Origin of the sequence: Methylobacterium sp. J-090, assembly GCF_022829345.1 — a bacterium.
Taxonomy (GTDB): Bacteria; Pseudomonadota; Alphaproteobacteria; order Rhizobiales; family Beijerinckiaceae; genus Methylobacterium.
Genome location: NZ_JAKSXV010000034.1, coordinates 1 through 54673, shown reverse-complemented (window position 1 = coordinate 54673; position 54673 = coordinate 1). Strand labels below are relative to the sequence as shown.

The window sequence follows — 54673 nt, the reverse complement described above, 5'->3', positions numbered from 1 at the left end:
TGGCCTCGTCCTCGGACACGGTGAGCGTGTCGCCCTCGACCGGCGTCTTCTCGATGCCGTCGGCCTCACCGGGCTGGAGCTCGATGCGGGGAGCCATGGCGGCTTCTTCGGCGGCGGCAGCCCGGGCGGCGGTCTCTTCGGCGCCGGCCTTCTCGGCCTCGACGTCGACGAGGCGCCCCATGTCGACCTCGTACATCGCGACGGCCTGGCTCAGGCGGATCTCTTCGCCGACTTTGGTGCCACGGGGGAGTGCTTCGAGGTTGGCACCTTCGCCAACCCGGTAGGTCTTGTTCGACATGGGGATCTCCCGATCAGTCTTGGGGGTCGTCAGAGTGGGCGGCGACGGACGCACGCATCGTGGCAAGATCCTCGGGGGCGATGGCCCGCTCGAGGACGGCGCGGATCTCGACCGGCGCCGCGACCAGGGCAGCCGCCACGGTGGAGACCGCCGCGAGGTTCGGCGCCATGGCCTCGACGGTAGCGAGGGCCGTCGCGCTGGCGTTGGTGATTCCGTTCAAGGTCGCGGCGTGGGCCTCGACCTGGGCGATGGCGATGTCGACCGGTAGGGTGCCGGCGATGACCCCTGCCACCATGGTGGGCACCCACTGCGTGATGCCGCTGACGATCGCATCGGCGTTGAGCGGCCCGAGGACCGTGTCGATGCCGAGACCACCCGGCAGGGCGGCGCCGGCCATGTCGGTGACGCCGGCGTGCCCGACCACGGCGAGGATGCCGGTGGCGCTGAGCAGGCCGTTGCCGGCCGAGGACAGGTTCGTTGCCGCTACGCCGAGGCTCGCCGAGCCGTTCAGCGCTGAAACGAGGTCGGCCGCGTTGCCGCCCATCGCGCCGGTGATCTGATCCGCCGCGCTCCCGATCGCACCCTGTAGCTGCCCCATAATGGCAGCCGTCGGATTCGATATGATGGAGCCGAGACCGCCGCCCATCATCTTCGACATGAGCCCGTCGAGCCCGGCCCCGCCGTCGAGCGACTTGGTGAGGGGCAGGTGCTCCCCGATCACCTGGCGGACCTTCATCAGCGGGTTGCCGTTCAGCAGCTTCAGGACGGCGGGAAGTTCGATGGGCATGGTTCAGCCGCTCGCCAGGATGACCTTGCGCGTCGCCCGGAACAGCGACGCATCGGCGACGACCCGTTTCGGATCGACGGTGTGGGTGCTGGCGCCGGCCGAGGCGACGACGTTGTCCTTGCCGGTGACGTGCCCGGCGTTCTCGGTCTTGACTGTACTGCTCTCGGTGGTGGTGGTGACCGAGACCTTGTCGCCGACCTCTTTCTTGGTGCTGTCCTCGGTCCAAGTCGTACGGACCTTGCCGTAGGTCTCGACGTTCTCGTCGAGCTTCTCGGACGGCTGGGGATTCTCGTCGGAGAAGCCGCCCTTCGGGACGATGAACGCCTGGCGCTGATCGCCGCCGGGGGCGATCACGTAGACGATCTGGCCCTTGGTTAGGGGCCGCCACGTCTTGAACGCGCCGCCCTGCTCGGGATGGGGATGCCACGCGCTCGGCAGGGGCTTGCCGTCGTCGTCGTTGCCGAGGTCGACCTGATACCCCTTCTTGCCGTCGACCTCCTTCACGGTGCCGACGCGCATCATGCTGGACGCCTGGTGCCGCAGTTCCTCGACGGTGTGCTGCAGCTTGATGTGGGCCCGGAGCAGGTCGTCGAAGTCGCTCACGGGGTGGGCTCGGGCTCGACGATGGCGGTGCGGCGAGGCCCGTTGATGATGAGACGCTGGGCCAGCGGCTCGCCGACGCCGGTGAACAGCGGGCCGAGGCCTAGGGTGCGGTAAGACCGATCGGTGAGGCCGAGGTCAACCTGAACCCGGCGCCAGTCCGGCAGGGCGTCGCCGACGATCATGCGGCGCATCAGAGGCACGGCACCCGATAGGCGGGGATCGGCCTGCATTAGGTCGAGCAGACGCACCCAGATGCCCTCGGGCTCGGCGCCGAAGTCGGGTTCCGCGATGGTGTCGGTGGTGAACACGTACTGGCGCGCGGCAAACCGGGTACCCTGCTCCGTGTTCGAGCCGCGGCGGATGGTGACCTTCTTCAGGCCGAAGGTGATGTCGCGCAGCAGGTCCGACCATGGGCCGCCGACCTGGATTTCGCGCATGATCTCCCGGCCAACCATGTTCAGGGTGGTTTCCAGTCCGTCGTCAGTGTGCGGGATATCGAGGCGCAGCGCGGCGCCGCCTCCCTCCGCCTCGGGAAGGTCGATGCGGGTCATGCCGCCGATCGCGATCTCGACCACGAAGTTGAGCTCGCGGTCAGCGTCGAGCAGCGCCCAGCCGCGCGGGGTGATCTCTTCGTCGTCCGTGGAGATTACGAGGAAGGGCTGCGGCTCAGCCCGGATCAACTCCTCGATCGGCTGGACAGCGGAATCGTAGACACGGCCGCCGGCGAGCGTGCGGCCCACCAGGGCGGCGCCGAGGCGGGTACGAATGGCGTAGGCGACGACACTCATGCAGCTGCCTCGGTTGTCAGTTCGAGCATTAGCTCCCCGCCGTCGCGGGCGCCGACGCGCACGATGGTGAAGGCGGGCGTGCCGGGCCGGGTCAGAAGCACGACGCGATCGTTCGCCGTAAGCGCGTAGCCGAGGGCGGCAGCCTGCGCGGGTGAGATCCGCATCGTCTGCGTGTTGCCGGCGATGCGGGTCATGGACTGGAACCGCGATCCCTCGCGGTTGCCTTCAAGCTCGGAGGTGATCGGCTTGCTGCGGTAGCGGCCGATGATCTCGCGCACCGGCCGCTCGGCATCGGTACCGCCGCCGGAACGCCAGCCTGCCGCCGCGCGCGGCTCGACGCGGACGGGCTCGCCGAGGATCGCCTCGATGTGCGGGACCGCTTCGGCCCAGAGGGCGTCGAACGCACGCATGGCAGTCAGCGCGCGGTACGGACCTGCGTCGCGGCGGTCGCCTTGCCGGCGACCGCCTCCACCGCTTCGAGATCCTCACCGTCCTCGGCCATGGCGCGATCGACCTTCGAGGGCTTGCGCACCGCGCCTGCCTTCTCGAAGGCCTTGAAATCGTCGTCCGACAAGTCGGTGATCTGACCGGCCGGGACGATCTCGATGTCCGCGGCGGTGACGACCTTGCCATCCTTCCGCTCGCCCGCCTTGCGGCAGACGTGCAGGCTCGTGATAGCAAATGCGCTGGGCATCGGCGTGCTCCTTCTCTTGGGTGGGGGGATCAGCCGGCGACGACGGTCGCCTTCAGGGTGGCGTTCGGGTTCACCGGCACCATCAGCGGCGCCGACTGGGTTACGATCTGTTCGATCGCGACATCGCCGGGGATGATGTAATTGCGCGGGAAGATCGGCAGCGCCTGGAACTGGGCGTTCACATCAACGATCGCGCCGAAGCAGCGATAGCCCTGAACGTTCGGACCGGTTAGGACGATGTCGGTGGGCGCCATGAACGGCGTCACCGTGCCGCCGAGGCTGTAGTAGTCGTTGTAGACCCACACCTCGACGCCGGCGCCGAGCGTGCCGACATAGCGGGCCTCGCCGGTGCCGTAGAGGCCGGTGCGGATCTCGACGGTGTTGCCCCGGGCGGTGGTATCCATCTCCTTCAGGACATCCGGATCCTTGCGCATCTTCGCCCAGGCGGCGACGCCCAGGGTGATGCGGTTCGGGGCACCACCGAACTCGGCCTGGTGCATCTGGTCCATCCAGCCCTGGACGCCGTCGAGGATCGAAACGCCGGCGTCGCCCCAGCGCGCACCGGCGCCGAGGACAACTGTATGACTGGCCGCACGGCCGAAGTTCAGGCTCACCGAGGGATAATCGTCCCCGTCGATGGTCACCGCGCCGTCGATGGCCGCCTTGGCGGCCAGCCACTCCCAGCGCCGCTCGATCGCCGTGCGGTGGTAGGCCAGGATGTCCGACTTGATCGAGTCGTAGCGTGCCTGGGGCGAGATCGCCTCCGGTCCGAGCAGATGGCCCGGCCGACGGGTGAGCGCGCGCGAGGGCGTCACGGGGTCGGAAGGCTTGACGTAGGCAGGCTTGAACCGGGCGACGCGACCGCCTTCCTCGTAGATCGGTCGGCCCTGAGCCAGCGGCGCAACGAACGGTGCGAGCTTGCGCCCGGCCCGCGGGATCTTCTCGAAGTCGATGTACTCGTCGGTGGACGAGATCTCGTTCGGGAAAAGCAGGTCGAGCCAGTAGTTGGTCGGGGAGTCGGTCTCGCGGTACACGCCAAGCAGCGTGCGGGTATTCCAGAGCTCGTAGCGGTCGAACGCCATGACGGGTCTCCTATCCTGGTCTTGGCGTCAAAGACGCTTGCGGATGACGATGTTGGTGGGGGTGGGCGAGCCGCGGAACGCCGCTGCCTTCTTGGCGTCGGTGTCGTAGTCCGCGTGCCAGGTGAGGGCGTCCGGGTTCAGGTTGGCGGCGCGGTAGATTGCGATCCGGTCGGTCTGGCCGGCTCCGGTGGCGACAGGCGCCGTGGTCACGCCGATCGGCACGACCGCGGTCCCGCTGGTCTGCGCCAGCACGAGCGTGCCGCCCGCGTTAAGGCCGACCACGGAGAACGCCGGCAAGATCGTGCTCGGCCCGACCGGGAAGTCCTCGGTGACAGGGTGAGGGATCGCGGAGTTGAACAGCTCGGCCTGCGCAAAACCTTCGTTGCTCTCGAAGGACGCGATGCCGACGCCGCTGTAGGGAATGTTGGTGACGGCCATCGCGGCCTCCTGCTTGGGGGTTAAAGGGACGGCCAGTCAGGCCGCCTTGGGCTTAGTGCCGGTAGCAGCGCGGTAGTTCGTGAGGATGCGCGCCGTCGGGTCGGCCTCGTCGCCAGCGCCATCGCCCGAAGTCCCGCCATCGGCGCCCACCGTCGGGTTGGGGGTCCTGTCCATGGCGGCCTCGAACCGGTTCGGCTCCTTCTTGGGCTCGACTGGCGCGGCCGCAGCTTGGGGGGCCTTGGTCAGCGCGGCCTTGGCCGCATCCGGCTCCATGTCGGTGGCGAAGGCGAAGTGGCGAGCGAGATCCTCGCGGCCACGCGCCTCATCGCTGTCCATGATCGCGCTGACGCGGGACCGTTCGGCGGTGGCCGCTTCGCGACGGGCCGATGCGAGGTCAGGGGCATCCTGCGCGGCGACGGGCTTCGTCTCCGCCTGCTTCTCGGTAGGCATGGGCTTCTCCTGGGGGCGTGGGGGGACAGCGGTTGACGCCGCTTTCGCGGTGGGGCGCTTGCCCCACCCGTTCTTGTCGGCCATCGCGACGAAGCGCTCCGGCGCGTGCTGGAAGGCCCGGTAGTTGAAGGCGGTCGGCTCCGGTGCGTCGTCGTCGGCCGGAGGCGTACTTTCGGAGCGATCCGCGTAACCGAGGCTCACGGCCTGGTCGGGAGTGAGCCAAGTCTCGGCGGCCATGTCCGCCCGCACCTCATCGAGACTGCGGCCGCTCTTCTCCGCGTAGACGTCCGCGAAAGTCCCGGCGATCGCCTGTAGGCCCTCGATCGTCTTCGCGTGCGCCGCCGCGTCGCCGATGGTGATTCCAGCGGGATCGTGGATCATCATGTACGACCCGCGTCGCATCACGAGATCGTCTGCGGCCATCGCGATGAGCGAGGCCGCTGAGGCCGCCACGGCATCGATGAACACGGTCACGCGGCCGCGATGCGCCTTGAAGGCGTTGTAGATCGCGGCACCCTCGTCGGTGTAGCCGCCCGGGGAGTTGATCCGGACGGTGACATCGGAGCCCCGCCCGAGCTCCGCCAGCGCCTGGACAACGCTGAGGGACGTGAAGCCGTCGCGATACAGCCCTTCGCCAACCGTGCCATAGAGCACGATCTCGCCGTCGATCAGTATGGTCATGGGTTAGTCCTCAGGCCGGGATGGCTTCGTCGGGCGCTTCAGCGACGTCCGGCTGCTGAGCAGCCTGGGCCGGGGGCCATGACAGCCCGAGCGCCTTGTAGGACTGCTTCTGGTAGGCCTTCTCGCGGGCGTCCTGATCGATCTGCTCGCGCCAGTCGCGACCCTGTTCGCCGCACTCGTCGCTCAGGGTCGAGATCTTCGAGTTCAAGCGCTCGGTGGCGGCCTTCGCTTCCTTCAGCGGGTCGACCCAGCCGCGCCCGGCGAAGATCCACTTGGCCCGCGTCCACGCGATCTGGTTGCCGTAGTAATCGTCCGGCGTACAGTCGGGAATGTGCCCGCGCTGGCAGGCCTCCTCGAACCAGAGGTCGTAGATCGACGAGCACCAGTGATCGATGATGAACTGTCGGACCGAAGCGAAGTAGCGCCACGCCTCCAGCAAGGACGCCCTCGCCGAGGAGTAGTTCGTCTTCGAGAAATCCCGGAAAACCAGCTCGTAGGGCATGTTGAGACCAGCGCCGATCGAGCGGAGCATCACGGTCGCGAAGGTGTCGAGGCCGGTCATCTGCTGGTTCGGCGCGAACGGCTTCATGGTCGTGCCCGGCGGCAGCGTAACCATCGAGCCGCCCTTCATCTGGATCCGCCAGTCGTCGAGCGACGCCTGATAGGCCTCCATCGGCTTCTCGGACTCGCCGAAGATGTTCTCGATCTGCTCAGCGTTGAGCGGCGTCTCGAGTGCGGCGAAGATCAGCGAGTTCAGAACCGCCAGCCGGAGCTGCTCCCGGTTCATGTGGTCGAACATCTTGAACTGACGCGCGACCGACGCGATCACGGCCTTGCCGCGTGTTTGACCGACGCGCTCGCTCTCGAAGAGATGGATGACCCGCCGCCGGCCCCACGGCATGTAGGCCGGGACCCGCTCCCAGTCGTGCGCACCGGACAAGCCGCCGAACAAACCGAGGGCATCACCGGGGTGCGTCTTGCGGATATGGTAGGCGGTGGCCGCGGTGGTAACCTTGTCAAGCTCGATGCCGCCGCGGAACGTGGTGGTCTCAGCCTCGCCGAATGGGTTGGACAACCGCGCAGGGTCGACGAGCTGAACGCAGGTGTTCCAGAGCGAACCGTTGCGCTTCGTCCAGAGCGGCAGGGCCAGGGCCTCGCCGGTGGCGGCGATCATCCTGGCCTGAAGCCGGGTCGAGACGTGAAAGTTGTAGCGCAGGCCGGCGTCGAACCAATCGGTATCGGTGAAGGTCCTGAACTCGGCCTCGACCTCACGCGCCCAGCCATCGACCCAGCCCGAGGTCTTGCCAAGACGCACGTAGTCCGGGTTCGGCTTGCAGGTGATCCGCGGCCCGACGACGTTGTCGACGAAGGTCCGCTCCGCGCCGGCCGCGATGCCGTTGTTGCGGACGAGATCGTCGACACGGGCGTTGATCGTGTCGAGTTCGGGCAGCAGGGCCGCGTCCGGGGACATCCGGTGCGTCGGCCACGTCGCCATGTCCTTCGCCATGGACGACGCGGCATGGTGCGCCGTCTCGACCTCCGGCATCGTCATGGTGGCGCGGCGGCGCGATGCGCCGATGCCCGGAGGACCACTCCGATTCCAGGGTGCTGCCATCAGAATACGAACTGGACCGGACCGCGCCGTCTCGACGGAACGGTGGCATCCGCGATTTGGCCGCCGAGGGTGCTGATGTAGGCTTCGAGATCCTTCCGGTTGGCCTTGGTGAACCGGACCGTGCTGCCGTCTTCTTCGAGAAGCTCGACGGTCTGGCCGGTTGCCACCTTGTGGAGGGCTTCCTCGGCCTGGGTCAGGCGAAGGCGCAGAGTCGTGACATCGGCCATGGCATCTCGCTCACAGGTAGGGGTCTTGGGCCATCGTCACGCGTGGCCCGCGGGTCGGGCTCGGATCGCGCTTCATGGCGGCGGCCGTCGCGGCGCGATCCAGCACGTCGACGCGTTCCTGAGCCTGAATGTCCAAGCCTCGCCGCTCACGCAGCCCGGCCCATTTCTGAGACTTCCACGCGGCCACGCCCGTGATCCAGAGTGCGGCTCGAGCGTAGATGCGGCAGTCGAGCGCCTCGTTGCGCCCGTGGTCGTTCTTCCACTCGAAGCGGCCCATCTTGGTCCGCACGCGGCGCTCGGCCACCAGCTGCTTGCACCATTCCGCGTCGAGGTAGTCCGGGATGTGCACGTAGCCGACAGGGAAACCGTTCTCACGGATCTCCTCGTCGGTCGGGCGTTCCAGCCCGAGAAACCGGTAAAGCTCGGCCTTGAACACGTCGCCGGTGACGGATCGTAGCTGGATTGCCTTCTTGCGGCTCCCGAACGGGATGAAGGTCGGCGTGGCTACGGGTGCGTTGATCTCGAAACCCTTCTTGCCCTTGATCGCATGGACCCGGCACTGGTCCTGCTTCGAAATCCAGGCATAGACGGCGGTGGTCTGGTCGCCGGTATCGACGGCCAGTCGTTCGATCCGGAGTTCGGCGCCCGAAGCGTGGGTCCACGTCTCGTCGAGGGCGGCGTCGATGCCCTTCCACGTGTCGGGGTCGTCCGCCCGTCCCGGGAACTCACGGCGCTCGATGGCCCAGCTCTCGAGCCCCTCGCCCCAGCCCCAGACATGAAGCTCGAGGCGCGCCGGGCTCGCCTGCACGTCGACGGCCGCGTTCAGGATCGTCACGCCGCGCGGAAGCGTTCCGGGCTTCCAGCTCTCACGGCGGGCGTAGATGCGCTCCCACTCGACCTGCTCGCCCGCCTGGAACCACGTCTCACCGAGACGGGTGTTCTTGAACGTCTTCTGCGACTCGGGCTTGCCCTCGGCGGCTTCCCACTCCCGGGCAAGATCCTCCCACGACATCCAGCCGAGGGGCGAATACAGCGCCGAGATGTGGAAACCGACGCACCCCGGATCACGCGGGATCGCCGTCGGTCGCCACTCGCCCGCAGGCAGGAACTCAGCCTTGTGCCGCTCCTCGAACGGCTCGTCGCACGCCTCGCAGACGTAGCGGGCGGAAGTCGGATCGCCCCACGTCCACCGCAGACGCTCGAACTTCAGCCATTGCGGCTCGTCACAGTTCGGGCAGGGAACGAAGTAGCGGCGCTGGTCCGACATCTCATATTCACGCTCGATCCGGCTTTCCCCATGGATCGTCGGCGTCGACACGAGGAACATCTTGGCCGAGCGGCCGAAGGTCGTGGTCCGGTTGGCGACGAGAGCGACCGGATCGCCCTCGCCGTCGACATCGCCGGGGTAGGCGTCCACCTCGTCGAGGAAGGCGTAGCGCGCCGGCATGGAGCGCAGGCCGACGCCGGAATTCGCCCCGGTCATCACGAGGATGCCGCCGGGGAAGGACTTGGCCAGGACCGTGTTGCCGCTGTCCCGCTGCTTGGCGGGCGACACCAGCTTCGCGAGCTCCGGGCTGTCCTCGATCAAGGGCGCGATGCGCTGCTGGGAAACCTTCTTGGCCGTGTCCACCGTCGGCCACACGCCCATCACGGGCGCCGGGCTCCAGTGCATGATGAACCCGAGCCAGTTGTTGCCGGCCTCGGTGGCTCCGACCTGCGCCGCCTTCATGAACACGACGCGCCGCGCGGGATGCGTCGGCGAGAGCGCGTCCATCACGTCCCGCAAAAACGGGGTGCGGCTCGTACGGTAGGCGCCAGCCTCGGCCGCCAACTTTGTCGAAAGTACCCGAAACCGGTCGGCCCATTGAGAAACGGTGAGGATGGGGTCCGGCCGAACCGAGCGCCGGATGACGTCCTCGACGTCGGCGGCGTTGTCGTACCCGTCGTCAGACTCGGACCACCGGGGCTGATAGTCCATCGAGTTCCACCGCGATCACCTTCGACAAGGCGGCATCGAGCGCCGCCGGATCACACTGCAGTTCGGCCGCCATCGCGGCGACGTGCCGGCTCGGGAGGCGCTGGACCGCCTGGCGGAGGCCGATGAAGGCTCGCTCGACGTGGTCCTTCACCTTGGCGAGCGGCACGAGCTCCTTGCGCTTCTGCGCTATGCTGAGATCGCGTTCGTAGGCCTTCAGGATCGTGTCGGCCGTGCGGGCCATGCCGAAATCGACCTCGGCGGTGTCATCAAGCCCCGACCCCTCGCCCCGCAGCACCCGGATGATGAGCCCGACTGCGGCGCGGGCATCGTCCTCGGTGCGCACCGGGGCGGTCCGCGTACCCTGCGTACCGGTGCGCACCTTGGTACGCGCCGGGTCCGTACCCTTCGCCCACGCCGCGCGAGCCTTGTCCGGGTCGATGGTCCCGTCCGCTTCGACCGGGATGCGCCCTGCGGAAATGGCCTTCCGAACCGCCCCCTCGGTGACATCGAGAAGCTCAGCGCATTTTCGGCGGCTCAAACCCACTGCGCACCTCGGAAAACTGGCCTGGAACTAGCGCAAAACCGGGAGCAACTCTGCCCGCACCGGGGGTGGGGGCCTCCGGAGGACCCATTGCTGCGGTGCGGTGGTGCGGTGCGGCATCGGGGGTGGGGTCAGAGGCCGGGCATGCCCATCAGCAGCCCGATCTCGTGGCTCACCCGGGCCTCAAGCTCGGCCCCCATGATCCGGTCGAACGCCGCAGCGGTGGCGCCCTGCAGCATCTCGTCGGGGATGTAGACGCCCGAGTTCTCCAGCCGCACCTTGCCGCGCCAGGCGTGGCCCATGCTGACGTTGGTGAACACGTGGCCGCCCATCACCGGGCCCTTGCGGTTTGGGAAGCGGCCGCCCTTGGTGAAGGTGCCGTGGAACAGCTGACGCCGCCCGCGAGGTGCGGCCGAGACGCCGGCTTTGGTCTCCTTGGGCTCGAAGAACTTGAGGCTGATGTCACCGCCGGTGGTCGTCAGCGTGTAGGTCAGCCGGTCCGTGCTGCGGGCCTTGAACTGCTCGTTGCCGTGCCGCGCACCTTGGACCTTCACCGCTCGAACGATGGTCGAGCGCTTCAGGCCAGTCTGGATCACGAGGCTGCGGATGACCGCTGTCTTGGCCTTGGCACCGGTATGGTTGAGGGCGCGGGCCAGAGCGACAGGGGCGCGAGCGCCGAGTTCACCAAGCTGGTTCGAGAAGCGCTGCAGCAGGCCGTCGCCGGAGAAGGTCAGGCCGGTCATGATGGCCTCGCAAGACGAACGGTTCGCGACGGAGTGGATCCGGTTCAGGACCGAATTTTGCCGTGCTAGCGCCAGCGTACCCCTTGGCCTAAGCATTCCTGCTGAGGCACGATCTTAGGAGCAGGGCGATGAGCGGTTCGAAGCAACGGTATTGCGGGCTTGCGTTGGCCGTTGCGCTGGGAAGCGCCCTATCCAGTGAGGCCTCTGCCGCTTGCTCGCGACACGTCTACAACCGCTCGCCGTACACCCTGGTCGTTTCCCAGGACGACGGACCTTCCTTCACGGTACGTCCTGGGTCGACGGGGTCGGTTCGGCTGGCCGGGTCGGGCAAAGTCGACGTCTCGGCATACTGCTCGGGCGCAGATCTCAGGCAGCCTGTCGTGCAGCGGTCGTTCGATTACCAAGCCGTGCAGGATCGCTGCTTCTTCGAGGTCGGCCACCGGTTCTTCCAGAATGAGATCGGAAACGGTTTCCTGCCGAGCCGGTCCGAGAGACCCTTTGCGCTCAATAACCCGAAGCAAGGCGATCTCGTACTTTTCTCTCGAGGCGAGGAATGCCTAGCTCCGCATTAGCGGTTTCCGAGGCTTCCTGTGAAGCCGTGCGTGTGCGTTGGTCTTCCTTCCCGCAACCCACGAATGGCTTCGTGAGAAGATGCCGTGAGGAAGCGCTATAAAAAATTCGAGTGCGCTCTCGCGCCGAGGCGTCTGGTGCTTTATGCAGCCGGCCGCAACGGAGCGGCACGATGAGTCAGATCGCCAAAGAGTTCTTCCGAGACTGGGTCGCCAGCAATCTCGACCCTGACAAGCCCGCGAAGCTTCAACTGCACGAACTGCTGCAGGATGCCGATGGGGAAGGCATAACGCAGGAGGAAATGGGGAAGGCCTTCAGCGGCGACCTTCTCAAGGCGATGACAAAAGCGATCGCCAAGGCCAATCAAAGTTGAAACTGAAGGATCCGTGCATTCGGCCGCTTGGCGGAGCGCATGAGCGACCGTCAGGTTAAGTGCCTGACAAGCTGCTAGGCAGCTTTACTAGGGGAAATAAGAAGGTAAAGCCGATCATGGTGGCCTCCCTTCGGAAGGTTCATTCTATCTGAGGCGATCCGGACGAAAATTGCTGCGAAGCTGTCATGGGCAGGTTGAGACGGGGCGAAGACCGCGCGCACATGAGGAGCAATGCGATAGCATCACCATCGCGAACTGCCTCGTTGCTTCCGTCCATGCTTACGACGGTTCGAACCATGGGGGAGACGTGGATGCCGTGCTCATCGAGCAGAATTAACATCCTCTGCGCCTCGGTCATCCTGATGTCTCTGTCGAGATGTGGGGCGCTCGCTTAGAACGCGAACATGCATTGGCCTTAGGTGACGGACCTTACCGAAAGGCGAATCGTGCAACTCAAGTTGATAAGAGTGACCTCTGAGCCACGAAGCAGCCTCAATCCTGTCAGGGTCCGTTCACTCGACGGGCATCAATCTCATTTCGAACCGCCAGATCGGTCGGGCGGGTGATCGAGGAAGATCCCATTATGAGGCACGTGAAGGTGCTTGGACTGGCTGCGGTACTCGCCGGTAGCCTTGGACTTGGAACGGTGGCAAGCGCTGCCCCGATGGCAACTGGTCCGCTCGTAGCACCCGATGGGGATGCAGTGATCGAGCGGGTTGCTGATGGTTGCGGTCCTGGTTGGCATGCCAATCCGTGGGGTGAGTGCCGCCCAAACCGTCGGCCTCCGCCCTACTACGATCGCGGGTATGACCGTGGGTACGGGTATCGTCCGCCACCGCCGCCGCCTGAGTATGGCTACTACGGTCGGCCTCGGCGCTTCGACTACTGAAACGAGACAGGGCGTCCCGAGTGTGGGGCGCCCCTTGCTCGCTGCTCGCACAGCGGCGGCGTGCCAGTGAATGCGATCACGTGGTCGCGAGGCAAGCTCACATAACTGCATCTTAATCCGGCCGCGCTAGAATTTTTTCACAGGTAATCTGCTTTTCACAAGCGGTATCGCGAAAAAATTACGACGGGTGGATTCAGTGATCAATCGCATCGGAATAACATCAAAAGTCACAGTCGGATACGCTGCTCTCTTTGCAATGATGCTGTCCCTTACAGGATACGGTATTGTTCAAGTCATTCGGATTGATGAGAGTCTGACAAAAATCAACGATGTGAACTCGGTCAAGCAACGCTACGCAATCAACTTTCGTGGCAGCGTACATGATCGGGCAATCAGCCTACGCGATTTCACCCTCGTCAATGATCAGGCTGGCCGGGGTGCCGTTCTCAGCGATATTGCGCGCCTGGGCGAAGCTTACGCCCAATCTGCCGAGAAGATGGACGTGATGTTTGCCGATGCTGGGGCAACGTCCCCGGACGAGCGGGCTATCTTGGAGGGCATCAAACAAACCGAAGCCCGCACGCTGCCGCTCATGAAGCGGGTCATTGACGATCAGCAGTCCGGCCAGATTGAGCGCGCCCGCACCGCCCTGATGCAGGAAGCACGACCTGCTTTCGTGGAATGGCTTGGCCGCATCAACCAGTTCATCGATCTGCAGGAGGCTCGTAATCAGACCATTGGCCGAGAGGTGCGCTCCATCTCTCAGACCTTTATGATGCTGATGCTGAGCCTCTGTGGCATCGCATCCGTTGTGGGACTCGGATTCGCCGCATGGACATATCGCGCGATCCGTCCGCTTCGGCCCCTGACGCGAAGCATGCTCAAACTTGCCGGCGGAGATCTGCGGGTCAACATTCCGATGTCAAGCCAGCACGACGAGGTCGGCGACATCACGCGGGCCGTGCAGACCTTCAAGGACAATGCAATTGCGGCCCACGACATGCGTACGCAGCAGCATGACGAACAGAGCCGTAAGGTGCGCCAGGCCGAACAGGTCGATGCCGCAACCCAGGCATTCGAGATTGCGGTCGACGGGATTGTCCGTCACGTCGCGTCGGCTTCGTCGGAGATGCAGGCGACGGCGCAAGCCATGGCCGGGACCGCAAGCCAGACGGCCAATCAGTCAGCCTCTGTTGCCGCTGCTGCCTACGAAGCAGGAGCAAACGTCACGACCGTTGCGGCAGCCACGGAGCAAATGGGCGCCACCGTTCATGAGATTGGCCGTCAGATCGAACAGGCAGCCCGACTCGCTCGTTCAGCTGTCGGCGAAACCCAAAGCACCGCGGAGGTTGTACAAGAACTCAATGGGGCCGCCGCCGAAATTGGCAATGTTGTCGCAATGATCTCGCAGATCGCCAGCCAGACTAACCTCCTCGCCCTCAACGCCACTATTGAGGCGGCGCGCGCTGGCGAGGCCGGCCGAGGGTTCTCCGTCGTTGCTGCGGAGGTCAAGGCGCTTGCAAGCCAGACCGCTCAGGCTACGACGAGCATCAACGGGCAGATCGCAACTATACAGAACGCGACCCATCGAGTGGTAGGAGCAATCGAGACGATCAACGCGCGTATCACCGAACTCGACGGTGTTACTGCGACGGTGGCCGCCGCTGTGGAGGAGCAGGGCGCGACGACCCAGGAGATCGTCCGTAACGTCACGCAGGCGGCTGCCGGCACCCGGGAGGTCACCGAGCATGTGACTGGCGTCGCTGGGGCGGCGGAGCAAACGGGACGCGCAGCTGACGAGGTTCTACACTCAGCGGCCTCCCTCGGCGAACAGTCCCGGCGCCTCGAACACGAGATCCGCCAGTTCATTGCAACGGTTCGTGCAGCTTGAAATTCAGAACGAAGAATGGGGTGTCAACGCACCCCATTCTTCGTTGAGTGTGCCGGACACCCTCATGGCTGGTGGGATCAGATTTGAACGGACGACCTTCAGGTTATGAGCCTGACGAGCTACCGGGCTGCTCTACTCGGCGAAATGGTAGTGCCTTAGTGTTCGGTCAGAGAGTAACCCCATTGGGGTGACATCACATAGACCAGCCTTCAAAGTGGAGAAGCGGTGTCACCCGTCTCCGTAGGGGCTCAACATCGATCCCATCTCGGGAGAGTCCAGCGCCTACAGGGCGAAGAACCGTATATTACAGGATCTGCACTTGCGCAATGTCCAGATCGATGGGTGATGCCTTTCCGAAAATGGAAACGGCCACCTTGATGCGGTCGTGGGGCAGGACTTCCTCGACCACAGCGGGGAAGCTCGCAAACGGCCCCTCCGTCACCACTACGCTCTGACCAATCTTGACCCCGACAGGCTCAACGATCTCGCCCCTGGCGATGACGTCCACGAACTGTTGCAAGCCATCGGCGTCGAGGCGGGCGGGCTTCAGCACCAAGCTTTCGATGTTGCCCGGCAATGTCGTGTCCTCGACGGGGCGACAGACGATCTCAGCGACGCCATCGCTGCCTTTCACGATATCTAGGTGGTCGAGGTCCTGCACGCCGATGAACACTGTCCGCACCAACATGGGTGCGTGGCGAACGACCCGACGGCCACGCCGGACCACAACCTCACTAACCCGAGGCTGGTAGGTCACTGCCTGTGCATTCTGAAGAGCTCTGAGTGCCCGGTCGCCCATGCGGGGCTTCGTCTTCGCGATGAACCACCACAGGGCGGGATTGATTACGGGTGAGGCTACGCCGCAGATCGGATCGGCCACGCTGCGCGGGCTGGGCGCGGGTTGAGCTGCAGGAACCGCCGCAGACTGGCGATCAGCGCGTCGCTGCTCACGGCGCTGTCGCCGCTCGCGTTCTCGTTGGCGTCTACCCTTGCTTCGGCTGGCCATGCTCTGCGCGCTCCTGCTGCCTTCTCGCCTGAATCTGCCAAAAATAGGGGTTTGTAGGGTTTCAAGGGTTATTTTCAGCCGGTATCCCGTAACTGTCAGAAAGTAGGTTCTGCCAATTTCCGCACGTCGGTTAGAAAAAACCCTAAAAACCCTAAAACCCCTACTTTTTGGCGCTTGCGGGCTCAAAATAGCGGCTGCTCTTGGCCAACTGGCACGTCGGCGCCTCGCAGCCAAAAACGATTCCCGTTGCTGCCGTCGATTTTCACGACCAACCGGAAGTCATCGACGATGCGTCCGCTAACGCGGGCGAGCCATTTGCCAAGTTTTCGGCTGTTGACTGCACCCCCGTCCCCCGCTTGGCGCAAGAGCAGGTCGCGGAACTCGGGTGCGACAAAGTCCTGAGTGCCGTAATCGAATTGGACGCCTGCGCGCTTCTCGCAGGCCACGCGGATGATGGCGTTGGTCGTGAAGCCCTTCGAACCGGCGAGGTGCGCGCGCCAATGGCCAAACAGCTCGCGGATTGCCGACAGCTCCGGGTCTTCCTCCCGCGCCGTCTCCATGCTCCGGATCGGGTCGACGTGTCCTAACCAGATCAACGGCGCGCGCACCATGCTCGACCACTCTTCATAGGAGCCGATCGGTCCGCAGACGTTGGGCGACCCGCATGAGCGGTAAGCGCGGATGATGGTGATGATCGCGGCCACGTACCGCCCACGGTCCTCCAGAACCCTGGCGACGGGATCGAAGGCGAATTCCCTGAGTTCCGGCCGCTCGACCCTCGCGTCCAGGGTGCAGAGGATCGCGCGCCGAGTCATGTCGCCCAGCAGTGTGAGGTTGTTCCCGGTAGCAAAGACGGCGCTCCGGCATTCGAGCTCGGGCGCCTCGCTCTTGCCGAGGATGCGCACGCGCACGAGGGGCCGTTCTGTCATCTGGCAGAGCATGTCGCCGCCCAGCTCGCCGTTGACGTTGTCGATGGAGACCACCGGCACGGCGTCGCGCAGCAGGGCGCCCAGCCGCTTCTCGGTCTCTTCCTCGGTCTTCCCAGCCGCGATGACGGGGCATCGCCGGCCGGTGGCGACCACCGACGCAAGATCCACGAGGTAGGACTTGCCTGTTCCCGGCGAGTGGGCGCGGATGGCGCATAGAGGGGCGGTCGGAATCACCCCGCGGACCGCCGCCGTCAGGATGCCGGCGAGGGCAACGGCGCGGTCCACGTCCTCGACGAAGGGGAACCCGTCGAGCAGCTGTTCGAGCTCGGCCAGCGCATGCTCGGCGTCGTCCCGGGTCGGGTGCTCCGGCACCTCCGGCATGCTGAAATCGGGATCCAGAGCCAGGAACAGGCGCGTTGCCTTGTCGTACCCGGGCGTGGTCAGCAGCGATCCGTCCGGACGGAGCATCGGTGTCGTGATGACGCCTGCTACTCCGGGAACGTGCCACTGCCCTTCACGAGCGAGCAGGGTCGCGGTCAGCTCGATCGGCGGATTGATGTTGATCCACTCTTCGGACCGCTTGTCGAATTTGCGGAACTGCATGATCCGAGCCGCCATGTCGGCAAGGCTGACGGTCGTGAGCGGGCACATCCGCGCGACGGTCGTCATCCGGCCTTTTGCGGCTGGGACTGCGTCGATGACGGGACGGCTCAGCCCTCCGGCTCGGGAAAAAATTTCAGCGCCAGCGCCGAGTAGGATCTGCTCCATTCGGTCGGTTGCCTCGGGGACCTTGCCGTTCACCACGCGCACGATCGGGCGCGTGTCCTCGTCGTCGGGGTCTTGGGGATCATGAGGTGCGTCGTCGAGGTCCGGAGAGCTATGGCTTCCATTCGCCTCAGCACTCGGCTTAGGGCCGCTTTTCCTGCGATCCTCGCGGCTCCTCAGTGGCGCGCCAGAGCGGGCCTTCCGCTCCTTCCCGCCTCCCTTCCACCCCAGGGTCGTCGGATCGAGTCCGATTCGTTCGCACAGCCACAGGGCCGCGTCCGCAGCGTTGTTGGCGCCACCGTGGTCGATGACGAGTTGGATCGGGGTGAGCTTCCCGTCCCGAGCGTCGCCCATGTCATGAACGCCGAAATCGACGATGCCGCTCGGATGGATCGAGAGGTCCTCTTCCAGATCCCGACCGAGGTCGTGCGAAGTGACGCGGTACCCGCCCTCGGCCGCGACGCGAGCACGAGGAAAGATGCTTGGGACCCATGACGCAAGGTTTGCCAGGGCTCGGGTGTTGACCTCCCGCCAGAATTTCTTGCCGCTGCCAGATCCCGTAGCGGAATTGGTCGCTGCATCAGGCCGCCGTGCTGACGCCGCCACGCGCTCGCTGATTGAGGGCCCTTCGGCCTCGTCGCCACCCCCGTCATCGACGGGGCGAGCTTCGGCGGCTCTCTCGTCCTTCCTGCGCTGCAACTCGCGCACGCGCTCGGCCGCGGCCTTCTCGGCCTCCTGAAACTGAAGCGCGCGCTCTCTGAGATAGGCAATCGTGCGGGGCGCCTCACGGATCTCCTGGGGGGTACCAAGCACGTGCTGGCCCGTGATCGTCAGGTAGCGGCCAGTCGGATAAATTTCGATCTTGGCAGCGTCATTCTTCAGGACCGTCAGCTTTCCGCGAACGAACAAGCGCAGTCCCTCGCCGGACGGCGACACCTCACAGTAGGTCTCAGCGAAATCGACGACGATCTGCGCCCAGGCCTGCAGCACACCCGTTTCGCGATCGCGGCACTTGTCGAGGTCGATACCGCTCCGTTCTTCCTCAGCGGTGAGTGCGTACCCCACACCTGCGAGAGATCGACGCTCGACGTACTCGGCCGCACATTCGTAGGTCGCCCAGGTATTGCGATCCGTGGACGAGCCGGCCCCGCCCGTCCGTGCGTTGAGCGGAGGCTTGTCCCATTTTCGCTTCTCCGCACGCCACACGTAATCCCAGGCAAGCCACTGTGGTTGCGCTTGCAACTCGCGCAGCGCCGGCAGATCCGGCAGGCCGGTGAAAGGCAGCGCAGAGGGTTTGGGCGGGCGCTCGCCCTGCGTGGCGCCGGCCATCATGCGTTGCGACCCTCCGGGAAGACTTGTGCGCCGTGCTGGCGCATCGCAGCGAGGATCTTGGCCTCCTGCTCTCGTACCCAGGGATGACGGTCTGCGTATCCCTCCCAAATCCCTCGGGCCTGCTCGTCGGTCAGCGGCTGTCCCACCGCTCCCAGAGGGCCGAACACCACAACCCTGCTCCTGACGAAAGGAGCAATCTGCTTGATGGCGGCAAAAGCGATCGGCGCTTCCGCCAGCGGCTTCATCACCCCGTCTAAGATCTCGAACTGCGCGCGCTCCGCCTGCGACAGAAGGCGGACGCGGTACGTGCGATTGGGGTGGTCCTCGAAAAACCGGCGATCATCGTCGGTCGCTTTCTCAGCGGCCTCGGCATGGATCTGCATTTCACGCTGTTTGCCATCAGCCAGCGTGTCGGTGCAGGGCGCTTCGATGTGCGGTCTACCGGTCCCGTTCTTCCGCTTCATGCGGCGGCTCCGCGATCCAAGGCGAGATCAGTACCGCCAGCCAGCCCGAGCCGACCATGATCCGCATCGAGATCCATGTCCTGGCCCGGAAGGCGAAAGGCCTCCCTGGCTCTCTGGAGGCGGGCGACGTAGGCGTGATAGGCAAGTCGAGCCTCCTGTTGTGTCCGGGCATCCAGGGCCACCTGCCGCAGGCGGTCCATTTCTGTCGCGTCGATACGGCGGGCTTCGCCATTCCAAATGCTGCGCACTCGTCGATCGCCGAGGCCCGTAGCCCGAGCGACGCGTGCGAGCGCCGATTTCACGTTCTCACCAAGCCGCATGGGGCCGGCGATCAGCTCGACCATCTGGCGAGCTTCTGCCTGAGCCGTGCTCATATCCCTGCCTCGCAGCTTGGGTGAAAATTCCAAGGTCTTGGGTGAGCGTGCCGACATCTTGGGTCCGTCCTCTGGTCAATTGCTCCTCGACCACAGGCGAAGGAGACGGACCGATGGAGAACAGGAATGAAGGTCTCGGCACGGTGGGGACGGCAGTCCGCAAGGTCTTGGCGGGCACGAGCGGACGGCCGGGCAGTGAAACGATGAAGCTGAATTCGCAGCGGCAGGAGTACGGCCGCAACAATGGTAGGAGCGCGCATGGAACTGCGAAGCGCGGAATGGTCGTCATGAGACGCTGAGGTCATCACGGGTAAACGCCCTCGGCGGCGACGGACGAAGTCGAGGCTCTCGTTTCGATCGGCTGCATGTCAGCCAGCGTGACCTTGCCAGCGCTCAGTTCCACGATCCGGGCAGCAACCCGGATGGAGGGACCGCGCTGCCGATACCGAAGCTTGCGAATGCCGGACACCGACATTCCACCCACCTTCTCGGCCATCTCGCGATCAGAAAGCCCGACCATGCGCATCCAGCTTCCCAGCACCATTTCAGCGGCCCTCGAACGTCGAGAGGGCCGAGATCCGATCCGGGTGCCGCGAGATCAGACGCTGGCGGATACCCTCGCCGTTCTTTTGGTCGACCTCCTGAGTGTCTTGCCCGGTCAGCATCGGGCGGACACGCTGGAGCAGCTTGCCAATCGCCTGGACGATCGAGGTCGCATAACAAATGGAAGCCCAGCATCGCTGCTTCTGGGCCAAGTCAGCGTCTCTCTGATGAGAATGGGGCTGTGAGGGATTCATTAGAGGCCCACCTTGTGCGTTACGGGTGAAACCTCGCGATACGCAGGCGGACTGTCCCCATAGATATCCGGCCGCAAATCGTGTCGAGAAACACGAGATAGTCGTTCAACATCGAGCACCCGCTCGGCCGGTAGACGTCGCCATTTCAAGACAGCCTGATGTGTGATGCCCAGCGCGCGCGCTAATTTTGTCGCGCCGCCGGATACCTCAATGGCCTGCCTCAGAATTTTCTCGCTCATGCCCTTGTGCGTAACTCATGGTTACGCTCAGCGCAATGGTTTACGTAACCAAAAGTATCGTGGAGCGAGGGAACCAAATGTTGCATGTTCCCCGCATGTCAGAGCATATCGCCGCCATCCTTTTCGAAGCGCGAAAAATGCGCGGGCTGACCCAGCAGCAGGTGGCCGATGCCGTTGGCGTATCTCGGCCTGCCGTCGGGCAGTGGGAAAGCGGAAAGAAGACGCCCTCTACGGGGCACCTGATGAAGCTTGCCCAAGCGTTAGGCATCAGGTGGGAGCGCGTCGCGACCGGTGACCTAGTCGAAGATGAAAGACCGCCTGGCAAACGGGATCGGGGGTCTGATCCGAATCTTTTGCTGGACGAGCCCCTTATGGAGATGGTTCCCGGATTTTGGGAGGGGACTGCGGAACGCAGAGCAAAAAAAGCAGCCGATCGAGCTTTGTACCAGGCACGACTGAAGAGTAATTCTAGCTACAGCCCACAGACTTTGACGTTTAATCTCAAAGTAGATCTTCCTGTGCTTGGAGTCAGCATGGGAGGAAGAGAATACGATTTTTCATTTAATGGGAGGACGATGTTTCATACTTTACGACCAATTGGTATAACGAACTCTTTGAATGCGTATGCAACGTATGTTGTTGGTCAAAGCATGACACCAGCCTTTAGAGAGGGAACTCTTATATATGTTAATCCAGACAGGCTTCCGTCTATTGGCGACGATGTATTAATCGAAATTCACCCGCAACAGCCTGATAACAACTTAATGCCAGGATTTATTGGTCGACTTGTCAATCGCATGCCAGAAAATATTACCGTTGAACAATTTAACCCATCGAAGAAAATCCAGTTCGATGCGGAAAGTGTCAAATCGCTCCATCGCATCGTACCTTGGAACGAGCTGATCGAGGGGTAACCAGAGGTAGCTTTTTTGCTTGCGCGGCTGAGTAACTAAAGGTTACATAGTTCCATCGCCTCAAGCGTTGGAGCCTCCCATGCTCGTTCACGCCCTGCCGTTTCTCCCGATCATCGGCTTAGCCGGCCTCTGGCTCGTCGGCCGCCTCGCTCTCCGAATGGAGGGCTGACGCATGTCGGCCCCTATGGTCATTCCTTGCAGCACCGAAGTCGGTCTGCCCGAGTGGCGTGGAGCTCTGCTCGCCAAGGCTATTGAGCAGACAGCGCACATCATCGGGCCCATCTGCCCTTTTGCGCTAGCTCGCGATTTTCAGGATCATCTCAGGCTTCCCGATGAAGCCTGTTGGGAAGAGATTACTGCCACCCTGTATATGATGGTGCGCACCGGTCTCTACACATCGAACACTTACGACGTTGCAACGGGCAGATTCATCCTGGGCGCAGGAACGCTTCTCACAGCTTCACCAGCCCTGATCAGCTTTCTGACGCGCAGTCCCGAGGACGGCGCAATCTGAGAGGTTTCGGGTGAGCGCTGCGCGCCACCCGACACCAGCGGCCCTCGCCGGTGCTCGAACACCAACGAGGGCCTTCCCCGAACCCCACGGAGCTGAAACCATGGAACAGGGCAACCGCCTTGATAGCATTCCCGCGCCTGCTGTGCAGGTCGTTCGCGACGATGTCGGGGAGGACCACGCTCTAAACGCGGCTGTCGTCGCGCTGCTGACAGCGCCTTCGGCAGCGGCCCCCGAGCCCGATCCAATCCTGGCGGCCATCGCAGAGACCCGTCGCCTAATGCTCGCGCGGCACGCTGCTGCTGACCTGCCGCAACCGGCTGGATCCATCGATACGCTGCCCGAGCAGAACGCCGCGACCGATGCTTTCTTTGTGCACGTTGATAACGTGCTGCTCAAGACGGTCCCAACTACTGCAGCCGGCTGCGCAGCTCTAGCGCGTTACACCGTCGAGTTTCTGGAGACTGAGGGGTTTGCTCTGGATGAGGATCAGGCCAACGAACAGCTCGTTCGCATCCTGGACTTGATCGCGCGAAGCCCAATGGTGCTGCAGCCGCTCACTCCAACGCCGATCCATGCTACCAGCGTCGATGAGATGGGGTTCGTCACCTACGAGGACGCAGCGGGGGTCGTGCAACACCGCCCCGTTGCGGAATGGATCGCTCACACGGCGGTGCGCCTCAACCGCGTCGCCAAGGAGGAATTGAACCGCGCACTCGACGCAGTGTGCAATGCCGATCCGAGCCAAGATGCCAACGTCGTCTATGACCGGCTGCGGAAAGAGCTTCGGGTCGACGCGCTGCACGACCTCGCTGCCCGGTCGAATCAGGTTTTCGCAGCCTCCAAGGAGTATGCGGTCGGCCATCGCTGGCAGGTAGTGGGCGAGGATGCAGATGCCGAGCTTCTGGCCCTCGGCCGTGAGTTCGACGTCATCCATGCCGAATGGGTCCCGGCCGTCATCGCGCAGGAGCAGGCCGAAGCCAAGGCTCATGCGCTTTTTAAGGATCTCTCCGAACGCCGCGGATGGACAACCATGGAGGCACATGGGGCGTCTTGGGATGAGCCCGGCTTGAGGGAAGCTGTTGACTGCGGCGAGGCGGTGGCCGGGCGCATGGACCCCGTACAGAAGGCAATTTTGGCCCTTCCGGCCCGCACCCTCGACGGCCTCGCGGTCAAAGCGCGGGCGATCATCCCCAGCGTGTGGCCAAGAGGCCGATACGAGACGGACGCAGGTCTCGGCGACGAGGAGGATTGGGTCGAGCAGAACGCCCGATCCCTGATTGACGAGTGCCTGCACCTCGCGGGGGTGGATTGGACCGGTCGCCGGTGGCAGCCCGCGGCTTCAGTTGGCGAGATCGCCACCGATGTGTCCGCCCTCACGCCCAAGGCCGCCGCAGAGGGTGTGGATCTCTCAGGCCTCGGCATCATCGAGCTATGCGCTCTCTACGAGACAGCGGGAGCGGCCCGCGAGGTTTGGGGTGGCGCCACGTGCCTTCCCTTAGCCGTAGCGAAGACGAGCCGCCCGCACGGCTTCGTGACGCACACCCCGTTTGGTGGGCTTGCAGATTTTGAGGACACTCGCCTCGCCTTTCTAAGGGATCGGGTTGCCGCTGAAGCCAACAGCCGGAAGCCGGCGGATCATTGGGACCGGGACAACCTTCTCGAACTGCGCATTCGGCATGAGTTGGCTTGCGAGGGTCGCATTCTCGACCCCTCCTTGCTCGCCGACATCGCGCAGACTTGGGGTGCCGGTCGATGAGCAGCACTATTGAACGAGGCGACGTACTTGGCGTCAACGTCATCTTCCTCAGCGACGGACAGCAGATTCGCATTGCTGACATTCAAACCGTCGAAGAGGGACGGACCGTCCTCGATAGCCTGACTGGCGGGATCTTGGGGATCGAAGCTCAGATCGAGCGAATGGATATTTCGGATCCAGATTACTCCCAGCGCCGCCGACGCGCGGAGCGAGCCCTTCGGATCAAGCGCCTTCAGCGTCCCAGGCTGGAGGTCCGGATTGCCGAAATCCGGCGAGCGGAACGTGCGGTGCGGGCGGCGCTCAACCCTCCGGTTCTGGAGTCGCAAACGCTGAATAGGCGTCGCGCCTTCGTGCAGGCCGCACAGCAGATTTTGGGCGAGGCGCGATGTCAGGAGATCTGGACCCGCGCACGTGAGAACCACCCCGAGGCATGGTCGCCGGCGGAGGGAAAGCCATGAGCGTCGCCGATCCCGTCCTCAATGCCATCGCTCACCACCGACAGGCCTGGGACGCGTTTCAGATTGCACCGGAGGGCGAGGACAGCCTCAACGCCTGCTGCGAGATGCAGGACGCCCTGGACGCGGTCCTGGCGACGCCCTGTGCCACCCGGCCGGGCGTAGCCGCCCTCGTCGAACACCTGCGCTGGTGGCTCGCGGAAGAGGCCGAGTTCGCAGCGGACTATCAGCCGGACTATGGCCGCGCCGAGGCCCGCATTGCCGAGATCGTCATGCTCACGGGGGGAGCGGCGTCCGGCCTCGACATGGCGGACCCAATCTTCGCTGTCCTCGACGCGGCGAATAACGCCGAGATGGCGCATACCCTGGCCTGCGAAACGCTCGACGAGGACGACGACGCGTCGACCCGCCGGTGCAACGCCGCAGCCGATCATGCGCATCAGGCCTGGCAGGAGCTGGATCGGACACCGCCGACGACCCTCGGCGGCTTGCGCGCCCTGGTCTGCCACTACGTTCGCCTCGGCGAGAGCATGGCCGAGAGCGCCTTCCTTCACATCGCCCGTTCCCTAGAGGGGTGCGACCCCGCCCTGGATCTCCGTTCGCTTGGGAGGCCCGCATGAAGATCCCCGGCCCCGTCGAGCTCAGCGCGGCCTGGAGCGGCCTACCCGACTCCCTGCGCGACCATATCGGCTTCATCGCCTTCGACATGGTGTTCCAGGGTTTTCTGTCCGGCCAGGCTCACGCGCCGGAGGACCGGGTCCTGCCGTCTGATGAAGATCGTGGCGAAGCCTACGACCGCGAATGCAGGGGGCTCACCGAGCTCTACCGAACCGTCGAGGACGCCCTGCCGGATCTGTTCGGCCCTGAGGGCGAGAACCCGGTTTGGGCGCCGATCAACGCGGGCGCGCGCACCCGCGATGTCGACCAGAAGGTGCTCGCATGACGGTTCGACCTGCCACCTGCCCCCTCGGATCCTGGCCCCTAGAAATGCGTGCTGAGACGGCGGCCGGCTACTGCGACGAGCCCAGCGTCGAAGCCTTCCTTGCGAAGGTAGAGCGCGGCGTCTACGGCCGCCCCCGCCGCGAGCGCGGCTGCCTGCCGAAGTGGCATCGGCTGAAGCTCGATCAGGACATCGCCCGGCGGCACGGACTCGCCATGGAGCGGATGCTCCTTGCTGAAGACGTTGCGGAGCTGATCTGATGCCCCGGAGCAAGCCTGCGGGCTGGCCGAAGCTGATGGTAGCCCGGCGCCTCGCCACAGGCGCCACGGGCTACTATTGGGGCCCGCCGACCTGGGCCATCAAGGCCGGTTGCACAGTAGCGCGCGAGGCGTTGGGAACGGATTACGCCGAGGCCAAGCGCCGATGCGACGAGATCCTCAACCCGCAGTTCGATGCATGGCGCACGCGGGACACGACACCCGTCGCCGAAGGTCGCGCGCGGGTCGGCACCTTCGATTGGCTGGTCGGCATCTACCGGACCTCGCCGAAATTCACCGACCGACCGGCGCGCACCCGCAAGAGCTATGACGCCGCCCTCTCCCTCGTGGCCGACTACAAGCTGAAGGACGGGCGGCGATTCGGGGGTCTCACGGTCGTGAGCATTCAGCCCGGCGTGGCCGACCGCCTTTACGATCGCCTGCGCCTGCGCGCCGACGGCACACCCCGGACCCGCACCGCGGTGCTGGCGATGACGGTGTGCAAGCGTGCCTGGAACGTGGCGCGGCGCGACAGGCCGAACGAGATTCCGCTGGACAACCCGTTCGCCAAGATGGGCCTCGCCTACAAGGCCAAGCCGACGCGGCCGGTGACCCACGACGAGCTCATGCGTTTCGTGGCGGCGGCCGACGCCGCGGGCGAGGCCTCGATCGGCACCGCGGCGATGATCGCGTTCTTCTGGCTGCAACGGCAGGAGGACATCGTCTCCCGGCTTGCGTGGACGCACTACCGCGCGCCCGATGCGCCGGGCATCGCCCGGGTGTTCCACCACAAAACCGGCGAGCTCGTTGAGGTGCCGCTGTACGACACCGACGGCACAGCGCTCTGGCCCGAGCTAATGACGCGCCTCGACACCGCCCCGCGCCGCGGAACCCTGATCATCACGCGCGACACGGCGGACCGGCGGCGCAAGGTGCACCTGCCCTGGCAGATCGACTACTTCCGGCACCAGGTGGCAGAGATCCGCGCCGCGGCGGGGATCGACCACGATGTGAAGTTCATGGGCCTACGCCACGGCGGGAACGTCGAGGGTGCCGAGGCCGATCTGACCGACGCGCAGCTTCGCGCGCTGAGCGGCCACCTGACGACGGCGGCGCTGCTGCGCTATGCCCAGGCGACGCCGAAACAACGCCAAGCGGGCGCCCGGAAGCGCCTGGATTCGAGAACGAAGAAGGATGGTTTGTCGAAATGAGCCGGTGACACGGTGTCGAAATGAACGACAGGGTCCAGGCTAAGTCTTTGATATAATGGTGGGTGCACAAGGGTTCGAACCTTGGACCCGCTGATTAAGAGTCAGCTGCTCTACCAACTGAGCTATGCACCCTCGCCTTGCGGCGGTCGCTGCGGCCCACCAAGTCCGCCGCGACGAGGTGGCTGATAGCAAAGCCCCCCGGGGGTGTCCACCCCCGGGGTCCGATTTTCTCGACCCGGCTAAACCTGGGCCGGGGACTGGGCGTGCAGGCGCACGGCCGTGGCCTCGAGCTTGTTGAGGGCCGAGAGATAGGCGCGGGCCGAGGCCACCAGGGTATCGGGATCGGCGCCCCGCGCCGTGACGCTGCGCTCGCCGCTCTTGAGGCGTACGGAGACCTCCGCCTGGGCGTCCGTACCCTCGGTGACGGCATCGACCTTGTAGAGTTCGAGCTCGGCCGCATGGGGCACCAGGGCCTGGATCGCGTTGAACACGGCGTCCACGGGGCCGTTGCCTTCGGCCTCCTCAGTGACCACCCGGTCGTCGATGGCGAGCTTCATGGTGGCGCGCTGCGGCCCGTGGGTGCCGGCGATCACCGAGAGCGAGACGAGGCGGATGCGGTCATGGGCCGTGGCGAGGTTCTCGTCGACGAGGGCCTCGATATCCTCGTCGTAGACGTGCTTCTTGCGGTCGGCGAGCGTCTTGAACCGCTCGAACGCGTCCTGCAGCCGGTTGTCGCTGAGGGTGATGCCCAACTCCTCCAGCTTCGAGCGGAAGGCGGCGCGGCCGGAATGCTTGCCCATCACCAGGGAGGTCTTGGCGACGCCGACGGACGCTGGAGTCATGATCTCGTAGGTCTCGGTGTGCTTCAGCATCCCGTCCTGATGGATGCCGCTCTCGTGCGCGAAGGCGTTCCGGCCGATGATGGCCTTGTTGTACTGGACGGGAAAGTTCGTCGCGTGGGAGACGAGCTTCGAGGCCCGCGTCAGCATCGTGGTCTCGATGCCGGTCTCGTAGGGCATCACGTCGCCGCGCGTGCGGATCGCCATGACGATCTCCTCGAGGGCCGCGTTGCCGGCGCGCTCGCCGATGCCGTTGATGGTGCACTCGACCTGCCGGGCGCCCCCCTCGATGCCGGCCAGCGAGTTGGCGATGGCGAGGCCCAGATCGTCGTGGCAATGCACCGAGAAGATCGCCTTGTCGGCGTTCGGAACGCGCTCGCGGACGTTCCGGAACATGGCGCGGTACTCGTCGGGCGTGGCGTAGCCCACGGTGTCCGGCAGGTTGATGGTGGTGGCGCCCGAGCGGATCGCCGCCTCGACGCAGCGGCACAGGTAGTCGATGGGCGTGCGGGTCGCGTCCATGGCCGACCATTCCACGTCCTCGACGAGGTCGCGGGCCTGGGCCACGGTCTTCAGGATGATCTCGATCACCTCGTCCTGGGATTTGCGCATCTGGTGGGCGAGGTGGATCGGCGAGGTCGAGACGAAGGTGTGGATGCGTCCGCGCTTGGCGTGCCGCACGGCCTCGCCAGCGCGGGCGATGTCGGCGGGGATCGCGCGGGCGAGGCCCGCGATGGTGGCGCGCCGCGCCCGACGCGCGATTTCCGCGACGGCCTCGAAATCACCGTTGGAAGCGATGGGGAAGCCGGCCTCGATGATGTCGACGCCCATGGTGTCGAGGAGGTCGGCCACCGCCAGCTTCTCGTCCAGGGTCATGGTGGCGCCGGGGCACTGCTCGCCGTCGCGCAGGGTGGTGTCGAAGATGAGGACGCGGTCTTTCGGCGCCGGGCTGATCTGGGCGGTCATGGGCATGATCCTGTCGCGGCGCGCTGTCCCGTCCGTGGAGACGCGACGCCTGGAAGAACGGCTCCGGCGTAAGGGCGGAGCCCGGTGTGATCGAAACGGCGTCCCCTGAGAGCCCAGGCGCGCGCCCGGACGGCCCTCAGGGGCGGATAAGGAGGAGCAGCGTGGTGGGGAGCGCGCAGGACCGCGCGGCCGCGAAGGCGGCGGCTGTGCGGCTGGTCCTGGAGCCGGCGCTGGCCAAGGCTCGTTCTCCCGAAGGGCAACGGCGGAGCGATTCGAACGCCGGCCGATTGCGGATGCCGGGTTCCTAGCCTCCGACACCACGCTTGACAAGTATCGCTTCCCGGCACGGCCGGACGGGACGGCGCGGCCATCGCGTCCCTGTGATCGCCGAAGGACAGGATTCCGACAACCCGCGTCCAAGGATAGGCCACGCGACCATTGCCTTGTTCATCCGTCGGCCTAGCTTCCGCTCCGTGCTCCAGCGACGCGCGACGATCTCGTGCGCTGCTCGCACAATAAAAATCCAAGAGGAAACGTCCCCATGTCCCGTTCGATTCTGCGCGGTCTCGCCCTGCCCGCCCTCGCCCTTCTTGCCGGTACCGTCCCGGTCCTCGCCCTCGACGTGACCAAGACCATCGACGTGCCGGCCGCCCCCGCCAAGGTCTGGTCGACCATCGGCGACTTCTGCGGCATCGGCCAATGGCACCCGGCCATCGAGAAATGCGTCCCGTCCATGGACGGTGCCAAGACCCTGCGGACCCTGAGCCTGAAGGGCGGCGGCACCATCGTCGAGTCGCAGACCGCCCGCGACGACGCCAAGATGCGCTACACCTACGCCATCGTTTCCGGTCCCCTGCCGGTGAGCGATTACAGCTCGACCCTCATGGTCGCCCCGAAGGGCACCGGCTCGACGCTGACCTGGACGGGCAGCTTCAAGGCCAAGGGCGCGCCGGATGCCGTCGCGACGGATGCCATCGGCGGCATCTACGAATCCGGCCTGAAGGCCATTGCCGACAAGACCAAGTAGGACATCCCACCCGGCCGCCCGACCCTGAGGGGTCGCGCGGCCACGGAAGAGGGCTGAGAAATCATGGGGTGTTCTCGCGGCTTCCCCGCGACCGGAGCGCTGTAGCCGGCAGGCAATCGCCGGCGACACATGCCCTCCGAGTAGACCCTCAGGGTAGAATAAATCGCCATTTACGCGAAATTTACATCAGAAACTGCATCCTGGCGTCTCCGCTCCAGCGGCCCGAGCAAAGACCCGAGGCGCCATGATACCGGCCAACGATGCGATCGAACCCCACTCGGTCGCGAAGGTCCGACGCGCGATCCAGGACAACGTGTCGAGCCTCCTGGACCTCAGGGAGCATTTTACCCGGCAGATGGCCGCCCTCGAGGAGGCCGAGCGCAGGGTCAGGCGCTTGGCCCTGCGGGAGGCGAGCCAAATCCTCGGCGATGTCCTCGACGACCCTCCGGAGCACGGGACACTTCGCCGGAATGGCGAACTTCAGGAGGAAGCCAACCAGGCGTTCCGGGAGATGCAGGCGACCCACGCGGCGATCCTGGCACAGATCACGACCCTGCTGGCGGGGAGCGAAGCGCTTTACGAAGCCACCTTCCTCTGAAGCCTCCGCTCCGTAATGGGCCGCGGACGCGGTCATGGAGAAATCCCCGCGCGAAGGCGCCGGGGTTGCGGGCCGACAGTTGACCGGCATCGCCCCCGGGAGCAAAACCCCGGCATCGTTCAAGCTATGCCATTGTCGAGGACAATCGTGGTGTCACCGCAACGCGTGAGCCTCGCGCTCGCCTCCCTCCTGGCCGTCACCTTCGTCGGCGCCTGCAAGCCCGGCCCCTCGGCGCCGGCGATCGTCGCGGCCGCACCCGCTGCCGTGGTCGCTCCGGTTCTGCCGGCCGGCAGCGGCTGCGGGCCGACCATCGCCCGAACCCAGGCCGTGGTAGACAGCGATGTCGCCACGGGCAATCTCAACGCCCCCGTGGGCGAGCGCTTCAGCGGGGACCTGCGCCGGGCGGCCGAGGCCTGCCGCGCGGGTCAGGAGCGCGAGGCGCTCGGCCTCCTCGCGGCGGCCAAGGCGCGCTACGGCTACCCGTAGGCTCGCCTACGCGTTGGCCTGGCCCAGCAAGGTCTGGCCCAGCAAGGTCTGGCCGAGATAGGCGCGCACGAAGCCCGGCATGCGGTCGGGCTGGAAATCCGCGGGCGAGCGGACGGCGAAGAACCCGGCGAGTTCCGGTTCGGCCTCCGCCGCCCGGTGCCGTGCCATCCGGGCGACGAGGGCGGCAGCATCCTCGGGGAACACCACGGGACGCAGGAACGCGTGCTGCCCGGCGCCGCTGACGAGCACCCACGCATCGGAAGCATCGGGCGGGAGGATGAGACCGGTCTCCTCCAGGAGTTCGCGGGTCGCACTGCCGGCGAGGTCGACGCGCGCGCCCGGGCGCACATCCGAACCGTCGGGCGTGCCGCAGGGAAAGTAGATCTGGTCGGCATTCGCGGACTCGCGGCCCATCACGCCGAGGATGGCGGCCCCATCCCGGGACCACGGCACCACGGCGGCGAACGCATTGGTCACGGATGGGTCGGGCGAGCCGCTCTCCCGGAACGTCAGGAACGCCGAGAACCGGGTTTCGAACAACTCGATGGTGCAGGCCCCGTCCGTTACCCGGCAGGCGCGGGCCAGGAGGACGCGCCCGTCGAACAGGGCCGGCTTCTCCGCCACCCGCCGGTCCCAGTGCGCGTCGATCCGCTCCGCGTTGTCCCGGGCCCAGGCCCAGTCATGGGTGACGAGGCGGGCGTCCAGGCGGTCGAGGCGCGTGAGGGTGAGACCGTCAGGGTTCAGGCCGTCAGACATGCAGGTGTCCTTCGCTGACGATGATCGCCGCGCCGCCGACCTCGATGGCGCGGAGAACACCGGCCTCGATGCCGAGCTGCACCCGGATCTCGCTGGGGCGGCCCATGGCGGCGCCCTGGTTCAGGACGAGGTCGTGGGTACCCTCCCCCAGGGGCTCGAACTGCATCATCACGCCGGCGAACGCCGCCGCCGCCGAGCCCGTGGCCGGGTCCTCCGGCACGCCGAGATGGGGCGCGAACATCCGCGCGTGGAAGTGCCGGACGCCGTCCGGATCGGGGCTGTAGAGGTAGAGGGCCACCGGCGCGCCGAGGCGCGCGAACGCCGCCGGATCGAGGACGGCGTTCGCCAGGATCTCGGGCGACGCCACGGGCACGAACAGGAAGCAGGGACCGAGGCTGTGCCGGCTCGGGACGTGGCGGCCGAACCCGATGGCACCGGGCGCGAGGCCGAGGGAAGCGGCGAGGGCTTCGGGCGCGGGGCCATCGCCCGCGAATTCCGGCAGGACCGGCATGCGGAAGCGCGCCTGCCCCCGGCCGTCACCGGGCTCGACCACGCAGGGCAGGGTGCCGATCCCCTCCTCCAGGCCGAACGCGACGGCGTCCGTGAGGCCGGCGTGGCTGTCCTGCAGGGCCAGCAGGACGGCGGCGCCGAGGGTGGGATGCCCGGCGAACGGAAGTTCGGCGCGCGGCGTGAAGATGCGCAGGCGCGCCCGGTGGCGCGGGTTGTCGGGGGGCAGCACGAACACCGTCTCGGACAGGTTGAACTCGCCGGCGATGGCCTGCATCGCCGCACCGTCGAGCCCGTCGCAATCCAGCACCACGGCCAGGGGATTGCCGGCGAGCATCGTGTCGGTGAACACGTCGAGGGTGACGAAGCGTCGGGCCATTTTCTTCCGATCTCCCAAGGGTTTCGGCGTCAGACCGGCTCGACGGGGAACGTCTCGCTCGGGGCGACGAACTCGTCCTGCGCCGCCACCGTGAGGATCTCGCGGGAGCCCGCCTCGGCCGTGCGGCGCAGGAGGCCGTAGATCGAGGCGCCGGCCATGCCGAGCGCCAGGGCCGCCGAGCCCGTGCGGGCGTAGTGCACGAGGAACAGGGCGGCGATGGCGTCGCCGGCTCCGTTGACGTCGAGGTGGAGGCGCGGCGTGCGCAGGAGCCAGAACTGGCCGCCCTCCCCCGCCAGGAGATCGATGGCGCCCGGCGGCGTCGCCTCGGTGGCGAGCGAGGTGACGAGGACGACGCGGGGCCCGAGGGCGTGGAGCGCCGTCACCGCCGCCTTGGCCTCCAGGAGGGTACGCGACGGCAGGCCGGAGAGGTGGTCGAGCTCGAACTGGTTCGGCGTGGCGATGTCGGCCACCCTAAGGGCTTGATCGCGCATGAATTCCGGGATCCCGGGGCGCACGTAGATGCCCCGGTCGGTGTCGCCCATGACGGGGTCGCAGGCGTAGAGGGCACGGGGATTGGCGGCGCGGACGGAGGCCACGGCGTGCACGATAGCGGTACCGATATCGGCCGAGCCCATGTACCCCGACAGCACGCCGTCGCAGGTGTGGAGGACACCGCGCTCCGCGATGCCGGCGACGAGGTCCTCGATGGCCGGGCCGTCGAAGACCCGGCCGCGCCAGGCGCCGTAGCCGGTGTGGTTGGAGAACTGCACGGTGTGGATGGCCCAGACCTCGACGCCGAGGCGCTGCATCGGAAACACCGCGGATGCGTTACCGACGTGGCCGTAGGCGACGTGGGACTGGATCGAGAGGATGTTCAAGCGGGCCGGTTCTCCAACGTAACATCTTCCCTTATCTCGTTTTTCGCGACCTCGCACCTTCGGACGATCCATGGATTTCGATGCGATCAAGACCTCGACCCTCGCCTTCGTCGAGGCCCATCAGGCCTGGACGCCGCTCATCGTCGGGGTGCTGGCGTTCTGCGAGTCCCTGGCGTTCCTCTCCCTCCTGGTACCCGCCACCGTGCTGCTGCTCGGCATCGGCGCACTCATGGGGACGGTGGGGATTCCGTTCGTGCCGGTGATGCTGGCGGCGGCCGTGGGAGCGGCCCTAGGGGATTGGATTTCCTACGAATTCGGCCATTACTACAAGGAGGGGGCCAAGCGGATGTGGCCGCTCACGCGCTACCCGGCGATGGTGGCGAAGGGCGAGGCGTTCTGCCTGAAATGGGGGGCCGGGGGCGTCGCCCTGGGGCGGTTCTTCGGGCCGGCGCGGGCGGTGGTGCCGCTGATCGCCGGAATTTTTGGGGTCAAGCGCCTGCCGTTCCAGGTGGCGAACGTGCTCTCGGCCGTGGTCTGGGCCTTCGCGATGCTGGCGCCCGGAGCTGGATTGTTCAATTATTTCAAGGGCTAGGCTAGGGCGTGCGACGGGGTCGCAGGTGACAAGCGGCGCCGGGACTGATTTCTAGGAGGCCAGTCCCGATTCGGAACGACGATGTCCGCAGCCCTGGCTCACGCGATTCAACCCTCCGGCGCGATTCTGCCCGTCGACCGCCGGCAGTCGCCCACCGCGCTTCACGTGCAACGGGGCGTACGCCGGCTGTATTCGGAACTCGGGCACGTGACGATTCCGGAGTTTTCGCTGGCCAACGGACGGCGCGCCGATGTCATCGCCCTGTGTCCGGCCGGGCGCCTGACGATCATCGAGATCAAGTCGAGCGTGGCGGACTTCCGGGCCGACCGGAAATGGCCGGATTATCGCGATTATTGCGACCGGTTCTACTTCGCGATTCCCGATACGCTTTCGACGACGCTGACGCCGGACGATGCGGGCCTCATCGTCGCCGACGCGTTCGGGGCCGCGATCCTGCGGGACCCGGCCGAGCACGTGCTCAGCGGGGCGCGCCGCAAGGCCGTGACCCTGCGCTTCGCCCACAACGCGGCACGGCTGCTGCACGCGCTGGCCGATCCGGGGGCGATCCGCGAGGGGGTCCTGTAGGATTTTTCGAAGTCGGCCTAGAGAGAAAAACCGAAAGAAATCAACCCGCTAGGGTGATCTCGCCCTCCCGGACGGCGCGCTCGCCGGTGCCGGACTTGATGCGGTAGAACGGTTCGCCGGTCTGGTCCTCGGGGACGAGGCGGACGATCTCGAACACGTCCCCCGTGTCGGTCTTGGCGTCGGCGTAGCCGAGGCGGGCGCGGCGCACGCGCTGGCCGAGCTTGAACTTGTGGGACATGGGAGTCTCCTGTCTTGAGCGGCGCGACAGCGCGCCGTGCGTGGGACCGTGGACCGGTCCGCGGGGTGCGGCGTGCGCCGGTCCGTCCCCTGAACGGAACGGACGGCGCGCGGCGCGCACCCCGGATGCGCCGCGCGCTACTTGCGGGCCTTGGCCTTGCGCGCCGCGTAACGGGCATCGCGCTGGGCCTTCTGCTCGAGACGGGCCGCGGCGGCCTGCTCGATCTTCTCCTCGGCGGCCCGGATGGCCTCGGCGGCGAGGCGCTCGCGCTCGGCATCGGCCTCGGCAACCCGCTGGGCCTCGGCGGCGGCGCGGGCTTCGTCGCGGGCACGGGTCCGGATCTCGCGTTCGCGGACGATCTGCTCGCGCTCGGCCTTGCGGGCCAGGACGGCGGGGTCATCGGCGGGCGGGCGGTCCCGGAATCGGGCGAGGGCCGCCTGACGGGCTTCGTTGGCCGCCTTGAGGCGGTCGGTCATGGAGTTTTCGTTGAATTGGCTCACACACGATCCTGGATTTGCGCCGGCTCGGTCCGAAGGGACGAGAATTCCGCCGGCAAAAGACATCGAGTCACAACGTAAGAAGCCGCTCCCCGAATGGGGAGCGGCCCTTTGAGACGTCAGGCCGGTGGTGTCGTTCAGAAGACTCCGAAAAGTCTCCTGAGGCCACCGTCAGGCCCGAAGTGGTTCAGGCGGTCTGGAGGTTGCCGGCGGACTGCTTGCCGCTGCGCTTGTCGGTTTCCATCTCGTAGGAAACCTTCTGGCCTTCGGCGAGGCCGCGCATGCCGGCGCGCTCGACGGCCGAGATGTGCACGAACACGTCGTTGCCGCCGTCATCCGGCTGGATGAACCCAAAACCCTTTTGCTCGTTGAACCACTTAACAGTACCGACAGCCATCGTATTCCTTCGCCCTTGCGGGCTTATATGTCAGAGGTCCACGCGATCGTGCGCGGCCACCTCCCGACCAACCCAACGGACGAGATTTGAATACCCCGATCCGTCTCCGGATCGAAGCGTTGAACTCTCGGGTTTTGGACTGGTTTTTTGCTTGTACGCGCTTGGCGGGGATTTGGCAAATCATAGGCCATAGATTGAATTTGATGGCTTCACATTGTCTGGTGCGGCATCCTCTCAGGCCAACGATTCAGCTTTTTTTCATCACATCACAAGAATGTATCGCTCCGTCAGCTATTTTTAGATTGAGGGTTTTTCTCGGTGGCGGATCGAGTTCGTGAACAGACGACGTATCTTTGGGTCGCAGAAACGATCTTGCGCAAGCATCGGCGGCCTCTGCGAGCTCGCCAAATTGTGAATTTTGGATTGGACGATGGCTTATTTGCTGACATAGACTTAAGCAAGACTCCGCAAAAGTCGATGCAATCTCGCTTAAGCATGGACATAATAAAAAAACGCTCCACCTCTTTATTTATGAGAACAGGACGTGGGAAGTTTGTCCTGCGAGAGTTGCATAAAAAATCTCAGGGACAAACAAAATCTAGTTTTATTCCAGCGGAATACACGGCAATCAGACGCGCCCCTACTATGCCGTCGGAGAATGTCCTATCAATTCCAAGGTCTGAATACGCCAGCATTCTCGATTTCCAGGGAATAAATCTTTCATACAATATAATTTTGGAAAAACTTCTTGCCTCACCTGGGATCACATATATCCCGCGAACCGAAGCCGAAACTAACTCAGAATATAAACAGTTCGTTACTTATACGATAATACAGCAACGAGAGAAAGTGCTATCTTTTCGTCGAGGTTAGTACAACAGAGCAGCTTCATTCCTTAGAGGAGCTCGTTGTATTGGTTTTGGGGGTCACGTTACTGAAGATGATATCAGTATATTTTCGCATGGGGACCGAGGAATTCGTGCAAATGCTGCGCGGGAGATTGCGGAAGAGATCGCATTTGCAAACGGCCGCCCTCAGATTGACCCTTCAGATTTTGAAGTGATCGGATTTCTGAATGACGACTCTTCAGATGTAGGAGTTAGGCATGTTGGCGTAATATTGCGATACTGGGCGCCGGAGAAGCCTGAATGGGATAATCCACTTCGTGGCGAAGCGTCCGTTTCGCAGTTAAAATGGCTCAATACATCTGCATCGACAATTGATCTTTTAGAATTCGAGTACTGGTCTCAGCTTTCTTTGCGAACACTTTTTCCTGCTTTTTTAAGCAGCCGACCGGCATATAAAATAATTCGTCCATCCGCATTTCAAGAAGACCACTTACTTTGCATCACGGGGTCAATAGGTTCCGGAAAATCTATCACAACCAATAGATTGTGCGCACAGGCAGGATATAAGCAGGTTAACACTGGAAGAATTATAGCTTCGATACTAAAAATTGCGCCAGTCCCCGAAACAGGGCGGGCTGAATTTCAAGCGAAAGCGCTTGAATTTATACGCTCGAAGAATGGTCCAAAGAAACTTGCAGAAGCAATCTCTGCAGAAATCGCGGCGATAGATACATCTAGGATAATCATTGATGGAATACGACAACTCGAGACACTTGAGATACTTAAACAGATATCAATAAGGAAAGTTGCTACTATTTTTGTGCATACTCCGCCTGATATTGCTTATCGCCTTTATTCAATTAGAGAGGCAGATAAATTGAACATAACGCTTTCAGAATTCATGAAAATCTACAACGCTCCTGTAGAATCTGAAGTCAGGCTGATAATCCAAGAGGCAGACGCAATAATATATAACTGGTTCGGGCTTGATAATTATGAAATATTAGTTGAGAATCTAATAGAAAAACTTGGACTCCAATTATGACGAAATATTCGTTCGATGGTGGCTATGACGATGGATATGCTGCAGTACCTTGTCTCTGGGGCAAGGAGCCTGGCCTTTTGGTCAAACGCTTTCTGTCCCAGAGGTCACTCTCCACCGATTTCCGGGTTTTAGATTTGGGATGCGGCGAGGGCAAAAATTCTGCAGCGTTCGCAAAGCGAGGCGTAGATGTTACAGCCGTTGACTGCTCGTCAAAGGCAATATCGAATGGTCAGAGTGCCTTTCCAGACTTAAGCATCCAGTGGATTAACGCAGACGCTCTTGATTTCGATATTGAATCCGATAGTTTTGATTTAATAATCGCTTACGGCTTGTTGCATTGTCTACCACATATCGGCGGCGTCACTAGCCTATTGAAGCGGATAAAGCGTGGAACAAAACTCAATGGTTACAATATAATGTGTGCATTCAATAGCCGATCACAAGATTTATCTGCCCACCCTGGATTTAATCCAATACTTATTTCTCATGATTGGTATGTCTCACAATACTCCAATTGGGATGTTGAGCTAGCAACTGACATGGATCTTCATGAATCGCACCCCCATAATGGAATTCTTCATCATCACTCTCTTACTCGCATAATAGCACGGTTCGCTTAATGTCTGCGATTTGCCCCCCCGAATTAAAACGACTCTATCGCGAAGGACGTGTTCTGCCCTTTGTTGGTGCTGGTGTTTCAATGTCAGTATCTTGGATAGGAACTAGCGGCGAGCAGGTACGCGGTCCGAGTTGGGTAGAGATGGTAAACCAAGCTGCCCGCATACTAGGATATGATGATCCAGAGTTGCTTCGGCTTAGAGGAACCGATCTTCAGATATTGGAGTATTTTAGGGTCAAGAAGAAAAACTTTTCTCCTTTGATTAATTGGATGGTTCGACATATAGACGCGCCAGACTCAGCACTCAAAAGTTCTTCGATCCATAAGAGCTTAGCTGAACTCGACAAGTGCAAGATTTTGTATACAACTAATTATGATGATTTTTTAGAGAAGTCCTTCGAGGCTTTTGGCAAGAGGGTACATACAATTACTACTGAGGAGGACATGGGGATCGATATGTCCTCTACTCAAGTAGTGAAGTTTCATGGCGATTTTAACAATCCCGATGAAATGGTAATGTCTGAAGGGCATTATTATAAAAGAATGCGCCTGGATGGTCCTATGGACTTAAAACTTAGATCTGATTTATTCGGAAGAGCAGTCCTATTTATAGGGTATAGCTTTAGAGACATCAACATCACTTACCTTTTTCAAACCGTGAATGACATGTTTAGTCGACTTCCCAACAGTTTTTCTGGAAAACGTGCCTATATAATTGTTCAAAATCCATCAGACTTTGAGAATAGGTTATTTCATGAACGAAATATAGAGGTTATACCCGCTTACGGAAATGATCGTACGGCGTCAACATCCGAAATATTAATGAATATGGCATCATGAAGAAGATTAACGTATACTACGCAACTAAAAGTGATTTTAAAAAACAGGAAATCAATTGCATTATAAGATCATTTGATTTTCGAAACGAAATGGGAATCATGCAGGCAATAGGAGACCGATTCAATTTCGTCTTCTCGGATGTTAAAACCGATGAGCCATTAGAAGTAAACTTAGAGACTATGGTTCGACACAAAGCTGTGTCTGCGTACAAAAACATTCTAATGCCATGCATAGTGGAGCATGCAGGTTTAATTTTTGATGCTCATAGGACCGAGGGATACCCGGGAGGACTAACACAACCGATGATGGACTCACTTGGTCCAGATGGGTTCTTGGAGAAAAGTTCTGTGAGCGGCCAAAAGGCGGTAGCCCGCGCCGTTATTGGATACTGCGATGGGATGTCAGTTCGTGTCTTTGTTGGCGAAACTGAGGGGGTTATTGTTGGATCGCCGATGGGAAGTAGAGATTTTTACTGGGATACCATTTTTTCTCCCGATAGCTTTGGAGGAGAGACTTATGCTCAAATCTCTGGTGATCCACATCGAGGTTTGATTGAGAAAATGCGGGTATCTCAATCCTTAAAAGCATTACAGAAATTCTTGGAGCATAGAGTGAAAATTGGAGCAAACTCACTATTTAGTGACTTTGACGGCTAGCTCAAAATATTCAGTGACACCTTCACCACCCCCCCATCCTCCAAATCCGGCCGGGTGGTGAAGCCGAGCTGCTTGCACACCGCCAACATCGGACGGTTTTCCCGAAGCACCGTCCCCTCCACCCGCGAAATGCCCTCGGCCTTGGCCCAATCGATCATCAAACTCATCAGGGCCAGCCCCAGCCCCGTGCCCTTGCGGTCGCCGCGGATGAGGATGGCGTATTCGCCGCTGTCGTGGTTGGCGTCGGCGTGGAGGCGCACCGCGCCGAGCATGAGGCCGGCGGCGTCGATGGCGACGAAGGCGATGGCGCGGGCGTAGTCGAGCTGGGTCAGGCGCGCCAGGAAGGCGTGGTTGAAGTCGCGCACGGGGGCGAAGAAGCGCAGGCGCAGGTCCTCGGCGCTCACGGACTGGAAGAACGTGAGGAACAGGGCCTCGTCCTCGGGGCGGACGGGGCGGACATGGATCGCCTCGCCCTTCAGGGTGAGGTGGCGCTCCCACTCCACCGGATACGGCCGGATGGCGAAGCGCGGATGGGCGGCACCCCGGCCGGGCGGCGCGGGGGCGACCATGACACGGGCGTCCAGCGCCAGGGCGCCGGTGGCGTCGGCGAGGAGCGGGTTGATGTCGAGTTCGCGCACCTCCGGGCAATCGGCGGCGAGCTGGGCGAGCTTCACCAGCACCAGGGCGACGGCGTGGCGGTCCACCGCCGGCACGTCACGGTAGGCGGCCAGCCGCCTTGCGACGCGGGTGCGGTCGATGAGCTCGGAGGCGAGGCGGAGATCCAGGGGCGGCAGGGCGAGCGCCCGGTCGTCGATGACCTCGACGGCGGTGCCGCCCCGGCCGAACACCACCACGGGGCCGAAGGTCGGGTCCTCGGCGAGGCCGGCGATGAGTTCGCGCTGCTGGCGCCGCCGGATCATCGGCTGGACGGCGAACCCGGTGATGCGGGCCTCGGGCCGGAGGCGGCGGGCGCGGACCAGGATGTCGGCGGCCGCCGCCCGCACGTCGGCCTCGCTGGTGAGATCGAGCCGGACCCCGCCGACATCGGATTTGTGGACGATGTCGGGCGAGACCACCTTGAGGGCCACCGCGCCGCCGGCGGCGATGATCTCCCAGGCGGCGGTGGCGGCGGCATCGGCGTCGGGGGCCAGCGTCAGGGGCACGCTGTCGATGCGGTAGGCGGCGAGCAGGGCGGCGACCGCGACGGGATCGAGCCAGGTCTGGCCGGCCTCAACGGCGCGGTCGACGATGGCGCGGGCGGCGGCGACGTCGGGGGAAAAATCGCGCGGCAGGGAATCCGGCGTGCGCATGAGGTCGTCCTGGGCCTCGCGGTAGCGCACGAGGTTGAGGAAGCCGTCGACGGCGTCGGCCTCCGTGGCGAAGCCCGGGATGTTGGCCGCCGCCAGCACCGCCGCCGCCTCCGGGTCGTCGCCGATCTGGGCGACGAAGATCGGCTTCTTGCGCTGGCCGCTGGCGCGGACCCGCGCCACGGTCTCGGCGAGCGCCGTCGCCGTGGCGGCGCTGCCCGAGCGAGCGGTGGGGACGTGGATCGCCAGCACGGCGTCGTGGCCGGGGGCGGTGAGCAGGGGCTCCAGGGCGGCGGCGTAGGCCTCGGGCCCGGCGGCGATGCCGAGCTCGACGGGGTTGTCCGCGGCGAGCGTCCCGCCCCGGTCGGCGAGGCGGTCGGCGGCGAGCGCCGCGATGCCGCGCCCGTTGCCGAGAATCGCGAGGCGGTGGCCCGGGAACGGGCGCTGGCGCCCGAGGGTCTCGACGGCGGCGAACATGGCGTCGAGGCTGTCGACGCTGAGGAGGCCGGCGCGGCGGAACGCGGCCTCGTAGACGGCATCGGGCCGGGCGAGCGCCCCGGTGTGGGTGACGCTGTGGCGGGTCGGGGCCCGGTGGCGCCCGGCGCGCAGGACCACCACGGGCTTGGCGCGGGCCGCCGCGCGCGCCGCCGACATGAACTTTCGCGCATCGGGGATGCTGTCGAGGGACAGCAGAATCGCGCGGGTGTGGAGATCGGCGGCGAAATGGTCGAGGCCGTCGGCGATGTCGATGTCGCAGGCCATGCCGAGGGAGAGGACGGCCGAGAACCCGACGTCGCGCCGGGCCGCCCAGGCGACGATGCCGGCCGCCACCGTGCCGGATTGCGAGACCAGGGCGAGGTCGCCGGCCTTCGGGGCCTGCGCCAGCAGGCTGGCATCGAGGTGTTCGCGCGACACGGCGAGGCCGACGCTGCCGGGGCCGAGCAGGCGCAGGCCGTGGCCCCGCGCCTCCGCCCGCACGGTCTCGCACAGGGCGAGGGGCACATCGGGGGTCAGGATGAGGGCCGCCGCCGCCCCCCGCCGCCCCGCCTCGCCGACCCAGGCCGCGAGGTCCTCCGGGGGCGCGGTGATGACCACGAGGTCGAGGTTTTCGGGCAGATCACCCATGTGATCAACGCAATGGACACTCTCCGAAAACGCATGACTCTGCGGATTGACGGCGAAGATGTTCGCCTTGGGGTGCGCGCGGGCGAGGTTGGCCAGGGCGGCGGCACCCAGCGCCGCGCCGGTGCCCGTGAGCCCGACCACCGCGACGGCGCGGGGCGCCAGCATGGCCTCGAAGCGATATGTGCTCATGCGCGCACCCTTGCGTTGCCTCCGTCGCGGGCCAACCATCCGGTCTTGCCGGGACCGCCGACGCGAGCGCCCGAGCCCCGCGTCCAGGCCCCACGGTGCGACGGGCGTTTCGCGAAAGCCTTAGCACGGACCCGTGACGGTGATGCGGGCCCCCCGCGACCGTTCCCTCCGGAGAATCCCATGACAGCATCCCCGCCCGACAACGCCCGGCCCGCCGCCTCCGCGCAAGCCCGGAGCGCGCACACCTCGGCGGCGGAGGGGGTCGTCGCGGCCATGCGCGACCTCCTCGCCCTCGGCCTGAGCCAGGGCACCTCCGGCAACGTCTCGGTGCGTCACGGCGACGGCTTCCTCGTCACCCCCTCGGGCATCCCGGCCGAGGCGCTCACCGCCGACAGCATCGTGCCGATGAGCTTTTCGGGCACCTGGGACCATGCCCTGGCGCCGTCGTCGGAATGGCGCTTCCACCGGGACATCCTGCAGCAGCGCCCCGAGATCGGCGCCGTGGTGCACGCCCACCCGACCTACTGCACGGCCTTCGCCCTGTGCGGGCGCACGATCCCGGCGGTGCACTACATGATCGCGGCGGTCGGCGGCCCGACCATCCGCTGCGCGCCCTACGCCCCCTACGGCACCGACGAACTCTCCCGGCTCGCGCTCATCGCCCTCGAGGGGCGCGGCGGCTGCCTGCTCGCCAACCACGGCATGATCGCCACGGGGCCGGACCTGCCGCGCGCCCTGTGGCTCGCCGTGGAGATGGAGACCCTGTGCCGGCAATACGCCGTCGCCCTGCAGGTCGGCGCGCCCGTGATCCTGCCCGACGACGAGATCGCCCGGACGGTGGAGCGCTTCAAGTCCTACGGCCTCCAGGCCCAGGCGGACGGGCCCGCGCCGCGCTGAACCGGCGCCGATCGGCGGATCGGGGGCCGGACCGCCCCCGTCGCGCCCAACTATCCGGTCGATGCCCTGTCGAGTGATTCCCGAGAATGAGGGGCCAGTCCGGCAGATGACCGGACCGCTGGGGCACAATCTGATCGGGTCTGAACTGAATTCATTTTTCCGACCAAGCAGGGGGACGATAGAGTTCCTTCGCCCATCGCTGGTCATTGCACACCGTTCAGCTGCGTAGGCTGGCTTAGGTAGTCAAAGTTCGTATTTTAGGCGAACACGTCAGTGCCTCTTGCGCTTCGACTTATTGCGTCATAGTAGCTCTAACATCATTATTTTTTGATTTGTTCGGGCGAACACGGTGCAGAACCGCACAGGGCCCGAACAATGCGGTCCACTGCGTAACAGGGGTTGAGAATGAACACGGACGGCGAGATGATGCCCGACTACATCGGGCTTGCGGCGGACATCGTCTCCGCCTTTGTCAGCAACAACTCAGTCCCGCCCGTCGAACTCCCCGCCCTCATCGCCTCGGTCCATGCCACCCTCGAACGCTTGACGGCGCCGGTGACCGAGGAGAAGAGCGAGCCGCTCCAGCCCGCCGTGTCGATCAAGCGCTCGATCACGCCCGACTATCTCGTGTGTCTGGAAGACGGGAAGAAGTTCAAGTCGCTCAAGCGTCACCTGCGGACGCGTTACGACATGACGCCGGACCAGTATCGCGCCAAGTGGAACCTGGCGAGCGACTACCCGATGGTGGCGCCGAACTACGCCGCCGCCCGTTCGGAGCTCGCCAAGAACATGGGCCTCGGCCAGCAGCGCCGGAAACAGGTGGCGGCCGTGGTGGAGCCGAAGGCCCCCGCCCCCCGCGGTCGCCGCCCGCGCGCCACCGAAGTCTGAGGACAATCCGCCGCCGGCGGTTCGACCGGCGGCGGAACGTTAGAGAACGGGCAAGGGTCGCGTGGCAATGTCCCGTGGCGCGGCCAACGGCCCGGCCATGGCGGCCCGGCGACCGCGCCGGAATTGCTCCATGCCGGGCCGGTCGAGCCTCGTCGCACGCCTGTTCTGGACCAGCCTCGTCGGGGGCGGCGCCGCGTTCTTCCAGGGCGCGCCGGCCCTCGCGGTGACGGGACTGTGCCTCGCCGCCCTCGTCCTGCACCGCCTCGACCGGCCCCGGCGCATCCGCTGCCTCATCCGCAAACTCGTCCGGCAGCACGCCGCGACCCTCGCCCTGCGCCGACGGCAGGAATGTTTCGTGGATGCCTACGGCAACCTCATCAACGACGGCTGGGTTCGCGAGCGCGAATACTTCGCCGAGCGGACGATTCTCCCCGCCTTGGACGCGAAAGGCTTCGGCGAGGACGGCGATGCCCTCTGGGACGTGATCCTCGCGAGCATCGAGCGCACCGCCGCCGCGTATCCCCTCCCCGACGAGGCCGACGCGCCGGAGGACGGCATCGCCTACGAGCGGTTCTGCGCCGAGCGCCTGCGGGAGGCCGGCTGGAATGCCCGGGCGACCCAGGCGAGCGGCGACCAGGGCGCCGACATCGTCGCCGAGCGCGCCGGCATCCGCCTCGTCGTCCAGTGCAAGCGCCACGGCAAGCCCGTGGGCAACGGCGCCGTGCAGGAGATCGCCGCCGCCATGCGCTACTGGTCGGGCGACATGGCGGCGGTGGTGTCGAACGCCGGATTCACGCCGTCGGCGCGAAAGCTCGCGGCGGCGACGGGCGTCGAACTTCTCCACCACGACCAGCTGTCGGAGCTGAAGCCGGTGCGCGAGCTGGGCGGCCGCAAATCCGGCTCGACCAAATCCGGCGTGACCCGATCCGGTTCAACCATGCCCCGCGCCACCGCGGCCGAGCGGTAGCCAGGCATTGCCGTCGCGGGCGAGCAGGGCCGCAGCCTCGTCCGGCCCGTCGCTGCCGGCGGCATAGAACGCGACGGGCGCCGCCCGCCACGCCGCGAGCAGGGGCTCGACGGCCGTCCAGGCGGCCTCGATGCCGTCGGCGCGCTGGAACAGGGTCGCGTCCCCGGTCATGCAATCGTACAGCAAGGTCTCGTAGCCGACGCTCGGGCTCTCGTGGAAGAAGTCGCCGTAATCGAAGGTGGCGACCACGCGGCCCAGGTGCATCTCGGGTCCCGGCCGCTTGGCGTTGAGGCCGATGCTCATGCCCTGCTCGGGGTCGATGCGCAGGCGGAGGGTATCGGGCTCCATCCCGGACGCGGCGGCGAACGGAGAGTGCGCCGGAGCCCGGAAATGGATGGCGATCTCGGTGGCCCGGTCGGTCATGCGCTTGCCCGTGCGCAGGTAGAACGGCACGCCCGCCCAGCGCGGGGTGTCGATGGTGAGTTTCAGGGCGACGTAGGTCTCGGTGCGGGAGTCCTCCGCCACATTGGGCTCGTCGCGGTAGCCGATGACGGCTTTGCCGAGTTCGGTCCCGGCCGTGTACTGGCCGCGCACGGCGTCCCCGGGGGCGATCGGCCGGATCGCCGTCAGCAGCCGGCTCTTGGCATCGCGGATCGCTTCCGCCGCGAGGCTGTCGGGCGCCTCCATGGCGACCATGCACAGCAACTGGAACAGGTGGTTGGGCACCATGTCGCGCAGCGCCCCCGTCGGCTCGTAGAACGCGCCGCGTTCCTCGACGCCGATGGTCTCGGCGGCGGTGATCTCGACGGCGGCCACGTGCTCGGCGCGCCAGACCGGCTCGAGCAGGCCGTTGGCGAAGCGCAGGGCCAGGATGCTCTGCACCGTCTCCTTGCCGAGGAAGTGGTCGATGCGGAAGAACTGGTTCTCGTCGCCCTGGGCGAGCAGCGTCGCGTTGAGCGCTTTCGCCGACGCCAGGTCGCTGCCGAAGGGTTTTTCCACCACCACCCGCCGGAACGCGCCGTCGGTCTGCTTCAACAATCCGGCCGCCCCGAGTTGCTCGACGATGGGGCCGAAGAATCGGGCCGAGACGGCGAGGTAGAACACCACGTTGCCGGTGAGCGCCCCGGCGAGATCCCGGAAGGTCGCGGCATCCGAAAAGTCGCCGTGCCGGAAGTGGAGCCGATCGCGCACGAAGCCCCAGGCGGTCGCGTCGATATGGTCGGGGTGGAACTCCGAGGTGCGGTCCGTGGTGAAGGACTGCATGGTCGCGGAAAGCGCGTCGCGCCAGCCGTCGTCGGTGTTCTCGTTGTGATCGACGCCGACGACCTTGAAGTCGTCGGAGAGGAGCCTGCCCGCCGAGAGGTTGTACAGGGCCGGCATCAGCAGGCGCTTGGTCAGGTCGCCCGAGGCGCCGAAGATCACGACGGTGCAGGGCGGTGCGGTCGGGCTGTCGCTCGGCGGCGGCGTGTCGTGTGCGGCTTCGGTGCTCATGGCGACTGTCTCCCGGGGGGGTCGGCTCCCGCACGGCCCGGCGCACGGAATCGCACATCAACCTGCCGCAGTGCAGCGCGTTCCGGGATGGGCGTGCGGTGGGTCACACAGGGGTTCGCACCGGCCGGGGCGGCTTGCGGCCTCGTGTCGGTGCTCACCCTCATCGTCGGCCTTTCACGCGAATGGCTGTAAGGGGTGGTTCTGCGACGGTCTGGTCTGGAGCAGCAGATTGGAAAAGCCGCCCTTCGACGCGGGACTGGGCCGTGCGAGCCGGGGGAGAATGCGGACCGGCGCCCGGAGGAACTGGCCTGTGACGGAGGACGACTGAGCGACGCGAATGGCCTCAGGCCGGTCGCGGATCACGCTGGTGCGGCGCGCTGGTCAAATCGTGTATCGACGCGCCTGCAACTTGCCCTTCGGCAATCCGTTGAGAGCCTCAGACAACGAGGGCTCCCATGACCGATCACACCCCGCCGAACGCCGTCCGCGGTGGCGAGACGCATCAGATCGCAGACGATGATTATCCGGTTCTCACCACGAACCACGGCACGCCCATCAGCGACAATCAGAATCAGTTAAAGGCAGGTCCCCGCGGACCCGTCCTGCTCGAGGACGAGGTCTACCGGGAGAAGATCAACCATTTCGACCATGAGCGCATTCCGGAGCGCATCGTCCATGCCCGCGGCTCGGCGGCCCATGGCTATTTCGAATGCACGGAGAGCCTCGCCGACATCACCGTCGCCGACCTGTTCCAGAAGAAGGGCCAGCGCACCGATGTGTTCGTGCGCTTCTCGACGGTGGCGGGCGGTGCCGGATCGATCGACACCCCGCGCGATGTGCGCGGCTTCGCAGTCAAGTTCTACACACGGCAGGGGAACTGGGACCTTGTCGGCAACAACATTCCCGTCTTCTTCATTCAGGATGCCATCAAGTTCCCCGACTTGATCCATGCCGCCAAGATGGAGGCCGACCGCGGCTATCCCCAGGCCGCGACCGCGCACGACACCTTCTGGGACTTCATCAGCCTGATGCCCGAATCCACGCACATGATCCTGTGGGTGATGTCGGACCGGACTCTGCCGCGGACCTTCGCGAACATGGAAGGGTTCGGCGTTCACACTTTCCGTTTCATCAACAAGGAGGGCAAGAGCACCTTCGTGAAGTTCCACTGGAAGCCGAAGGCGGGACTGGCTTCGACGATCTGGGATGAAACGGTTAAGATCGCGGGGGCCGACCCGGATTTCCAGCGGCGCGACCTGTTCGAGCGCATCGAGCGCGGCAACTATCCCGAATGGGAACTCGGTGTGCAGCTCTTCGATGAGGAGTTCGCGAATAATCAGCCCTACGACGTGCTGGACGCAACCAAGATCATCCCCGAGGAAACATTGCCCGTCCGGATCGTCGGCAAGATGGTCCTCGACCGTTATCCCGACAACTATTTTGCCGAGACCGAACAAGCGGCGTTCGTGCCCAGCCACGTGGTGCCGGGGATCGGCTTCTCGAATGACCCGCTGCTTCAGGGCCGGTTGTTCAGCTACACCGACACGCAGCTCTCGCGTCTCGGCTCGGTCAACTTCCACCAATTGCCGATCAACGCCGCGAAGGGACGTGCAGAGGCTGCGGGCTGCCCGTTCATGAATCAACAGCGTGACGGGCACATGCAGATGGCGGTGCCGAAGGGTCGTGCCAACTACGAGCCGAACAGTCTCGCCAAGGTGGGCGAGGTGGGCGGCGCACGCGAGGATGCCTCGGGCGGCTACAAGACATTCCCATCGGAGGAGCACGCCCAGAAGCTCCGGGTCCGGCCGGAAAGCTTCGCCGACCATTACAGCCAGGCGCGTCTGTTCTTCCGTTCGGTGGACCCCGCCGAGCAGGCGCATATCGCGTCCGCCTTCGTGTTCGAGCTCAGCAAGGTCTCTCTGGAGCATGTGCGCACGGCGATGCTGGCGAACCTGCGCAATGTCGACGAGGATCTGGCGCGGCGTGTCGCGGACGGTCTGGCCATGGCCCTCCCCGCAGCCTCACCCACCGCGGCCCCCGTTCTCGACATGAAACCCTCCCCCGCTCTGCGCATCATTCGAGGTCCCCTCGAGAAGCACACCCTGGAGGGCCGCACGGTCGGCATCCTGATCGCCGACGGCACGGACGCCGAGGCGCTCAATACGCTCAAGGCCGCCATCGCGGCGGCGGGCGGTCATCCGATGACCATCGCGCCCAAGGTCGGCGCCGTGCCCCTGTCGGATGGATCGACGGTGAAGGCGGACAAGCAGCTGTTCGGCCAGCCCTCGGTCACGGTCGATGCCTGCGCGGTCGTTCTGTCCGGGGAGGCGACAGCCAAGCTCGTCCGGGAGGGCGCGGCGGTTCAGTGGGTCATGGACGCGTTCGGCCACCTGAAGGCGATCGGGGCGAACGCCGCCGCGAAGCCGTTGCTCGACAAGGCCGGCGTCGAGCCCGATGAGGGCGTGACGGACCTCGCCGACTTCGTCGATGCGGCCAAGAAGCGCTACTGGGACCGGGAGCCCAAGGTTCGTACACTCGCCTGAGCGTCCTGAAACGGCTTGGCCGCTCAGTGCATTCGGTAGCTCTGAGCGGCCATCTGATCGATCATATCTGCTCGAAAAGCTGAGAATTTCTTCTGCTGAGCTTTGAGCGTATGCTGCATTGGCTGGCAAAACGACCGCTCTTGAGTTCACCTCGATCCGTTTCACACGACGTGGTCGGGTCGAACGCTGCCGCTCACTACGGGTAGGAACACAGGTCTCGCGAGGAGCGATCCCCCGCTCACTCGTCGGTCCGCACAGCCTGCCCGGAATCGATGGGCAACCGCGTGCCCTTGAGCGCGTCGCCGGTCGGCAGGCTGCGCACGTCCCAGCCGCCGCCGAGCGCCCGGATCAGGGCCACGGCGGTGGTGAAGCGGTTGAGGCGGATCTGGAGGGCGTTGATCTCGTTGTTGAGGGCGATCGACTGGGCCGTGACCACGGTGGTGTAGTTCTGGGTGCCGGCCCGGTACTCATTGAGGGTGATCTCGACGCCGCGCCGGGCGGAGGCCACGGCCTCGTCCTGCGCCGCCTGCTGGCGGGCGAGGATGCGGACCCCGGACAGCCCGTTCTCGATTTCTCCGAAGGCGGTCAGCACGGTCTGGCGATAGTTCGCAACCGCCGCCTCGTAGGCCGCGCGGGTGATGCGCAGGGCCGCCGCGCGGGCGCCGCCGTCGTAGAACACCTCCGAGCCGGCGGCCGCCACGGACCAGACCTGATTGGCCGCCGAGAACACGCCGTTGGAGGTCAGTCCCGAGATGCCGCCCGAGGCCGAGAGGGTGAGTGTGGGGTAGAACGCCGCCACCGCGACCCCGATGAGTTCGCTCTGGGCCTGCACGGTGCGCTCGGCCTGGGCGACGTCGGGGCGGCGCTCCAGCAGGGCGGAGGGAATGCCCACGGGCACGGCGGGCGGCCGCACGGCGAGCGGTCCGACGGGTAGGGACAGCTCGGAGGGCGGGCGCCCGACGAGGGTGGCGAGCGCGTGCTCGAAGATCGCCCGCTGCAGGCCGATGGCGATGGCCTGGGCCTGCGTCGTCTGCAGCAGGGTCTGGGCGGTAATCACGTCGGAGCGGGCGGCGACGCCGGCCGAGTACTGGTTCTCGGTGATGGCGAGGCTCTTCTTGAACCCGGCGATGTTCTCGTCGAACACCCGCTGGAGCGAATCCTGGTAGCGCAGGCTCAGGTAGTTGTTCGCCACCTCCGACTGGATGGTGAGGCGCACCAGGGCGAGGTCGGCGGCGCTGGCCTGGGCGGTGGCGACCTCGCTCTCGAGGTTGCGCCGGATGCGGCCGAACAGGTCGAGCTCCCAGCTCGCCTGGCCCTGGAGCGAGATGGTGGTGCGCTCGGAGCCGCCGACCCGCGAGCGGGTGATGTTCGGCGCGCCGATCACCGTGGGGAACAGGGCGGCGCGGGCCTGGGCGACGAAGCCGCGCGCCTGCTCGTAGGCGGCGACCTGGGCGCGCAGGCTCTGGTTGTCGACGTCGACGAGGCGGATCAGGCGGTCGAGGGCGGGGTCCTTGAACACCCGCCACCAGTCGCCGCGCTCGGCCCCGTCGTTGGGGGCGGCCGGGCGCCAACCCTTCCGGCTCGCCACGTAAGCGGCGGAATCCTCGCGGGCGCCGCCTTCCTTGAAGGCGAGCGGCGTCTCGACGGAGGGACGCGAATAGTCGGGCCCGACCATGCAGCCGGAGACGGTGCCGGCGAGGAGTAGCAGGGCCGTGAGGCGCGACGCACCCTTCCCTCCCCCCCCCTGCGGGGGAGGGTTTTCCTGCGCGCGACGATCCACGAAACCCACCACGCTCATTCGGCCGCGCCGGGAACCGCGCCAGGAACCGCGCCGAGCGCGGGTCCGCGCCGGCGCAGGCGGTCGAGGTACAGGTAGACGACGGGGGTGGTGTAGAGGGTCAGGATCTGGCTCACGATGAGGCCGCCGACGATGGCGATGCCGAGGGGGCGGCGCAGCTCGGAGCCCTCCCCGCCCGCGAGGATGAGGGGAAGCGCGCCGAGCATGGCGGCGAGCGTTGTCATCATGATCGGGCGGAAGCGCAAGAGGCAGGCCTCGAAGATCGCATCCCCGGGTTTCAGGCCGCGCGTCCGCTCCGCGTCGAGGGCGAAGTCGATCATCATGATGGCGTTCTTCTTCACGATGCCGATGAGGAGGAACACCGCGATCAGGGCGATGACGGTGAACTCGGTGCCGGAGACCAGCAGGGCCAGCAGTGCGCCGATGCCGGCCGACGGCAGCGTCGAGAGGATCGTCAGCGGGTGGATGAAGCTCTCGTAGAGGATTCCGAGGATCGTGTAGACGGCGACGAGGGCGGCGAGGATCAGCAGGGGCTGGCGCGACGAGGATTCCTGGAAGCTCTTGGCGCCGCCGGCGAACTCGCCGTGGATGGTGGCGGGTAGGCGCAGCTCCGTCATGGTCTGCTCGATGGCGCGGGTCGCGTCCGACAGGCTCTTGCCCGGCGCCAGGTTGAACGAGATGGTCGTCGCGACGAACAGGCCCTGGTGGCTCACCTGCACGGGGGCGTTGCCGGTCTCGAGATGGGCGAAGGCCGAGAGCGGGATCATCGTCTCCTTGGCGGAGGACACGGGCGCGCTCGACGAGGCGCCGCCCTTGCCGCCCGCGATGGCGTTGGCGGCGGCGTTCCGGGCGGAATCGCCCGCGATGGAGGAGGCCGTGGCGGAGGCGTCCGTCGCCGCCCCGACATTGCCGGCCGCGTTGGTGTTGACGGTGCCGCCGGCCGCCACGGTGCCGGCCACCGCGTTGGTGGTGGCCGAGCCCCGCGCCTTGCCGCCCGAGGTCGAGACGTAGAGCGTCTTCAGGGTGTCGGGGCTCTGAAGGTAGCGCGGGGCCACCTCCATGACGACGTGGTACTGGTTGAGCGGGTTGTAGATGGTCGAGACCTGACGCTGGCCGAAGGCGTCGTAGAGGGTGTTGTCGATCTTGTCCGGGGTCAGGCCGTAGCGGAAGGCGGTGGCCCGGTCGATGACGAGGCGGCTCTCGAGGCCGCCCTCCTGCTGGTCCGAGGTGACGTCGGCGAAGATCGGGTCCTTCTGCAGGGCCTGGAGCAGCTTCGGGGCCGCCGCGTAGAGCTCCTCCGAGGTGTCGCCCTGGAGGGTGTACTGATAGGTGGCGAAGCTTTGGCGCCCGCCCATGCGCAGGTCCTGGCGCGGGAACAGGTAGAGCCGGGCGCCGGCCACCTGGGCGAGCTTGGGGCGCAGGCGCACCATCACCTGCTCGATGGGATCGCGCTGGGCCTTGGGTTTGAGGCCGACGAAGACGTTGGCCGAGTTGGTGCCGCGCCCGCCGGTGAAGCCGACGACGCTGTCCACCGCCGGGTCGGCCTGCACGATGGCGGTGGCCTGTTCGAGCTTCTGCTTCATCGCCTGGAACGAGATGCGCTGGTCGGCCTGGATGCCGCCCATCATCTGGCCCGTGTCCTGCTCGGGAAAGAAGCCCTTCGGCACGATGACGTAGAGGTAGACGTTGAGGCCCACCGTCGCCAGCAGGCTCAGCGCCACGAGGCGGCGGTGGCGGAGCGCCACCCGCAGGGTGCGTTCGTAGCCGGCGAGCATCGCGTCGAAGCCGGCCTCGAGGCCGCGCAGAAAAACGTTCGGCCGGCGCGACGGGTCGTGCGCTTCGGGCTTGAGGAGCAGCGCGCACATCATCGGCGTGGTGGTGAGCGACAGCACCAGGGAGATGAGGATCGCCAGCGACAGGGTGACGGCGAATTCCTGGAACAGGCGCCCGACGATGCCGCCCATGAGCAGGATCGGCAGGAACACTGCCACCAGCGACAGGCTCATGGAGATGACGGTGAAGCCGACCTCGCGGGCGCCGAGCAGGGCCGCCTCGACCCGCGTCCGGCCCTGCTCGATGTGGCGCTGGATGTTCTCCAGGACCACGATGGCGTCGTCGACGACGAAGCCCGTGGCGATGATGAGCGCCATGAGGGAGAGGATGTTGAGGCTGTAGTCGAGCAGGTACATCGCCGAGAAGGTGCCGACGATGGAGATCGGCACGGCCACCGCCGGGATCAGCGTCGCGCGGCCCGAGCGCAGGAAGATGAACACCACGAGGATCACCAGCCCGACCGCGATGAGCAGGGTGTGCTCGGTCTCGGCGAGCGAGGCGCGGATGGTGGCGCTGCGGTCGCCCGTCACCATGAGGTCGATGTCGCCCGGGAGCGCCGCCTGGACCTGGGGGATCGCCTTCTTCAGGCCGTCGATGGTGTCGACGACGTTGGAGCCGGGCTGCTTGTAGATGAACAGGATCACCCCGGGCTTGCCGTTGACGAGGCCGAGGTTGCGCTTGTCCTCCACCGAATCCACGACCTTGCCGACATCGGTGAGGCGTACGGCCGCGCCGTTGCGATAGGCCACGACGATGTCGCGATAATCCGCCGCCACCCGGCCCTGGTCGTTGGCGTAGAGCTGGTAGCGGCGGGTCTCGGTCTCGATGGCGCCCTTGGGCGAGTTCGCGTTGGCGGAGGCCAGGGCCGCGCGGATGCCCTCGAGGCCGATGCCGTAGTTGAACAGGGCGGTGGGATCGAGCTCGACCCGCACGGCCGGGAGCGACGAGCCGCCGATGTCGACGTTGCCGACCCCGGGCAGCTGGGACATCTTCTGCTGCACCACCGTGGCGGCGGAATCGTAGAGCTGGCCCGGCGACAGGGTGTTCGAGGTCAGCGCCAGGATCAGGATCGGCGAATCGGCCGGATTGAACTTGCGGTAGGTCGGGTTCTGGCGGAGCGCCGTCGGCAGGTCGGCCCGCGCCGCGTTGATGGCCGCCTGGACGTCGCGGGCCGCCCCGTCGATGTTCCGATTCAGGCCGAACAGCAGGATGATCCGGACCGAACCGGTGGAGCTCGTGGACGTCATCTCGTTGACGTCGGCGATGGCGCCGAGACGCCGCTCCAGGGGCGCGGCGACGGTGGTGGCCATGGTCTCGGGCGAGGCGCCGGGCATCGTCGCCTGGACGAGAATGACGGGGAAATCCACCTGCGGCAGGGGTGCCACGGGCAGCTTCAGGAACGCGAACATCCCGGCGAGCAGCACGCCTAGGGTGAGCAGGATCGTCGCGATGGGCCGGCGGATGAACGGGGCGGAGACGTTCACGCGACACCTCCCCGAATGCCTCTGCGTACCGGCGTGGAGCGCAACCGGCCCCCTCTCCTGGAAGGAGAGGGTTGGGGTGAGGTGTGGGACCCATTCGGAAAGTTCGCACACCTCACCCTGTCCCTCTCCTTCCAGGAGAGGGGACCCGCGCCGCCCGCGCAGTTTGGAAAGACCTCAGTGTCCCAGACGGGAGTTGGTTTCACGGCCATACTGTCTCGCATGGCACACGATTCGAAGATGAACAGGGACAGGAGGGAGGGATGAGCCGCGCCACGTTCCTCCGGCACACCACGACTGCTGCGGAAGCCAAGCTGTGGCGTGCGCTTCGCGGCACCAGACTGAACGGCTGGAAGTTCCGCCGACAGCATCCGATCGACCGTTACATCGTGGACTTCGTCTGCCTGACGGCGAAGCTGGTCGTGGAGGTCGATGGGGCCACTCACGGCAGTCCCGCTGCGCTCGATCGCGACGCTGAGCGAACACACGTTCTCGAGGCCGCCAGCTTTCAGGTGATCCGGATCGGCAACGTGGACATCCGAGAGAACCTCGACGGCGTTCTCGAAAGCATTCTGGCGGCCATGCACCTCCGTGACCATCTGTAACGCGGCCGTCGACAGGTACCGGTTTCCTCGCCCGATCGTACCCAGAAAGCGCAGGTCTATCGATGTGGAGCGCGACAGGCCCCCTCTCCTGGAAGGAGAGGGTTGGGGTGAGGTGTGGGACCTGTCCGGAGATGTCACACACCTCACCCTGTCCCTCTCCTTCCAGGAGAGGGGACCCGCGGGTACGGGATGAGG

At 65.1% G+C, this 54673-nt stretch carries 59 protein-coding genes and 1 tRNA gene (1 of these 60 cut by a window edge); 27 read left to right on the top strand and 33 right to left on the bottom strand.

What is annotated here, in order from left to right; translation table 11 throughout:
- From MKK49_RS05595 to MKK49_RS05530, 14 genes are all read right to left on the bottom strand, one after another.
- On the bottom strand, positions 1 to 298 hold the 5' portion of the coding sequence (locus tag MKK49_RS05595) for a hypothetical protein (RefSeq protein ID WP_244027065.1). Its footprint begins 26 nt before the window's first position; only the first 298 of its 324 coding nucleotides appear in the window; its start codon is at positions 296 to 298; its stop codon lies off the left edge, out of view.
- A gap of 13 nt (positions 299 to 311) precedes the next feature.
- On the bottom strand, positions 312 to 1085 hold the full coding sequence (locus MKK49_RS05590) for a hypothetical protein (protein WP_244027064.1): 774 nt from the start codon (positions 1083 to 1085) through the stop codon (positions 312 to 314).
- A 3-nt stretch (positions 1086 to 1088) separates the two neighbouring features.
- Complete coding sequence (locus MKK49_RS05585) at positions 1089 to 1688, bottom strand: hypothetical protein (RefSeq protein ID WP_244027063.1); 600 nt, start codon at positions 1686 to 1688, stop codon at positions 1089 to 1091.
- Positions 1685 to 2476 carry a hypothetical protein gene (locus MKK49_RS05580; protein WP_244027062.1) on the bottom strand — a complete coding sequence of 264 codons (792 nt, stop codon included), beginning with the start codon at positions 2474 to 2476 and terminating at the stop codon, positions 1685 to 1687. Before MKK49_RS05580 ends, MKK49_RS05585 begins: the two co-directional genes overlap by 4 nt.
- The gene (locus MKK49_RS05575) at positions 2473 to 2886 is read right to left on the bottom strand and encodes a hypothetical protein (protein WP_244027061.1); all 414 of its coding nucleotides are present in this window, start codon (positions 2884 to 2886) and stop codon (positions 2473 to 2475) included. The genes MKK49_RS05580 and MKK49_RS05575 overlap by 4 nt, the downstream gene beginning before the upstream one ends.
- A gap of 5 nt (positions 2887 to 2891) precedes the next feature.
- On the bottom strand, positions 2892 to 3170 hold the full coding sequence (locus MKK49_RS05570; protein ID WP_244027060.1) for a hypothetical protein: 279 nt from the start codon (positions 3168 to 3170) through the stop codon (positions 2892 to 2894).
- 29 nt (positions 3171 to 3199) lie between these two features.
- Positions 3200 to 4252 (bottom strand): major capsid protein, encoded by a 1053-nt coding sequence (locus MKK49_RS05565; protein WP_244027059.1) that lies wholly within the window; start codon positions 4250 to 4252, stop codon positions 3200 to 3202.
- Positions 4253 to 4279: 27 nt separating this feature from the next.
- The gene (locus MKK49_RS05560) at positions 4280 to 4690 is read right to left on the bottom strand and encodes a head decoration protein (protein ID WP_244027058.1); all 411 of its coding nucleotides are present in this window, start codon (positions 4688 to 4690) and stop codon (positions 4280 to 4282) included.
- 36 nt (positions 4691 to 4726) lie between these two features.
- Positions 4727 to 5821, bottom strand: coding sequence for a head maturation protease, ClpP-related (locus tag MKK49_RS05555; RefSeq protein ID WP_244027057.1), 1095 nt, complete (start codon positions 5819 to 5821; stop codon positions 4727 to 4729).
- A 10-nt stretch (positions 5822 to 5831) separates the two neighbouring features.
- Entirely contained in the window at positions 5832 to 7436 is a 1605-nt protein-coding gene (locus tag MKK49_RS05550; RefSeq protein WP_244027056.1) for a phage portal protein, read from the bottom strand.
- The gene (locus MKK49_RS05545) at positions 7436 to 7663 is read right to left on the bottom strand and encodes a gpW family protein (RefSeq protein WP_244027055.1); all 228 of its coding nucleotides are present in this window, start codon (positions 7661 to 7663) and stop codon (positions 7436 to 7438) included. The genes MKK49_RS05550 and MKK49_RS05545 overlap by 1 nt, the downstream gene beginning before the upstream one ends.
- A gap of 10 nt (positions 7664 to 7673) precedes the next feature.
- Complete coding sequence (locus MKK49_RS05540) at positions 7674 to 9641, bottom strand: phage terminase large subunit family protein (protein ID WP_244027054.1); 1968 nt, start codon at positions 9639 to 9641, stop codon at positions 7674 to 7676.
- The gene (locus MKK49_RS05535) at positions 9610 to 9984 is read right to left on the bottom strand and encodes a hypothetical protein (protein WP_244027053.1); all 375 of its coding nucleotides are present in this window, start codon (positions 9982 to 9984) and stop codon (positions 9610 to 9612) included. Before MKK49_RS05535 ends, MKK49_RS05540 begins: the two co-directional genes overlap by 32 nt.
- A 329-nt stretch (positions 9985 to 10313) precedes the next feature.
- A complete protein-coding gene (locus tag MKK49_RS05530; protein ID WP_244027052.1) occupies positions 10314 to 10925 on the bottom strand; it encodes a phage tail protein in 612 nt (203 codons plus the stop codon).
- Between the two features lie 128 nt (positions 10926 to 11053).
- Here MKK49_RS05530 and MKK49_RS05525 point away from each other — a divergent pair, with 128 nt between their 5' ends.
- The 4 genes from MKK49_RS05525 to MKK49_RS05510 all read left to right on the top strand — a co-directional run bounded on the left by MKK49_RS05525 (position 11054) and on the right by MKK49_RS05510 (position 14648).
- Positions 11054 to 11497: a hypothetical protein gene (locus tag MKK49_RS05525; protein WP_244027051.1), complete on the top strand. Its 444-nt coding sequence runs from the start codon at positions 11054 to 11056 to the stop codon at positions 11495 to 11497.
- Positions 11498 to 11667: 170 nt separating this feature from the next.
- The gene (locus MKK49_RS05520; RefSeq protein ID WP_244027050.1) at positions 11668 to 11868 is read left to right on the top strand and encodes a hypothetical protein; all 201 of its coding nucleotides are present in this window, start codon (positions 11668 to 11670) and stop codon (positions 11866 to 11868) included.
- Positions 11869 to 12451: 583 nt separating this feature from the next.
- A complete protein-coding gene (locus MKK49_RS24770; RefSeq protein ID WP_244027096.1) occupies positions 12452 to 12757 on the top strand; it encodes a GCG_CRPN prefix-to-repeats domain-containing protein in 306 nt (101 codons plus the stop codon).
- Positions 12758 to 12944: 187 nt separating this feature from the next.
- Complete coding sequence (locus tag MKK49_RS05510; protein ID WP_244027049.1) at positions 12945 to 14648, top strand: methyl-accepting chemotaxis protein; 1704 nt, start codon at positions 12945 to 12947, stop codon at positions 14646 to 14648.
- Positions 14649 to 14952: 304 nt separating this feature from the next.
- On the opposite strand, the gene MKK49_RS05505 is transcribed toward MKK49_RS05510, so the two are convergent.
- From MKK49_RS05505 to MKK49_RS05475, 7 genes are all read right to left on the bottom strand, one after another.
- Positions 14953 to 15654 (bottom strand): transcription termination/antitermination NusG family protein, encoded by a 702-nt coding sequence (locus MKK49_RS05505; RefSeq protein ID WP_244027048.1) that lies wholly within the window; start codon positions 15652 to 15654, stop codon positions 14953 to 14955.
- 182 nt (positions 15655 to 15836) lie between these two features.
- Positions 15837 to 18680 carry a hypothetical protein gene (locus MKK49_RS05500; RefSeq protein ID WP_244027047.1) on the bottom strand — a complete coding sequence of 948 codons (2844 nt, stop codon included), beginning with the start codon at positions 18678 to 18680 and terminating at the stop codon, positions 15837 to 15839.
- Positions 18677 to 19144, bottom strand: a complete 468-nt coding sequence (locus tag MKK49_RS05495; RefSeq protein ID WP_244027046.1) for a hypothetical protein — start codon at positions 19142 to 19144, stop codon at positions 18677 to 18679. The genes MKK49_RS05500 and MKK49_RS05495 overlap by 4 nt, the downstream gene beginning before the upstream one ends.
- Entirely contained in the window at positions 19141 to 19488 is a 348-nt protein-coding gene (locus MKK49_RS05490; RefSeq protein ID WP_244027045.1) for a hypothetical protein, read from the bottom strand. The genes MKK49_RS05495 and MKK49_RS05490 overlap by 4 nt, the downstream gene beginning before the upstream one ends.
- Before the next feature lie 334 nt (positions 19489 to 19822).
- Positions 19823 to 20062 (bottom strand): hypothetical protein, encoded by a 240-nt coding sequence (locus tag MKK49_RS05485; RefSeq protein ID WP_244027044.1) that lies wholly within the window; start codon positions 20060 to 20062, stop codon positions 19823 to 19825.
- 1 nt (position 20063) lies between these two features.
- Positions 20064 to 20273 carry a hypothetical protein gene (locus MKK49_RS05480; protein ID WP_244027043.1) on the bottom strand — a complete coding sequence of 70 codons (210 nt, stop codon included), beginning with the start codon at positions 20271 to 20273 and terminating at the stop codon, positions 20064 to 20066.
- Between the two features lie 41 nt (positions 20274 to 20314).
- The gene (locus MKK49_RS05475; RefSeq protein ID WP_244027042.1) at positions 20315 to 20554 is read right to left on the bottom strand and encodes a Cro/CI family transcriptional regulator; all 240 of its coding nucleotides are present in this window, start codon (positions 20552 to 20554) and stop codon (positions 20315 to 20317) included.
- 95 nt (positions 20555 to 20649) lie between these two features.
- On the opposite strand from MKK49_RS05475, the gene MKK49_RS05470 reads away from it, so the two are divergent.
- From MKK49_RS05470 to MKK49_RS05435, 8 genes are all read left to right on the top strand, one after another.
- Entirely contained in the window at positions 20650 to 21468 is an 819-nt protein-coding gene (locus MKK49_RS05470; protein ID WP_244027041.1) for an XRE family transcriptional regulator, read from the top strand.
- A 172-nt stretch (positions 21469 to 21640) separates the two neighbouring features.
- Positions 21641 to 21982, top strand: coding sequence for a hypothetical protein (locus tag MKK49_RS05465; protein WP_244027040.1), 342 nt, complete (start codon positions 21641 to 21643; stop codon positions 21980 to 21982).
- 100 nt (positions 21983 to 22082) lie between these two features.
- Positions 22083 to 23738, top strand: coding sequence for a hypothetical protein (locus MKK49_RS05460; RefSeq protein WP_244027039.1), 1656 nt, complete (start codon positions 22083 to 22085; stop codon positions 23736 to 23738).
- Positions 23735 to 24196, top strand: a complete 462-nt coding sequence (locus tag MKK49_RS05455; protein WP_244027038.1) for a hypothetical protein — start codon at positions 23735 to 23737, stop codon at positions 24194 to 24196. Before MKK49_RS05460 ends, MKK49_RS05455 begins: the two co-directional genes overlap by 4 nt.
- On the top strand, positions 24193 to 24813 hold the full coding sequence (locus tag MKK49_RS05450; protein WP_244027037.1) for a hypothetical protein: 621 nt from the start codon (positions 24193 to 24195) through the stop codon (positions 24811 to 24813). Before MKK49_RS05455 ends, MKK49_RS05450 begins: the two co-directional genes overlap by 4 nt.
- Positions 24810 to 25136 carry a hypothetical protein gene (locus MKK49_RS05445; RefSeq protein ID WP_244027036.1) on the top strand — a complete coding sequence of 109 codons (327 nt, stop codon included), beginning with the start codon at positions 24810 to 24812 and terminating at the stop codon, positions 25134 to 25136. Before MKK49_RS05450 ends, MKK49_RS05445 begins: the two co-directional genes overlap by 4 nt.
- A 44-nt stretch (positions 25137 to 25180) precedes the next feature.
- Positions 25181 to 25393, top strand: coding sequence for a hypothetical protein (locus MKK49_RS05440; protein ID WP_244027035.1), 213 nt, complete (start codon positions 25181 to 25183; stop codon positions 25391 to 25393).
- A complete protein-coding gene (locus MKK49_RS05435; RefSeq protein WP_244027034.1) occupies positions 25393 to 26601 on the top strand; it encodes a hypothetical protein in 1209 nt (402 codons plus the stop codon). The genes MKK49_RS05440 and MKK49_RS05435 overlap by 1 nt, the downstream gene beginning before the upstream one ends.
- A 56-nt stretch (positions 26602 to 26657) precedes the next feature.
- Here MKK49_RS05435 and MKK49_RS05430 read toward each other — a convergent pair.
- Positions 26658 to 26733, bottom strand: a tRNA-Lys gene (locus MKK49_RS05430).
- Positions 26734 to 26840: 107 nt separating this feature from the next.
- Positions 26841 to 28406, bottom strand: a complete 1566-nt coding sequence (locus MKK49_RS05425; protein WP_244027033.1) for a 2-isopropylmalate synthase — start codon at positions 28404 to 28406, stop codon at positions 26841 to 26843.
- A 541-nt stretch (positions 28407 to 28947) separates the two neighbouring features.
- On the opposite strand from MKK49_RS05425, the gene MKK49_RS05420 reads away from it, so the two are divergent.
- The 3 genes from MKK49_RS05420 (at position 28948) to MKK49_RS05410 (ending at position 30517) form a co-directional block, all read left to right on the top strand.
- Positions 28948 to 29433 (top strand): SRPBCC family protein, encoded by a 486-nt coding sequence (locus MKK49_RS05420; RefSeq protein ID WP_244027032.1) that lies wholly within the window; start codon positions 28948 to 28950, stop codon positions 29431 to 29433.
- Between the two features lie 313 nt (positions 29434 to 29746).
- Entirely contained in the window at positions 29747 to 30031 is a 285-nt protein-coding gene (locus MKK49_RS05415) for a hypothetical protein (RefSeq protein ID WP_244027031.1), read from the top strand.
- Positions 30032 to 30157: 126 nt separating this feature from the next.
- Positions 30158 to 30517 (top strand): hypothetical protein, encoded by a 360-nt coding sequence (locus tag MKK49_RS05410; protein WP_244027030.1) that lies wholly within the window; start codon positions 30158 to 30160, stop codon positions 30515 to 30517.
- Positions 30518 to 30523: 6 nt separating this feature from the next.
- On the opposite strand, the gene MKK49_RS05405 is transcribed toward MKK49_RS05410, so the two are convergent.
- Genes MKK49_RS05405 through pdxY form a run of 3 tightly spaced genes read right to left on the bottom strand, consistent with a single transcriptional unit; the run spans position 30524 to position 33037 of the window.
- Positions 30524 to 31273 (bottom strand): NUDIX hydrolase, encoded by a 750-nt coding sequence (locus tag MKK49_RS05405; protein WP_244027029.1) that lies wholly within the window; start codon positions 31271 to 31273, stop codon positions 30524 to 30526.
- Complete coding sequence (locus MKK49_RS05400) at positions 31266 to 32159, bottom strand: PhzF family phenazine biosynthesis protein (RefSeq protein WP_244027028.1); 894 nt, start codon at positions 32157 to 32159, stop codon at positions 31266 to 31268. Before MKK49_RS05400 ends, MKK49_RS05405 begins: the two co-directional genes overlap by 8 nt.
- 29 nt (positions 32160 to 32188) lie before the next feature.
- Positions 32189 to 33037 (bottom strand): pyridoxal kinase PdxY, encoded by an 849-nt coding sequence (gene pdxY / locus MKK49_RS05395; RefSeq protein ID WP_244027027.1) that lies wholly within the window; start codon positions 33035 to 33037, stop codon positions 32189 to 32191.
- Positions 33038 to 33107: 70 nt separating this feature from the next.
- Here pdxY and MKK49_RS05390 point away from each other — a divergent pair, with 70 nt between their 5' ends.
- Together MKK49_RS05390 and MKK49_RS05385 are read left to right on the top strand one after the other, a co-directional pair.
- Positions 33108 to 33629, top strand: a complete 522-nt coding sequence (locus MKK49_RS05390) for a DedA family protein (protein ID WP_244027026.1) — start codon at positions 33108 to 33110, stop codon at positions 33627 to 33629.
- 81 nt (positions 33630 to 33710) lie between these two features.
- Entirely contained in the window at positions 33711 to 34214 is a 504-nt protein-coding gene (locus tag MKK49_RS05385; protein ID WP_244027025.1) for an MmcB family DNA repair protein, read from the top strand.
- A 40-nt stretch (positions 34215 to 34254) separates the two neighbouring features.
- On the opposite strand, the gene MKK49_RS05380 is transcribed toward MKK49_RS05385, so the two are convergent.
- The 3 genes from MKK49_RS05380 to MKK49_RS05370 form a co-directional block, all read right to left on the bottom strand.
- The gene (locus MKK49_RS05380; protein WP_056088405.1) at positions 34255 to 34452 is read right to left on the bottom strand and encodes a hypothetical protein; all 198 of its coding nucleotides are present in this window, start codon (positions 34450 to 34452) and stop codon (positions 34255 to 34257) included.
- A 137-nt stretch (positions 34453 to 34589) separates the two neighbouring features.
- The gene (locus tag MKK49_RS05375) at positions 34590 to 34952 is read right to left on the bottom strand and encodes a DUF6481 family protein (protein WP_274533109.1); all 363 of its coding nucleotides are present in this window, start codon (positions 34950 to 34952) and stop codon (positions 34590 to 34592) included.
- A 184-nt stretch (positions 34953 to 35136) separates the two neighbouring features.
- On the bottom strand, positions 35137 to 35346 hold the full coding sequence (locus MKK49_RS05370; protein ID WP_056088410.1) for a cold-shock protein: 210 nt from the start codon (positions 35344 to 35346) through the stop codon (positions 35137 to 35139).
- A 318-nt stretch (positions 35347 to 35664) separates the two neighbouring features.
- On the opposite strand from MKK49_RS05370, the gene MKK49_RS24765 reads away from it, so the two are divergent.
- The 5 genes from MKK49_RS24765 (at position 35665) to MKK49_RS05350 (ending at position 39354) form a co-directional block, all read left to right on the top strand.
- Positions 35665 to 36219, top strand: coding sequence for a winged helix-turn-helix domain-containing protein (locus MKK49_RS24765; RefSeq protein WP_409565021.1), 555 nt, complete (start codon positions 35665 to 35667; stop codon positions 36217 to 36219).
- Between the two features lie 186 nt (positions 36220 to 36405).
- Positions 36406 to 37239 (top strand): hypothetical protein, encoded by an 834-nt coding sequence (locus MKK49_RS05365; protein ID WP_244027024.1) that lies wholly within the window; start codon positions 36406 to 36408, stop codon positions 37237 to 37239.
- Positions 37236 to 37859: a class I SAM-dependent methyltransferase gene (locus MKK49_RS05360; protein ID WP_244027023.1), complete on the top strand. Its 624-nt coding sequence runs from the start codon at positions 37236 to 37238 to the stop codon at positions 37857 to 37859. Before MKK49_RS05365 ends, MKK49_RS05360 begins: the two co-directional genes overlap by 4 nt.
- Positions 37859 to 38698 carry an SIR2 family protein gene (locus MKK49_RS05355; protein ID WP_244027022.1) on the top strand — a complete coding sequence of 280 codons (840 nt, stop codon included), beginning with the start codon at positions 37859 to 37861 and terminating at the stop codon, positions 38696 to 38698. The genes MKK49_RS05360 and MKK49_RS05355 overlap by 1 nt, the downstream gene beginning before the upstream one ends.
- Positions 38695 to 39354, top strand: coding sequence for a non-canonical purine NTP pyrophosphatase (locus tag MKK49_RS05350; RefSeq protein ID WP_244027021.1), 660 nt, complete (start codon positions 38695 to 38697; stop codon positions 39352 to 39354). The genes MKK49_RS05355 and MKK49_RS05350 overlap by 4 nt, the downstream gene beginning before the upstream one ends.
- Here the strand turns inward: MKK49_RS05350 and MKK49_RS05345 are convergent.
- Positions 39351 to 41975 carry a GNAT family N-acetyltransferase gene (locus MKK49_RS05345; protein WP_244027020.1) on the bottom strand — a complete coding sequence of 875 codons (2625 nt, stop codon included), beginning with the start codon at positions 41973 to 41975 and terminating at the stop codon, positions 39351 to 39353. The genes MKK49_RS05350 and MKK49_RS05345 overlap by 4 nt on opposite strands.
- A gap of 273 nt (positions 41976 to 42248) precedes the next feature.
- Here MKK49_RS05345 and MKK49_RS05340 point away from each other — a divergent pair, with 273 nt between their 5' ends.
- From MKK49_RS05340 to MKK49_RS05330, 3 genes are all read left to right on the top strand, one after another.
- Positions 42249 to 42872, top strand: a complete 624-nt coding sequence (locus MKK49_RS05340; protein WP_244027095.1) for a class II aldolase/adducin family protein — start codon at positions 42249 to 42251, stop codon at positions 42870 to 42872.
- Positions 42873 to 43277: 405 nt separating this feature from the next.
- Entirely contained in the window at positions 43278 to 43760 is a 483-nt protein-coding gene (locus MKK49_RS05335) for a MucR family transcriptional regulator (RefSeq protein WP_244027019.1), read from the top strand.
- Between the two features lie 130 nt (positions 43761 to 43890).
- On the top strand, positions 43891 to 44727 hold the full coding sequence (locus MKK49_RS05330; RefSeq protein ID WP_244027018.1) for a restriction endonuclease: 837 nt from the start codon (positions 43891 to 43893) through the stop codon (positions 44725 to 44727).
- Here the strand turns inward: MKK49_RS05330 and zwf are convergent.
- The gene (gene zwf, locus MKK49_RS05325; protein ID WP_244027017.1) at positions 44692 to 46218 is read right to left on the bottom strand and encodes a glucose-6-phosphate dehydrogenase; all 1527 of its coding nucleotides are present in this window, start codon (positions 46216 to 46218) and stop codon (positions 44692 to 44694) included. The genes MKK49_RS05330 and zwf overlap by 36 nt on opposite strands.
- Positions 46219 to 46673: 455 nt before the next feature.
- Here zwf and MKK49_RS05320 point away from each other — a divergent pair, with 455 nt between their 5' ends.
- Positions 46674 to 48761, top strand: coding sequence for a catalase (locus MKK49_RS05320; protein WP_244027016.1), 2088 nt, complete (start codon positions 46674 to 46676; stop codon positions 48759 to 48761).
- Between the two features lie 238 nt (positions 48762 to 48999).
- On the opposite strand, the gene MKK49_RS05315 is transcribed toward MKK49_RS05320, so the two are convergent.
- Both MKK49_RS05315 and MKK49_RS05310 read right to left on the bottom strand, forming a co-directional pair.
- Complete coding sequence (locus MKK49_RS05315) at positions 49000 to 50559, bottom strand: efflux transporter outer membrane subunit (RefSeq protein WP_279595349.1); 1560 nt, start codon at positions 50557 to 50559, stop codon at positions 49000 to 49002.
- A complete protein-coding gene (locus MKK49_RS05310) occupies positions 50556 to 53876 on the bottom strand; it encodes an efflux RND transporter permease subunit (protein WP_244027015.1) in 3321 nt (1106 codons plus the stop codon). The genes MKK49_RS05315 and MKK49_RS05310 overlap by 4 nt, the downstream gene beginning before the upstream one ends.
- Positions 53877 to 54136: 260 nt before the next feature.
- Here MKK49_RS05310 and MKK49_RS05305 point away from each other — a divergent pair, with 260 nt between their 5' ends.
- Entirely contained in the window at positions 54137 to 54478 is a 342-nt protein-coding gene (locus MKK49_RS05305; protein ID WP_244027014.1) for an endonuclease domain-containing protein, read from the top strand.
- The last annotated feature ends 195 nt before the right edge of the window (positions 54479 to 54673 follow it).

Bases quoted from the DNA above. Each gene is read 5' to 3' on its own strand.
- MKK49_RS05560 (WP_244027058.1), bottom strand. From the start codon at position 4,690: ATGGCCGTCACCAACATTCCCTACAGCGGCGTCGGCATCGCGTCCTTC.
- MKK49_RS05330 (WP_244027018.1), top strand. From the start codon at position 43,891: ATGCCGGGCCGGTCGAGCCTCGTCGCACGCCTGTTCTGGACCAGCCTC.
- MKK49_RS05580 (WP_244027062.1), bottom strand. From the start codon at position 2,476: ATGAGTGTCGTCGCCTACGCCATTCGTACCCGCCTCGGCGCCGCCCTG.
- MKK49_RS05465 (WP_244027040.1), top strand. From the start codon at position 21,641: ATGTCGGCCCCTATGGTCATTCCTTGCAGCACCGAAGTCGGTCTGCCC.
- MKK49_RS05400 (WP_244027028.1), bottom strand. From the start codon at position 32,159: ATGGCCCGACGCTTCGTCACCCTCGACGTGTTCACCGACACGATGCTC.
- MKK49_RS05495 (WP_244027046.1), bottom strand. From the start codon at position 19,144: ATGAAGCGGAAGAACGGGACCGGTAGACCGCACATCGAAGCGCCCTGC.
- MKK49_RS05435 (WP_244027034.1), top strand. From the start codon at position 25,393: ATGCCCCGGAGCAAGCCTGCGGGCTGGCCGAAGCTGATGGTAGCCCGG.
- zwf (WP_244027017.1), bottom strand. From the start codon at position 46,218: ATGAGCACCGAAGCCGCACACGACACGCCGCCGCCGAGCGACAGCCCG.
- MKK49_RS05470 (WP_244027041.1), top strand. From the start codon at position 20,650: ATGTCAGAGCATATCGCCGCCATCCTTTTCGAAGCGCGAAAAATGCGC.
- MKK49_RS24770 (WP_244027096.1), top strand. From the start codon at position 12,452: ATGAGGCACGTGAAGGTGCTTGGACTGGCTGCGGTACTCGCCGGTAGC.
- MKK49_RS05455 (WP_244027038.1), top strand. From the start codon at position 23,735: ATGAGCAGCACTATTGAACGAGGCGACGTACTTGGCGTCAACGTCATC.
- MKK49_RS05530 (WP_244027052.1), bottom strand. From the start codon at position 10,925: ATGACCGGCCTGACCTTCTCCGGCGACGGCCTGCTGCAGCGCTTCTCG.
- MKK49_RS05525 (WP_244027051.1), top strand. From the start codon at position 11,054: ATGAGCGGTTCGAAGCAACGGTATTGCGGGCTTGCGTTGGCCGTTGCG.
- MKK49_RS05540 (WP_244027054.1), bottom strand. From the start codon at position 9,641: ATGGACTATCAGCCCCGGTGGTCCGAGTCTGACGACGGGTACGACAAC.
- MKK49_RS05590 (WP_244027064.1), bottom strand. From the start codon at position 1,085: ATGCCCATCGAACTTCCCGCCGTCCTGAAGCTGCTGAACGGCAACCCG.
- MKK49_RS05425 (WP_244027033.1), bottom strand. From the start codon at position 28,406: ATGACCGCCCAGATCAGCCCGGCGCCGAAAGACCGCGTCCTCATCTTC.
- MKK49_RS05380 (WP_056088405.1), bottom strand. From the start codon at position 34,452: ATGTCCCACAAGTTCAAGCTCGGCCAGCGCGTGCGCCGCGCCCGCCTC.
- MKK49_RS05550 (WP_244027056.1), bottom strand. From the start codon at position 7,436: ATGGCAGCACCCTGGAATCGGAGTGGTCCTCCGGGCATCGGCGCATCG.
- MKK49_RS05545 (WP_244027055.1), bottom strand. From the start codon at position 7,663: ATGGCCGATGTCACGACTCTGCGCCTTCGCCTGACCCAGGCCGAGGAA.
- MKK49_RS05335 (WP_244027019.1), top strand. From the start codon at position 43,278: ATGAACACGGACGGCGAGATGATGCCCGACTACATCGGGCTTGCGGCG.
- MKK49_RS05450 (WP_244027037.1), top strand. From the start codon at position 24,193: ATGAGCGTCGCCGATCCCGTCCTCAATGCCATCGCTCACCACCGACAG.
- MKK49_RS05475 (WP_244027042.1), bottom strand. From the start codon at position 20,554: ATGAGCGAGAAAATTCTGAGGCAGGCCATTGAGGTATCCGGCGGCGCG.
- MKK49_RS05345 (WP_244027020.1), bottom strand. From the start codon at position 41,975: ATGAGCACATATCGCTTCGAGGCCATGCTGGCGCCCCGCGCCGTCGCG.
- MKK49_RS05390 (WP_244027026.1), top strand. From the start codon at position 33,108: ATGGATTTCGATGCGATCAAGACCTCGACCCTCGCCTTCGTCGAGGCC.
- MKK49_RS05570 (WP_244027060.1), bottom strand. From the start codon at position 3,170: ATGCCCAGCGCATTTGCTATCACGAGCCTGCACGTCTGCCGCAAGGCG.
- MKK49_RS05320 (WP_244027016.1), top strand. From the start codon at position 46,674: ATGACCGATCACACCCCGCCGAACGCCGTCCGCGGTGGCGAGACGCAT.
- MKK49_RS05505 (WP_244027048.1), bottom strand. From the start codon at position 15,654: ATGGCCAGCCGAAGCAAGGGTAGACGCCAACGAGAACGCGAGCGGCGA.
- MKK49_RS05355 (WP_244027022.1), top strand. From the start codon at position 37,859: ATGTCTGCGATTTGCCCCCCCGAATTAAAACGACTCTATCGCGAAGGA.
- MKK49_RS05490 (WP_244027045.1), bottom strand. From the start codon at position 19,488: ATGGTCGAGCTGATCGCCGGCCCCATGCGGCTTGGTGAGAACGTGAAA.
- MKK49_RS05370 (WP_056088410.1), bottom strand. From the start codon at position 35,346: ATGGCTGTCGGTACTGTTAAGTGGTTCAACGAGCAAAAGGGTTTTGGG.
- MKK49_RS05360 (WP_244027023.1), top strand. From the start codon at position 37,236: ATGACGAAATATTCGTTCGATGGTGGCTATGACGATGGATATGCTGCA.
- MKK49_RS05305 (WP_244027014.1), top strand. From the start codon at position 54,137: ATGAGCCGCGCCACGTTCCTCCGGCACACCACGACTGCTGCGGAAGCC.
- MKK49_RS05350 (WP_244027021.1), top strand. From the start codon at position 38,695: ATGAAGAAGATTAACGTATACTACGCAACTAAAAGTGATTTTAAAAAA.
- MKK49_RS05500 (WP_244027047.1), bottom strand. From the start codon at position 18,680: ATGATGGCCGGCGCCACGCAGGGCGAGCGCCCGCCCAAACCCTCTGCG.
- MKK49_RS05485 (WP_244027044.1), bottom strand. From the start codon at position 20,062: ATGGTGCTGGGAAGCTGGATGCGCATGGTCGGGCTTTCTGATCGCGAG.
- MKK49_RS05420 (WP_244027032.1), top strand. From the start codon at position 28,948: ATGTCCCGTTCGATTCTGCGCGGTCTCGCCCTGCCCGCCCTCGCCCTT.
- MKK49_RS05385 (WP_244027025.1), top strand. From the start codon at position 33,711: ATGTCCGCAGCCCTGGCTCACGCGATTCAACCCTCCGGCGCGATTCTG.
- MKK49_RS05405 (WP_244027029.1), bottom strand. From the start codon at position 31,273: ATGTCTGACGGCCTGAACCCTGACGGTCTCACCCTCACGCGCCTCGAC.
- MKK49_RS05315 (WP_279595349.1), bottom strand. From the start codon at position 50,559: ATGAGCGTGGTGGGTTTCGTGGATCGTCGCGCGCAGGAAAACCCTCCC.
- MKK49_RS05340 (WP_244027095.1), top strand. From the start codon at position 42,249: ATGCGCGACCTCCTCGCCCTCGGCCTGAGCCAGGGCACCTCCGGCAAC.
- MKK49_RS05445 (WP_244027036.1), top strand. From the start codon at position 24,810: ATGAAGATCCCCGGCCCCGTCGAGCTCAGCGCGGCCTGGAGCGGCCTA.
- MKK49_RS05575 (WP_244027061.1), bottom strand. From the start codon at position 2,886: ATGCGTGCGTTCGACGCCCTCTGGGCCGAAGCGGTCCCGCACATCGAG.
- MKK49_RS05460 (WP_244027039.1), top strand. From the start codon at position 22,083: ATGGAACAGGGCAACCGCCTTGATAGCATTCCCGCGCCTGCTGTGCAG.
- MKK49_RS05565 (WP_244027059.1), bottom strand. From the start codon at position 4,252: ATGGCGTTCGACCGCTACGAGCTCTGGAATACCCGCACGCTGCTTGGC.
- MKK49_RS05440 (WP_244027035.1), top strand. From the start codon at position 25,181: ATGCGTGCTGAGACGGCGGCCGGCTACTGCGACGAGCCCAGCGTCGAA.
- MKK49_RS05520 (WP_244027050.1), top strand. From the start codon at position 11,668: ATGAGTCAGATCGCCAAAGAGTTCTTCCGAGACTGGGTCGCCAGCAAT.
- MKK49_RS05555 (WP_244027057.1), bottom strand. From the start codon at position 5,821: ATGACCATACTGATCGACGGCGAGATCGTGCTCTATGGCACGGTTGGC.
- MKK49_RS05410 (WP_244027030.1), top strand. From the start codon at position 30,158: ATGCCATTGTCGAGGACAATCGTGGTGTCACCGCAACGCGTGAGCCTC.